This window comes from Clostridium sardiniense (assembly GCF_050584765.1).
Taxonomy (GTDB): Bacteria; Bacillota; Clostridia; order Clostridiales; family Clostridiaceae; genus Clostridium; species Clostridium sardiniense_A.
On sequence record NZ_JBNOOR010000001.1, the window covers coordinates 1,721,491 to 1,779,161 of the forward strand.

Here is a 57,671-nt window from a genome sequence, read left to right on the forward strand (position 1 = left end):
TTTTCAAATCATCCATATTAGCTTTTTTATCAGAAACTATTATCCTGTCCCCCTTATAAGATATTACTAATCCCCCCTCTTTTCTATAGGTTATTTTGGGATTTAAACTATATAAATTAATGGAAATAAAAACCATATAAGCAATAGGTAATACTATAATTTTCTTAACTCCTCTTTTATATAGGTAATATGTAATTAATAAACTTATATAAAAATAAGCATACTCCACAGTTATATTTAAAGTCTCCGGAACAAAGTTTATAAATATGTCTGTTGTATCATCTAAAATATTTATTATTATATTTAATATAAAACTTAAAAAATCAAATATCTCTTGAATCCCTATCATACCAATACATATGACTCCTATTATAAGTATTAAATTTATAATTGGAATCAAAATAATATTTCCCACTATAAATCCAATAGAAAACTCATTAAAAAATATTATAAGTAATGGAAGAGTAAATATCTGCGCTGCAAGTGATATACTTATTGTATCACCTAGAAATTCTGGTATTTTATATAGCTTTCTTCTTATTTTTTTACTATATAGTAATATTCCTATAGTTGCGCTAAAAGATAATAAAAATCCTATATTAAAAATACAGTATGGTGCCATAATAAATATTATTATAGCACTTATAGCTATACCCCCTATTGGGTTATATTTTCTCTTTAATATGAATCCTAAGTTTGAGAATAAAAGCATTATAAATGCTCTAAGACTTGAAAAAGCTATTCCCGTCATAATTACATAAATAAATGTCATTACAAGAGATGCCTTCTCATTTATAAGCTTCTTAAATATTAGAAATATAATACCTATATGAAGTCCAGATACACTCAGTGCATGTATAACACCAAATCTATTCATATATTCTTCATCTTCTTTATCTAATGTACTATCTCGTCCAAATACTATAGATGTAACTAGTGAAGCTTTTCGTATACCAATATTATCTGTTAATTTCTCTTTAAACTTCTCTTTAAGTTTAGCTAATTTAGTAAATATACTTTTATTATAAATCTTAAACTCTTTAATTTTAAATTCTCCAATTATACCTTTTTCTTTATCTATATCTCTTTTAAAGCTTCCTCTAGCTAATATTAAATCTCCCTCTTTACATCCTTTTAGGTCACCTTTTAGAATAATCTTTCTTCCATCTACTTTACCTATTCCCCCATAGGAATAATTTCTTTCAACTCTTATCGTCTCATATTCATTAATATTCAAATTATAAAAATTGTTATTTATTAAAACTCCAATAATAAATACAAATAATATAAAAACTAAAAATTCTTTCCCTTCTTTTAAAAATACCCATAAAAATAAAAGGCTAACTAAAGTAATAGCTAGCCCTAAATCTCTATCAAAATATCTATAATATAAACTACTAATAAGTAGTGTTATAGCTATATATAAAATAGGTAACTTCACTTTGCCTATTTCAAATATCTTCATAACCTTACCACCTCATAGATGATTATTGACAGATAAACATTTCTTATACTTTTATTTACTCTTTGGATTAAATATAATTGCCATTAAGTATCCAAAGAAAATAGATGCTGTAATTCCAGCTGCTGCACCCTTTACTCCTCCAGTAAATATTCCAATTAATCCAACTTCCTTTACCTCTTTTATTACTGAAACCGCAAGGGAATTACCAAAGCCCGGTAGTGGTATTGTAGCTCCAGCTCCAGCAAATTCAACAAGTTTATCATATATTCCAAATGCTCCAAGTATAGCACCTAATGTAACAAATAAAACTAATATTCTAGCTGGTGTAAGTTTTGTTTTATCCATAAGTATTTGAGCTATAACACATATAAGACCACCTACAATAAATGCTTTTACATAATCCATACGACTATATTCTCCTTTCTTTAATCCATTTCAATAGCTACTGCATGAGCTATTCCTGGAATACTTTCACCTTGAAGGGATGACGTAGTACTCATAAGAGCTCCTGTAGAAATTACTAAAGCACTTTTTATTTCTCTTCTCATCATCTTCTTATATATATATCCAGCAGTTACAACAGCAGAGCATCCACATCCACTTCCACCTGAGTCAGTTCCTTGAGCTTCATTATCAAATATAATGTCACCGCAATCCACATGATTTTCTCTTATATCATAACCATATTCTAATATTAATTTATCCGAAATAGTTTTACCTACTTTCCCCAAATCTCCAGTTGTTATTACGTCATAACTTTTAGGAGTCCTGCCTGTATCTTTAAAATGCTTATATAAGGTATCTACCGCAGCTGGAGCCATTGCAGCTCCCATATTATTTGCATCCATTATTCCATAATCTTTAACAACTCCTGTTGTAACATATGTAATCTTCGGAAATTGATTCCCTTCTTTTCCAAGTATCATTGCTCCTGAACCTGTAACTGTCCATTGAGCTGTTTTACTTCTTTGAGATCCATACTCTAATGGAAATCTAAATTGTCTCTCAGCCGCACAAAAGTGTGATGAAGTCGATGCAACAACATTATTTGCAAATCCGCCATCCATAATTAAAGCTGCAAGACCTAAAGATTCAGCCATAGTAGAACAAGCACCATAAAGTCCAAAGAACGGTATATTAAGATCTCTTGCTGCAAAACCTGAAGATATTATTTGATTTAATAAGTCTCCTGCAAACATATAATCTATATCAGTTTCTTTTAAACTAGCTCTTTTTATAGACTGTGTTATAGCTGTATACATCATTTCACTCTCTGCTTTTTCATATGTTTCTTTTCCGCAAGTTTCATCGCTTAAAACTTCATCAAAATACTCTTTTAAAGGACCCTCTCCTTCCTTTGGACCTACTATTGAAAAAGCGGATATTATTCTTGGAGGATGTTCTAGCTTTACTGTTTGACCTCCAACTTTCTTAATCTTTTTATCCATTCTAAATCCAACTCCTTACTTTAAAAAAACAAATCTTTTATGTAATATATTAATCCCACAATTACGGAAGTTCCAATACCATAGACTAAAACGGGACCAGCTATTGTAAATATTTTTGCAGCAACTCCTAAAACAAAGCCTTCCTTTTTAAATTCTATAGCTGGTGCAACTACTGCATTTGCAAACCCTGTTATAGGTACTACTGTACCTGCACCACCATAACTTGCAATCTTATCATATATTCCTACTCCTGTTAGTAATGCCCCTAAAAATACCATTATTATTGCTGAAATGCTTGCAACTTCTTCCTTTGGGAATCCAAGTTGCAAAAATATATTTGATATTAATTGTCCTATATCACAAATTATTCCACCAACAAAAAATGCTCTAATGCAATTTCTTGTAAGTTGTGGTTTAGGCTCACTTTCTTTGGAAAGAGTTTGGAACCTTTGTTTTACAGACTCTTCTTTAGTTTTCATTTTTTTCTTACTCAAAATTACAACCCCTTTCTAAATTGATATAATTAGTATTTGTAAAAATTTAAATCTAACACTGGAAAATATACTCAATTTATGAAAATAAAAAAAGAAGGATTTTAAATCCTTCTTTTCTTTATTCTTTTAATTTTTCTTTCATTTTTAATAGTACCTTTTTTTCTATTCTAGAAACTTGAACTTGGCTTATTCCAAGCATTTTAGCTACTTGAACTTGTGTCTTATCCTTAAAATACCTAAGCATTATAATTTGTCTAGACTTAACATCTAGTGTTCCTATAGCTTCTTTTAAGGCTATTCTGTCAATCATAGAAGTATCATCTTCTCCCTTTTGACTAAGTTTATCTATTAAGAGCACAGGAGCACCGTCATCTTGATGAATTGTATCATATAAATACTGCATACTAGATGAAGCTTCAATAGCTATAACAATCTCTTCCTTATCTATTCCAGAGTATTCGGCTAACTCATCGATTGTAGGGTCCCTATTAAGGGTTTTGGTAAGCTCTTCTTTGCAGTAATGAATTTTTCTAGCTAAAGTTTTAACATTACGGCTTACCTTAATCATTCCATCATCTCTTAAAAATCTTTTGATTTCTCCAATTATCATCGGAACTGCATATGTTGAAAACTTAACATTAAATGAATCATCAAAATTCTTTATAGCTTTAACTAGCCCAATTGAGCCTATTTGATATATATCTTCATATTCATATCCCCTATTTAAAAACTTTTTACTAATAGAAGATACTAATGGAAGATTCATTTCTATCAATCTATCTAAGGCTTTTTGATTACCACTTTTAGCTAAAGGTAAAAGCTCAGAATTATCATCATAATTAAATTCCTCTCTTTTATAATTCTCAATATTCATATTATTCCCCTAACCTAATTCAGTATCAAATTTTTTCTTTATAACCACCTTTGTCCCTTTTCCCTTTTCACTATACACTTCTAAGCTATCCATAAAACTTTCCATAACAGTAAAGCCCATTCCTGATCTTTCAAGGTCAGGTCTTGATGTATATAATGGCTCTTTTGCTTTTTCTATATCTTCAATTCCTCTACCAAAGTCAGATATAACTATCTCAACTTCATCTCCCTTTATAGATGCATCAATTCTAACCTTTCCATCTTCTCTATTCTCATATCCATGAATAATAGAATTTGTTACACCCTCAGATACTGCAGTTTTTACATCTGTCAATTCTTCTATTGTAGGATCTAACTGTGAAACAAAGGCTGCCACTGCTACTCTTGCAAAAGCCTCATTTTGAGATTTGCTTAAGAATTCAATACTTATTTTATTATCATACATGAAAACCCCTCCATTAAATGCACCTTACTGCCTCATCTACAGTATTAAATTTTTTTATAATTTTAAATAATCCTGATAATTCAAAAACTCTATTTACACTTTTATTAACATCTGCTACACAAATATTTCCACCATTTGATAATACCTTTTTATATCGTCCTACAACCACTCCAATTCCTGAACTATCCATAAATGTTACGCCACTAAAATCTAATATAACTCTTCTTATGTTATCTCTTTCTATTCTATCATCAATCTTAACTCTAACTTCTTCTGCACTATGATGATCTAACTCTCCTAATAGATGAACAATTAAAGTCTCATCACTTTTTTCAAATTTAAGATACATACAAGTTACCCTAAAGTTTGCTTTAGAGTAATTCACCTCCTAATTTATATTTTTCACTTTATTTCTTCCATATTTTAACATATATTTATGTACAAAGTCAATTATATTAGCATTTTTTATGGAAATTTTTGTTATTAAATTAGTCATAAATAAATAGACTACTACATAATAAATTTTAAAATCTTAAATGTAGTAGTCTTATCCTTATTCTTTATATTTCTTTATTTCTTCATTTATTGATTTATAAAAGTCTTCTAACTTTTCATTATCTTCTAATATTAGAGTTTCAATGGCATCATCTAAAACATCCATCTCATATATATGGAAGTCACCTTCTCGTATAGCAGCTTCCACTTCTGGGCATAATATTAATTCATCTTTATTAGTAGATGGAATCAATACTCCTTTGCCCTTATATCCTCCTATTTCCTTGCACACGTTAAAGAAACCTTCTATTTTTTCATTTACTCCTCCAATAGCTTGAACTTCTCCAAATTGATTTAAAGACCCTGTTACAGCAATATTTTGCTTAACACCTCTCTTACTTATAGATGATAACATTGCTATCATTTCAGCAACAGATGCACTATCTCCATCAATCATTCCATAACTTTGTTCAAAACTTAAATGAAGATTTATAGGAAGTTTTTCATAAGGAGATAATATACTATACAATAATCCAGTTAATGTTTGTATAGATTTCTCGTGTATCTTACCACTTAATTTTGATTCTTTATGAATATCTATTACACTACCATCACCCTTTAATGCCAAGCAAGTTATTCTAAGTGGTTTTCCAAATCTATATATTCCTGTATCTAGTACTGCAAGTCCATTAATATTCCCAACTACTTTTCCTTCAGTCTTTACAAATATTTTCTTTTCTTTATACATATCCATATAGTCATCCAGAATACTATCCTTCTCATATATTATATTCTCAATATATTTTTTACCTATTATATCCTCATTATTTTCCTTTGCAAGATTATCAGCTTTAACTAATATATTATCAATTTTACTTTCATCTACATTAATTCTTTCTCTACTAGAAGCTTCTCTAACTAAGAATCTTATTATAGAATTAATCCCGTCCTCTTCTATTTTCAATAATTTATTTTTTTCTGCCCTTTGGACAATGAATTTTTTTAATCCATTCATTATATTCTTAGGATTTTTAATTTCACTTTTAATGTCACACTTTAAAGGAAATAAATTTTTAAAGTCATCATCATTGCTACAAAGAATATTGTAACTTTCATAATCTCCAATTATTATCACCTTAACATTTATTGGTACAGGTTCAGGCTTAAGTCCATTTATAGATAAAAGCTCTAGATAATTTCTATTGCTATCAAGATTAAGCTTTTCTGACATAAGTGTCTTCTTTAAATAATAATAACTATTTGGATTTTGTATAAGGTTATTTAATCTAATAATTACACATCCTTCATTTGCTTCTAAAAGAGAGCCTGGAGTTATAAATGAAAGATCAGTTACATAATTACCATTTTGACTTTCATATTCAATATTGCCCAAAAGATTTACAACATTTGGATCATCCTCATAAATAACTCTTGGATGATCATTATTTGAATTATCCACTAATACTTCTATATTATATTTTCCTAATATTTCTTCAACTTTAGTATCTTCATCCTCTAAATCTATACTATAATTTTCAATTAATTCTTCTTCTATGCTTTTATATAAATTTTCAAGATAATTATATACATCATCGTCTCTTATAAATTCTAGTAATAGATCATCTCTTATATTTTCCATTCTTTCATCAATAAAATTCTTAAAAATAACCTTCAGTCTTTCAATGGATCCAACCTCTAATTCTTTAAGATCATCTAGTATAACCTCTGCTCTTTGTTTTAGTTTAGTTGCTTTTTGAAGTATTTCTTCTCTATCTTCTATATCTAGCTCATCATATTCCTTCTCTGTCATTACTTCACCTTCACTTAAAGGAATAAAAGCAAATCCCCCTGAGGTTGCTTTTACATCAAATCCATCTACTTTTGCAACCTCTACAAGTTCACCTATATATTTATTCCTTTTAAGATGAATATTTTCTACTATATCGTCTTTTTCCTCGTCTGAAGATGTATTAAAAAATTCTAAAAAGCTTATTGTATATTCTTCTTTTAATTCTTTGATTTCCTTTTTAAGCTCTTTTCCTCTTCCATTAGAAATAAATATAGGAAAAGGTTTCTTTCTATCTTTCAGAGTTGCATAGCATATATCTGAAGGAGGTTCTAAGGATTTATATTCATTATCTATGAAATTAACTAACCCATCTATTTTGTCATTTGAAAATGAGTCTATCATATATAAGTTATACCCAGCCCTCTTTATATTAATGGCTCTCTTTATTTCCTTATAAGGAGTGCTTATCTCTGGAATTTCTTTAAAGTTTATTTCCTCGTCTTCGCTAATATATTCCACATCATAAATTATTTCACTTTGAGTTAATTCTTTCTTCATATAATGCTTTTTCCAAATTTACCTTTTCAAAAGTAAACTTAGCTAATTCCTCCTTACCTTTATAGTTGTATATTATATTAATATTCTATTTATTGGATTTTAGATATAGTTTTTTTCATTTAATACAAATAAGTTTAATTATTTCTAATAAGTAACTATTTAAAGCAAAAAAATACCTAAGGAGATTAATCTCCTTAGGTATTTTAAAGTATTTTCAATTAGTAATTACTATTTGACACTTTACCTTCACATATTTCAATTGAAGCTGAAGCTCCTATTCTTGTAGCTCCATTTTCTATCATGCTTTCAGCATCTTCTAATGATCTAACTCCACCTGAAGCTTTAACTCCAAGGTCTGGTCCTACAGTTTCTCTCATAAGCTTAATATCTTCCTTTGTAGCTCCACCTGTTGAGAATCCAGTTGAAGTTTTTACAAAATCTGTTCCTGCTTCTTTTGCAAGTTTACAAGCTATTACCTTTTCCTCATCTGTTAATAGACAAGTTTCAATTATAACCTTTGTTAAAGCCTTTCCTTTTGCAGCTTCTACAACTGCCTTTATATCTTCTTTTACAAAATCGTAATCTTTATCTTTAAGTCTTCCGATATTTATAACCATATCTACTTCAGTTGCACCATTTTCTATAGCATCTTTAGTTTCAAATACTTTTACATTCGTTGTTGTAGCTCCTAAAGGGAATCCTATAACAGTACAAACTTTAACTTCACTATCTTTTAATATTTCATATGCTTCCTTAACTCTTGTAGGATTTACACATACTGACGCAAATGTATATTCTAATGCTTCTTCACATAATTTTTTAACCCCTTCACTTGTTGCTTCTGGTTTTAAAATAGTGTGATCTATCATTCTTGCTAATTCATTTTTGTTCATCATTTGCACTCCTTTACATAATTATTCTTTAAGGTGATTATAGAACTTTTTCTTCAGCTTTGTCAAATATTTTTATCTAAAATTATCTATTTTACGACATACTAAAACAATGAAATTTGCTCTTCTAAACTCTCTTTAAATGAAGATACACTAAGGCCTATAAGCCTTATATCTTCTAGGAATTCTTCTTCACTTAGAATTTCATTAGCTATTCTTAGTATATCTTCTTCCTTATTTATATAATCATTTAACGTTCTACTTCTAGTATGATTTTCAAAGGAACTAGTTTTATATTTTATTGTTATAGTTTTTATTGATTTATCTTTTTCTTTTAGGAGATGTGCTATATTTTTCGAGAATTCTTTTAAATATTTTAATAGCTCATCTTTATCTTTTGTATCTCTTTTAAGAGTTCTTTCTTTTCCCATAGATTTTCTATCTCTTATTACTTTAACTTCCCTTTTATCTATACCTCTTATTCTTTCATATACTTCTATTCCTTGCTTTCCTAAGTATTCATACAAAAACTCTTTAGGCAATGAATACATATCTTCTATGTTAAAAAAGCCCATATTATTTAATTTTGATACTGACTTAGATCCAAGACCATGTATTTTTGATATAGGAAGCTTTAATAAAACCTTTGGAATCATTTCTTTAGTTATTTCCATAACTCCATTTGGCTTATTCCAATCTGAAGCAAGCTTTGCTAAAAATTTATTATAAGAAATACCTATGGATAAAGTTAATCCCAATTCTTTGAATACTCTTTTTTTTATATATAGCGCAGCTTCTCTTCCATTTTTTATGCTTCCTTCTGATAAATCTAAGTAAGCCTCATCAATTGAAAGAGGTTCAACTAATGGTGTCACTTCTTTAAATATTTCAAATACTCTATTTGATACCTCTTTATATCTCCAGTATCTTACTTTAACGAAAATCCCATTTGGACATTTTTGTCTTGCTATAAATATTGGCATAGCAGAATGTACACCATATTTTCTTGCCTCGTAAGAACAAGTAGAAACTACTCCTCTTTCACTCACTCCACCAACTATAACTGGCTTCCCTCTAAGTTCTTTATTATCTTTTTGTTCAACAGATGCAAAAAAAGCATCCATATCAACATGTAAAATTACCTTATCCATTAGATTAACTCCATTTATTAAGCTAAAACCTCCTCAAATAGCCCTTGCTTTTTGCTGACAAGAAAGGAATATATGGCAAAGCATAATAATTCCTCTAGATATTCATTTGAGAAGGAGCTGTTGTTTTTTTCATAAATTTCAACTATGACTATAGCTATTAATGTTCTAAATGTCTTATCCATATAAAAAGCATATTCTCCTTCTTCTTCACAAAGACATTCTGTAACTTCTCTAACCTTATTTAAATACTCATAAATCTCCTCATCCCTAGCAACCACACCTATTAGAGGTAGTACTTCATCCCCTATTCTCATATCTTTATTATTAAATACCTTAATAAATTCTTTTATTTCGTAAGGTGCTGATGCACTACTATTTAAAAGTATACTACTTGCTATACCTTGTAAATCATTTTTTGAATAATAATTTAAGTCTGATAAGTAATTAAACATACTTTGAATGTACTTACTAGTATTTTCTATGTTAGATTTATCTTTATTACTCTTAATTGCAAGAAGTGCAAATACTAGGTAATCTTCATCGTCTATAAATCCTTCATATTCATTTTTTAAAGATTTATATATCTTCTTCATATCGTTAATTATAGCTTCTTCTTCTCCTATCTTTGCATGCTTAGCTAGTGCATATGAAGATAAAACTAAATAATTCCCATCCTTGAAATCGTTATCTTTTAAATATTCATTCATTTCTATTACTCTGTTTGAAAATTCAATATAATTATTTTCTTTACTTATTAAAATAGATATCATATATAAAATGTCCCCTCTAAAGCTCGACATTTTATTTGTATTTGCTTTTATATATTTTCTAATTTCTTTTATTCTATCTATATTAATATTTTCATCTTCACCAAATATTAATGATGCAAAATGATTTATATATTCTCCATCAAATCTTAATTTATTTTTTGCTAATTTATAATTTTCTATTACCCTATTTGTAATTTCATATAACAGGCTATTCATAACATCCCTCTCCCTTTAAAATACTGCTTAACTATATTATATATCATTTTATAAATTAATCTCTTAAATATTAGTTACAATATTTTATTTTTATTATACTATTTATTTATGGCAATAATATGGCTAAATACTATTTTCCCTTTTATTTGAAATAAAATTTATATCAATTATCTCTCTTCATGTAAAAAGACTAATTCAAGTAAATCGAATTAGTCATTTTTATATTATTTTCTCTTTTCTACTCTCTTAGGCATAGTTTTAGTAAAACTTCCTCTAACTATAAGTTCTTCTTTATTATATGCTATAATATTTGATTCTTTAGTTAATGTTATTGCCTTTTTAGAACAAAAATCACTACACATTCCACAGAAAGTACAGCTAGCTAAATCGAATATTAGTGTTATCTCTTGCGTGCTCTCATCTATTTTCTTCATAGTTTTTGTTATAGCACATGGAGCACAAACCCTTGTGCATAAGCCACATCCTATACACTTTTCACTATCAAATTCAATTTTCCCTCTATATCCTTCTGGATTATTTTTATTTAACTCTTTATCTGTACTTGATGATTTAAATAAATTTTTAAATGCTTCTCTTAAAAAAGGAACTTTCATCTTAAGTCACGCTCCTTTTTTTAATTAATATATCTATAGCTTTCTTTAATCCTTCAATTATAGCTTCAGGCTTTGGTGCACATCCACCAACTAAAATATCTACATTTACCCATTTATCTAGTGGTCCTTCAATAGAATAACTTCCTTTAAATACATTACAAGACATAGGACATGATCCTAAAGACATTATGACTTTAGGTTCTGGAACTTGTGATATTACTCTTAGCATCCTCTCTTTTGATTGTGATGTAATTGGTCCTGTTACTACAATTATATCTGCATGCCTTGGAGTTCCTGCAAGCTTTACACCATATCTTTCAATATCATATCTTGGTCCTAAAAGAGCAACTAATTCAATATCACATCCATTACAAGATCCAGTATTTATATGATATATCCAAGGTGATTTTTCCATTCCTCTTTTTAGAATTCCCATACCTTCCTCCTAAAAATAACTAACTAATATCAAACTAATTAATGATAAAATTGTTGGGATTGTCCAATAAAACTTTAATGCTTGATTTATTTTCAATCTACCAAATACAGTTCTTACGACTGTTATAGAAAAAAACGCAACTATACAAGCTAAAATTATAAATATAATAATATTAATAATTTTATAACTACTAACACTTCCACCTAAAAATAAAGATACAAATAAAGCTGACATAATAAAACCTTTAATAGATTGAGTTAATTTAAAAACAGCTAAATATCTTCCTGAATACTCTACTAATGGTCCTTCGCATATTTCTGTTTCTCCTTCTGCAATATCAAATGGAACTACACCAGATTCTCCTGGAATTATCATAAGAAATGCTAAAGCTGCTGGTAGTAATTTTAGTGTAAACATAAAGCTTCCTTGATTTATCTGCGCAAGAGATACACTATTCATTAAAAAATTATTATTTATCTCTAATACCTGCCCTGAGAAAATACATACTGAAATAATAGATATAACCATAGGTAATTCTAAACTTAAAAGAAGTACTGCTTCTCTTGATGCACCTATATTTCCAAAGGTTGATGATGAATTTATTCCAGATACTATTAATGCAATTACTGAAATAGTAATTAAATATATTATAAAAATAATGTCTCCATTGAAACTTATATAGATATTATTAAAAATAGGAATAAGTAGTGGAATAATACAAACACTAACTAATCCAACTACCGGCATAATTAAAAATATCTTTTTATTTGAATATTTAGGTATTATTACTTCTTTTCCAATAAGCTTTAAAATATCATAAAACGGCTGTAATATAGGTGGTCCAATTCTTCTTTGCATTCTTGCTACTAATTTTCTATCAATTCCAGAAATTAATAAAGATATAAATATTACAAATATTCCTCCTGGAAATATAAGTGCATGAAATAGTAATTTAAAAAATTCCACTTTCTCACCTCTTCTACATAAACATAAAAGAATATATAAGCATAAAGCTTAATGTTAAAACTACCCAAAGAGCATAATCATTTACACATCCATTATGAGCATCCCTTATTATATTAAAGTATTCTTTGAATTCATATTTCATTCCCCAAAATATATCATGTGATCCTAACTTAGAATTGTAATCTACTTCCCCTCCAACAAAGGGTTCAAATTTACTATTTTCTATATTTTCGTGTACTATACTTACTCTAGTATTTTTAATATTAAGAAGTACTATAAATGCTAACATTAATATAAAAAATAGGATTAAAAATGAACTTGGATTATATGGAGAAATATAATCTAAAAATACAGCTCTACCTCTTATACTATCTATAATCTTGCTTATAAAATTTTTAATAATATTATCTGAGAACAAACCTAATAATAAACAAGCTACTGCAAGAAGTCCCATTGGCACTTTCATTGAAAAAGGTACTTCTTTAACTTTAAGTATATTTTTTGAAGGTGTACCCATAAAGACTGTATAGAATACTTTAATAAATGAAGCTAATGTCATAACTGAAACAATAAGACATAATATTGTTACTATTGGCATTCCAATATTATAAGTTGAATAATAAATAAGCCATTTAGAACTAAATCCATTAAATGGAGGTATTCCACTAATAGCTAAGGCTCCTACTATAAATACTCCCATAGTAAATGGCATCTTTTTTCCTATACCAGATACCTTATCTAAATTAGTTGTGCCAGTTCTGTAAAGAATTGCACCAGCACACAAAAATAATAAACATTTAAAACTTGCATGATTTATCATATGAAACAATGATGAGGCAAGTCCTAAATCTCCTCTCCAATCACTTGCAAATAAAGCAACACCAATTCCAATTATTATATATCCTATTTGAGATACAGAATGGAATGCCAAAAGTCTTTTAAAATCATTTTGAAGTAATGCCATAGTTACTCCAAGTATCATTGTTATAATTCCCCACACTATTATCAAATAAGCTATTGCATTGTTTGTAGTAAAAGAATATATCAAAAATAAAATTCTAATTACTCCATAAACTCCTGTCTTGCTCATAACTCCTGATAATAACATTGAAATTGAAGATGGTGCGGACATGTGAGCATCTGGTGGCCAAGTATGACAAGGTACCATAAATGCTTTAACAGCATATCCAACCATAAGCATAACGAAAGCTAATATACTTACTTTGCTATATAGCCCTCCATTTTGTGATAATTTATTAGATATCTCTAGTATATTTAGTGTATGAGCCTCCATATATAAAAGAACAGTTCCAAGAAGTATAAAAGATGATCCAAGCCCTCCAATAACCACATATTTAAAACTCGCTTCAAGAGCTTTACCCTTATTGTTTCTAAATGCAGTTAATGATATGGCAGCTATTGTCATAATCTCTAACATTACATACATATTAAATAAGTCACCAGTAAATACAAATCCAATCATACTTCCGGTTAGTAACATAGATAACATATAATATTTAGATAGCCCATTATCCTCTTCCATATATCTTATAGAATAAATAGAGGATATAAGACAAGCTCCGGTAATTATTATTCCAACAAATAAAGAGAGGGCATCTACCCTTAATGCTATTCCAATAGAGGTTCCATCTATTGGTTCCCATCCTCCCATCCAATATTCTAATACTTTATTCTCTATGAAAATTGGTCTTATCATCATTAAAGTAGTTACAAATGATGAAAGAGATGCGAAAATTGAAATACCTCTTTTTATCTGTATATTTTTTTCTTTAATAAGTCCAATTATAAATGTAGCAATAAATGGAATCATTATAGATATAATCGGTAAATTAGAACTGGTACTCATCCTCTAAGCCTCCTAACCTCATCTGCATCAATAGAATTATAGTACTTCTTAATTTTCATAACTATTGCAAGAGATAGCGTGGTTACACATGCTCCTATAACAATTGATGTAAGAGTTAGAGCCTGAGGTATAGGATCAACAAATATACTATTATCTTTCATTCCATTAAAAAATATTGGTGCTGTTCCATTAAATCTATACCCAATACTTATTAGTATTAAGTTTATTCCATAATCTAATAACCCCATTCCAATAACTATTTTTATTAGATTCTTTTTAGAAATAATAATTACTAATCCAAGCACTATAAGGAAAAATCCTCCTATATAATTAATAGTCATCTGTCTCCTCCTCTCCTTTTAATGATGAAATAACAACAAGTATTAAAATAGATATTCCCGCTAAAACTTTATATCCAACTGCAAAGTTCATAAAAAATATAGTTCCAGATGAAAATAGATTTCCAACACTTCCCTTATTTAATATATTTGAAAAGAATGATAATCCATAAATTATGCCAAGAGATGCAATGAAAATAAATGTTAAAGCTCCAAACTCCTCCATCCTACTAAGCCTTTTACTATTAAACATTTTTAATGTTTTCTCTTTTCCGTATGCTACATAATAGATAGATACAGCACTTGCTATTATTACACCTCCTTGAAATCCTCCGCCAGGACTTAAATGTCCATGCAGTATTATATATACACCAAGCAGCAATGCTAGAGGTATTATTATACTTCCACATATTTTAACAATTATATCCTTCTCTTTACCCTTCATTAGATTCATCTCCTTTTTTTAAAGCTTTCCTAAGAACTGCTGTTGTCCCACAAATTGCAGTAAAAAGTACAAAGGATTCACCTAAAGTATCATATCCTCTAAAATCAAAAACTGTTGCAGTAACAGTATTTATTGCACCTGTTTTCTCCATTGTATTTTCAACTATAGCTTCTCCAGCTCCGTCATATGTTGATTCCATTCCTTGCATCTCAATAGCTACTGATAAAAAGCTAAGAGATATTATAATAATAGAAATCTTAACTATAATTTTTTTCATTCCTTATCTTCTCCTCTTACCTTTTTAAGAGTTACAATGAAAATTAAAGGAGTCAGTACAGCCCCAACTGCACCTTCAGCTATAGCAACATCAGGTGCACCTAATATTAAGAATTCAAGAGCCATAAACGCTCCAAGAACCGCCATTGCAATAATACATGGAAGTAAATCATCTAGTAAATAAACTATTATTCCAACTATAATTATTCCAATCATAATTATAAAATTCAGCAAATTAAACCAATTCATAATACTACTTCCTTCCACCATATTCATCACATATAGTTTCATCACATAAATTAGCTTCTTTTTTATAAGCAGCTCTTGCCATTGCATGAGATGCGACTGGGTTAGTAATTAGTAAAAATATTGTTATTATAATACACTTCATACCAAGAGAAATATCATTGTCTGAAAATCCATATATTGAACAAGCAATTAAAATTGACATAGCTCCTAATGTTGATATATTAGTTGAAGCTTGTAATCTACAAAATACATCTTTAAATCTAAATATCCCAATAACTCCTGATATAATAAAAAACATACCAATAATAATCAATGCAACAATTATAAAATTTACAATCATAATTTTCCCTCCAGATATTTGCATATTAAAACTGTTCCTACAAACCCCAATAGAGTTAATACAAGTCCTAAATCTACAAATAATGCTCTGCCTTCTTTTGCGCCATATACTACCATTAGTACTCCAAGTATTATATCTATACAATCAGCACACATTACCCTGTCTATAATTGTTGGTCCTTTAAAAACCCTATATAAAAGAAAAACTGCTAATAAGCCTAACAATATTTGAATTATAATCATTATGGAATCTATCAATCTAAAAACCTCCTAATATTGTTCTCTAGCTTATTTTTGATACCATCTATAACACCTTGTTTATTTTTCACATCAATACAATGTATATAAAGACTATTTTTTAAATCTTCCTCATATATATCCATTGTTATTGTTCCTGGTGTCAATGTAATGGAATTTGATAATATATATAATCCCATATCTGACTCTAAATCACTCTTATATTTAATTATTCCTGGAGACACATCTATATCTTTAGATAATGCTTTTTTAGCTACATCTATATTTGCATAAATAAGTTCTAGTAAATAAATAGGTATAAATTTAATTATTCCAATTATCGCTCCTTTTTTCCTTAATTTAAAAGAAATATCCTCTAGTAAGTATAAAGATGTTAAAGCACTGACTAGCAAAGATATTACTAATCCAACCACTATTTCTGTTATATTTATTGATGTCAAGGTGAAATCTTGAAGAGTAAACCCAATCCAAAATATAAATAAAATAATCCAAACAGGTATTATTTTTCTTAATTTCCTCATAAACTTCCTCCTAAGGTCTATTTGTTTTACTTAAAATCCATTCCTTTACCTCACTTAAGCATCCATCAATTTTAGAGTTAACTGCAAAAGTCCTTATCTTTCTATTTCTTTTAATGGCATCATCAAAAACTTTACTATAACTAAACTCAAAATAATCTTTTAAATCACTCTTTGTTATTATCAATCCATCTGAGTTTGCAAACATCAATGGATACTTTTCAACTTTATCATCTCCCTCTGGAACAGATAATAGAGCTATTTTTAAATGTTCTCCTATATTGAATTCAGCTGGACAAACTAAATTCCCGATATTTTCTACTATAAGTAAATCTAATGATTTTAAATCGAAATTTGGTAGTATATTCTTAATTGATTCTGCTTCAATATGGCATGCACCATCTGTATTTAATTGAACAACTTCAATACCTTCCTTTGCTATTTTTTCTGCATCTATTTTTCCTGCAATATCTCCTTCTATCACTCCAACTTTTAGGCCTTCTCTTTTAAATTCTCTTATAAGATTTAATATGAATGTAGTCTTTCCAGCACCAGGCGACCCCATAACATTTATCATGGTAACTTTATTGTTATCTAACTTATTGTTTAATTCACTATGGCACTCTTCATTCCAATCCATTATTTGCTTTACTATTTTTATTTCCATTTAATCCACCTCAATACTTTCTAAATAAAATTCTTTCCCATTTAATATCTTAAAATTTCTCCCATTACAGTTTGGACATAGATACTCTCTCTTATCCATTACCCCTTCATACTTGCACTCTAAGCAATTTATCTTAAGGCTTATCTTTTTTATATTTATTACAGCATCTTCTGCAATTGTACCTTTGCTTATAATATTAAAATAATAATTTATACAATCAGGAACTAGACCTGTTATTTCTCCAACACATAAATTTATTTTATTTATCTTCTTAAAATCACCTACAGCCTCTTCATTCTCACAGATATTTAATATGCTTTTAGTTACCGAAAGCTCGTGCATATATACTACCTATCTAAACATGAGAAACATGGATCAATACTTGCGACTATAAGTCCAGCTTCACTAATTGTATTTTCTCTAAGCATAATAGGTACTGTTGCTGCATTTTTAAATGTAGGTACATGTATATTAACTCTTCCGTTTGTTTGTCCACCATTTGATACTACATAATAAGTCACTTCACCTCTTGGAGCCTCAATCCTTGATAGATACTCACCCTTAGGAATTTTCCTCATTTTAATTCCTAAATTTATTTCTGTGTCTGGTAAATTTTCTAATGCTTGTTCTATTATTCTTATACTTTCATTAATTTCAAGTATTCTTAAAAGAACTCTAGAGAATACATCTCCACCATTTAATGTTATTGCTTTAAAATCAAAATCCTCATAGGAGCAATAAGGATCTAAAGCTCTTACATCATCTTTCATTCCCGATGCCCTACCGTGAGGACCACAAGCTCCATAAACTATTGCATCATCTTTAGTAAGTATTCCTACCCCTTTAGTTCTAAGCTCTACAATTTTATCCTCGCTATATATCTCTGTTATTTTTTTATGTTCTTCTTTAACTTCTTTTAACATAGTCTTAATATTTAAAATCTTATTGATATCTATATCTCTTCTACTTCCACCAATAATATTCATAGCATAATTTACTCTATTCCCTGAGACTTCCTCTAATATATCCATTATTTTTTCCCTTGTTTTAAAGCACATCATAAATAATGAATCAAAGGCAATTATATGTGCTGCAAGTCCAAGCCATAGAAAGTGTGAATGTAGTCTTTCAAGTTCACAGATAATAACTCTTATATAATCTCCCCTTTTGGGAACTTTAATGTCTAGAATTTTTTCTAGTGCTAAGCAATATGCTAATGTATGAGAGTGTGAACAAATTCCACAAACTCTCTCTACTAAAGTTATTGTTTGTATATAATTTTTCTCTTCACATAACTTCTCTATTCCCCTATGATTATATCCAATGAAAACTTCTGAATCTTTTATTATCTCCCCCTCTGTAAAAAGCTTTACGTGTATTGGTTCTTCAAGAGATGGGTGATATGGACCAAGTGGTACAATATAACTCATTTATTACCTCCTATTTTTCCTTTAATTTTTTAAGTTCTTCTAAAGGCATTATTAATATTTGACCTTCTCCTTCTTTAAATTCTTCTGGCAAAAATAATCTTCCACTTCTATTTAGCCCTATAAATCTAACTTCCATCATTTCCTCAATCTCTTCTTCGCACCATCTAGCTGATGCCTCGTATATTTCTGTTATTGATGGTATCTCTTTTTCTCCAACTATAGTGTATGTGTCTATTTTTCCATCAATATCAAAGTTATAGCATATAACATTCTCTTTATTTTCATTTATATATCCATTCATAATTACTAATCTTCTTTTTTTACATATCATCTCTTTAGCTACTCTAGTTATATCCTTTGAGGTAATCTCTATTTTGTTAAAATCGTGCATATATAAATCTCCTCATCAAAATTAATAATCAAACTTTCCCTATATATTGTCTTTATTATTCTAGATGCAAATTTATTCCTTCATTACAGATTAAAATACTCCTATAAATTCTCTAAAGAACTATATAACAAGGTATTGTTCTGGTAATTTTATATTTTATTAATTTTTTATTTATGTTATAATACTAGATGTTATAATGGATTTTTCCAAAAACGGACTTATTTTTTTAAAAAGGAGAATTTTTTTATGGGATTAAAAGATAAATTTGATAAATATTTTAGGGATTCTTATTTCGAAAAATATGGTGATAGAATAACAAGTGCTGCAGGAACTATTATCTCAGTTAAAACTGAAGAAAAGAATTATATAATTTTTCATAAATTAGTTGTTGACATAATACTTAAACCTGATGCAGGTAGAGGCGCTATAAAATGCAGATACAAGAAAAATAAATGGTTTAAAAAACCTGACTTTATCCAATTAAATAAAGGTCATAAAGTTATGATAATGGGACTTAAAGGTGTTAAGGGTAAGGCTGATTCAGAGGTAATTCAAATTCAAAACATCCTTAACTTAACTACAAAGAGAGATTTAATTCCAATAGATCATTCACAAATTAAGAAAGCTAGACAAACAGCTTCAAGAATGAGACAAAGATAAAAAATGTAGAATAAAATATACCCCGTTAAGTAAACACAGTTAAAAGACTGTATCCAATTTACTTAACGGGGTTATTTTTTATTATATTTAAATTTTACACTTCAAAATCACAAACTTTTCTTTCTGTCGCTACTGATTTTACGAAGCTTCCAGCCTTGACATGCTCTGGATGATTTTGATATATATCTAAGTCTTCTAAATTGTTAAACTCTGAATAAAGAACTACATCCATAGCTGCATCACTTTTATTTATATTTATTCCAACTTCTATACTTTTTATTTCTTTTATAACTCCCTTTAGATTCTCTATTAACTCCTTTATTTTCTTCGCATTCTCTTCTCTACATTCATCTTTTAATTTCCACATTACTATATGTTTTATCATGTAAATCACCTCTTAAATATTTTATTTTAATTATATCCTAATACTAAGATTTTTTCTAATTAAAAAGAGACTGAAATTAACCAGTCCCTTTTAATACTTTATTTTGTTTTTATAAATAAATATACACTATTTATAAACGCTATTACTCCTGAGAAGAATGCTACTATTGCCCAGTGATTTATCATTAAAGGGACTGTATGGAATATCCCTCTTAAAAATGGTACATATAATATTGCAAGAAGCATTGATATAGAAACAGTAACTGCTCCAACTAAATATGGATTAGTAAATAATTTAATTTCAAATATTGAATGTCTTTCTGATCTACATTCAAATACATGGAATAATTGTGACATTATAAGTGTTGAAAGAGCTATTGTTCTACATGTCTCAAGATCCATTCTATAATATCTTCCTACCATAAATGAAAGCAATGTACATATCCCAATTAAAGTACCTCTTATAAGAATCTTCTCTGTAAGTCCTCTTGCAAATATCCCTTCTTTTTTCGCTCTAGGCTGTTGTCTCATTATGTCGTTATCCGCCGGGTCTACACCTAAAGCTATTGCTGGAAGTCCATCTGTTGCTAAATTTACAAATAATATTTGTATTGGAGTAAGAGGATTTGGTAGCATAAATAATGTAGCTAAAAACATTGTTAAAACTTCACCTAAATTACATGATAAAAGATATCTTATAAACTTCCTTATATTATCATATATAACTCTGCCCTCTTCTACAGCAGCTACAATTGTATTAAAATTATCATCCATTAATATCATTGCTGAAGCTTCCTTTGTTACATCAGTCCCTGATATACCCATTGATATTCCAATATCAGCTTCTTTAATTGCTGGAGCATCATTAACTCCATCTCCAGTCATGGCAACTATATTGCCTCTTGACTTAAATGCCTTAACAATCCTTAATTTATGATTAGGAGACACCCTTGCAAATACTCGTGTATTATTTACCTTATTGTAAAGTTCCTTATCTGTCATATCTTCAATTTCTTTTCCAGTTAAAACTTGCTCTTCATTCTTACATATGTTTAAAGATTTTGCAATTGCAAGGGCAGTATTTTTATGATCTCCCGTAATCATTACTGGCTTTATTCCAGCAAGCTTACATTTTAATACAGCATCTCTTGCTTCCGCTCTTGGTGGATCTATACTTCCTGCAAGGCCTATGAATATTAAATCATTTTCTAGCTTTTCATTTTTTACTAATCCATCAACCTTGTAGGCAGCTCCTATACATCTTAACGCCCTTGAGGACATTGCCTCTAATGAATTACTTATTAGCTTTTTCTTTTGATAAGTTAAAGGCTTTACAATTCCATCTTCATATATATAATTACTCTTTTCAATTATTCTCTCTGGGGCACCTTTTATATAACATATTTCTCTATCGTTTTCTTTTACTATTACAGACATCATTTTTCTAGTTGAATCAAATGGTATATCAAATACTCTTTCAACTTTATCAGTAAAGTCTTTAACATCTGAAACCTTATCAAAAAACATTCTAACTAATGCAGTTTCAGTTGGATCTCCAAATAGTGCTTTATCTAATTTTTTACTCTTTTTATCCAACTGGCAATCATTACAGTGTACTAAAGCACTCTTTAATTTTTCTATTCCTTTTACATTATTAATATTTTCTTTTTGTAATTCTACTATTTTACCATTAATATAAGCTTCTTTAACTGTCATCTTATTTTGTGTTAACGTTCCTGTTTTATCAGAACAAATTACAGAAGTACAGCCCAAAGTTTCAACTGCTGGAAGCTTCCTAACTAATGCATTTCTCTTTAACATTTTAGAAACCCCAAGTGCTAATGCAACTGTTACTATAGCCGCTAGTCCTTCTGGAATTGCAGCTACTGCTAAAGAAACACCTAGCATAAACATTTCACCAGCTTCATTTCCTCTTAAAATACCTAAAACTGTAACTATAACACATATGATTAAACATAGTATTACTAGTATTTTTCCAAGTGAATCTAATTTTTCTTTAAGTGGTGATTTTTCTTCTTCAATATTTTGTAGAAGATTTGCAATCTTACCCATTTCAGTTTTCATACCAATTTCCATAACTTTAAAGAGTCCTTTACCCTTTAAAACATTTGTACCCATGAAACCAGAATTATGTCCTTTGTTAGCATCTTTGTTTACTCCAACAGACTCTCCTGTTAAAAGAGATTCATCCACAACAACTCCAGAAGCTTCTAAAAACTCTCCATCTGCTGGTATCCTATCTCCAGCCTCTAATATAACAATATCCCCTATTGTAAGGTATTTTGAGTTTATTACACTTATTCTTCCATCTCTATATACCTTACAGGTTGGTGCTGCCATATCCTTTAAAGCTTCTAAGGATTTTTCTGTTTTAAACTCTTGAAAGAACCCTAAAAATGCATTCACTATAACTATAATAAGTATAGTTATTGCATCTGCAGTATCTCCCATAAATCCTGATATTACAGTAGCGCCTATTAATACCCATACCATAAAATCATTAAACTGTGATAAAAAAATCTTAACTGGAGATGCATTGCTCTTATGTTCAAGCTCATTTAAACCAAAACTTTTCATCCTTTTTTCTGCCTCTTTCGTTGTAAGTCCTGGAATCATATTTTGTTCCTGTATCACCTTAATAATTCCTCCTTTTTAAGCATTCTTATATATATATATTTAAAAGTTGTTAACTTATGAAAAGTTTTGCCATAACTTACTTTACATTTTTTTATTTAGGTCGTACAATTATACTGTAATTTCATAAGATAAAGGAGGTAATGTCTTTGAAAAACGTAATATATGTTACTGGACATAGAAACCCAGATTCAGATTCAATCTGTGCTGCTATTTCATATGCTGGATTTAAAAATAAAGTAGGTGAAATACCAGCTGTTCCAGTTAGATTAGGAAACGTTAGTAGAGAAACTCAATTCATTTTAGATTACTTCAATGTTGAAGCACCTGAGTTTTTAGAGACAGTAAAATTAAAAGTTGAAGATTTAAAGATAGATAACATCAGTCCTATATCATCTGATATATCTTTAAAAATGGCTTGGAATATAATGAGAGATAAGAATGTTAAAACTATACCTGTTGGTGATGCAAATGATCACCTTATAGGAATTTTATCAGTTTCTAACTTAACATCATCATATATGGATATATGGGATAATAAAATTCTAAGTAAAAGTGAAACAACTATCGATAATATAATCGATACATTATCAGCGAAAGCTTTTTATGTAAATGAAAATACTAAAACTTTCCCTGGTAAAATATGTGTTGCTGCTATGCAACCTGATTCAATGAAAGAACATGTTGAAGAAGGAGATATAGTAATTCTTGGTGACAGACCTGAAATACAAGAAGAAGTTATAAATGAAAAAGTTTCTTTAATGATTTTAACAGGTTCAACTGCATTAAGTGATGAATTATTAGATAAGGCTAAAGAAGCTGGTATCACTGTAATATCAACTCCGCATGATTCATTTACAACATCAAGACTTATCATACAAAGTATTCCTGTAAGATTTGTTATGATTAAGGATGATTTAGTATCATTCTCTACTGATGATTTAGTTGAAGATGTTAAAGGAACAATGCTTGAAACTAGATACAGAAGCTATCCTGTTATTGATATAGATGGAAAGGTTATTGGAACAATTTCAAGATACCACTTAATTTCAAACTTCAAGAAAAAAGTTATTCAAGTTGACCATAATGAAAGAGCTCAATCAGTTCCTGGACTTGAAGAAGCAGAAGTTCTTGAAATCATCGATCACCACAGAGTTGCTGATATTCAAACAAATAATCCAATCTTCTTTAGAAATGAGCCAATAGGAAGTACATCTTCAATCGTTGCAAAATGCTACTTCGAAAATGGAATTAGACCTTCAAAGGAGATTGCTGGTTTATTATGTGGTGCAATAATTTCTGATACACTATTATTCAGAAGCCCAACTTGCACAGAACAAGACAAATATATCTGTAATAAACTTGCTGAAATAGCTGGTATTAATATAGAAGAATTTGCTAGAGAAATGTTTAAAGCTGGTACATCTTTACAAGGTAAAACAGTTGAACAAATATTCAATCAAGATTTCAAACCATTTACTATGGGTGATATTAAAATAGGTGTTGCTCAAGTTAATACAATGGATATTGAAGGATTTATGCCTTTAAAAGATGAAATGTTACAATATATGAATAGAAAAGCTGAGGAAGCTAACTTTGATATGGTTATGTTATTATTAACTGACATATTAAACGAAGGTTCACAAATACTTGTAGCTGGAAAGAAACCTGAAATAGTTGAAAAAGCATTTGGAATTCAACTTGAAGATTCAATGGCATTCTTACCAGGAGTTCTTTCAAGAAAGAAACAAGTTATACCACCACTTACACATTCAGTTATGAGTAAGTAAAATATTAAGCCGTGCTAATTAGCACGGCTTATTTTTAGATTCATTATTTATATACTAACTTATTAATATCTACTATACTTATACCAACTTTATTTATAGTTATGCTGACTTCATTGTGATCTTAAAGCTAATAAAATACCTAAGTAGATATTTAAATTAGCTTTATAGTTATTTCCACTTAAGTATTTCTATATCATTTTTCTTTTTAAAATTTATTAAATATGGATGACCTACTAAATCAAGTAATGGTTTATCTGATAAAGAATCTGAAAACATATATGACTCTTTAAAATCTACCTCTATATTGTCTTTTTTTAATTCTTCCATTAGTCTTTTAACTTTTTCTTCACCCTTACAATTACATCCATCCATCTCTCTAATGAATTTCTTGTCTTTAAACTTAAACTTAGTTCCTATTATCTTATCTACTTCCTTATATTGATAGAATTCATTTAAGTAAAATTCAGGTGACGCTGATATTAAATATATTTTATAATCTTGTTTTTTTAAGTCTCTCATCATCTTTATAGCATCATCATATAAAATATTACTTAAAACATCTTTATAAAAATCTTTTACTAATATAGCTAAATCTTTTTCCTCAATTCCATCTATAAACTTTAAGAATGCTTCCTTAACTCTTTTTTCATCATAAACTCCAACACCATACATAACTCCTGAAAAAATAGCTCTTGGTAAAAATCTTAAATTCTTTTTATCTTTACGTATCATATATTTAAAAAATTGCATAAGTGTTTCTTTTTTTGTTATAGTAAAATCTACGTCAAACATTGCTAATTTTATCATAATTTCCTCCAAATATAACATCATCATATATATTATATAATATTTCTACTATAAATTTCTATCATTATTAAATTGAATATACTTTTATTTCTATCATATTTGTAAATTTTAATAACTTTTTTTCATTAAAAAGAAAGATGATTAACCATCAAGGCTAATCATCTATTTATTAACTTAATTTTTGAAGGAATTTTTCTATTCTATTTATTCCCTCTTCTATATTTTCTTTTGAAGTTGCATAAGATAATCTTATATAATTATCAACTCCAAATCCAATACCTGGAATCACTGCAACCTTTTCTTCCTCTAATAATTCTTTTGAAAAACTTAGAGAGTCTTGAATTAACGTGTCATTTATCTTCTTTCCATAAAAATTACTTACGTCTATCATTACATAGAATGCACCCTTTGGAACAATGTATTTAATATCTTTAATATCATTTAGTCGCTCTATCATATATAGTCTTCTGTTATTAAACTCTTTTACCATAACCTTTAGACTTTCTTCTGAATTTCTTAATGCTTCAATTGCTGCATATTGTGACATAGAGTTTATATTAGAAGTCATATGACTTTGTATGCTAGTCATTAACTTTATGATTTCCCTACTTGCAGCTGCATAACCAATTCTCCAGCCAGTCATTGCTGATGATTTTGATAACCCATTTATTACAATAGTATTTTCATAAGCATATTTAGTTAATGATGCTATACTTATATGTTCTTCCCCATCATATATTAGCTTTTCATATATTTCATCTGAAATTATTATTATATCATTATCTTCACAAAATTTCGCAAGTTCTAAAAGTTCTTCTTTTCTATAAATTGTACCAGTTGGATTATTAGGACTATTTATTATTATAGCCTTTGTCTTATCTGTTACTTTTGCTTCTAAAGCTTTAATTGTATACTTGAAATTCTCTTCTTCACTAGAATCTGCATATACTGGAACTCCACCTGCTAGCTTAATTAATTCTGGATAGCTTACCCAGTAAGGTCTAGGAACTATTACCTCATCACCATCATTTAAGATTGCCATAAAAGCATTAGCTAAACACTGCTTTGCTCCATTTGAAACAATTATTTGATCTATAGAATAATCTAAGTTATTATCTTTTTTAAGCTTTCTAGAAATATCTTCTCTAAGCTCTTTAACCCCAGCTACTTCTGTATATTTTGTTTTTCCTTCCACCATAGCTTTATGTGCTTCTTCTATTATATTTGAAGGAGTATTAAAATCTGGTTCACCAACACCAAAACTAATTACATCTACACCACTATTTTTTAGTTCTTTAGCTTTAGCAGTGATTGTTAATGTTATTGATGGTGATATATTCATTGCTCTATTAGATAATTTCATTGTCTTTTTCGCCCCTTTTACTTATTGCATCTATTATTAATTAATTTATTTAATAACGCTTCATTTATACCTTCAGAACCTATACTCATCTCTCTATTTGATTCATCATGAAAATCGCTTCCTCCAGCTATTAAAAGCTTATACTTTTTACTTAAATTATAAAGTAAATTAACCTGTTCCTTAGTGTGACTTGGATGATATACCTCAATTCCTTTTAATCCATAACACTTTAATTCTTTTATTATTTTTTCAATGGTCATACTCCTATATATCTTACCTGGATGTGCAAGTACAGCAATACCCTTTGAATCATTAATGGCTTTTAAAGCTTCCTTATAAGTAAGCTTTTTTCCTTTTACATAGGCTGGTTTTCCTTTAAGTAAATACTTTGAAAATGCACTCTTAAAATTCTCCTCATATCCACATCTTACAATTTCATTTGCAATATGAGCTCTACCAATTGAAGAGTTACCCTTTATAATATCTTCAATATTTAGGTTTATCCCCTCATTTTTAAGTTTTTCAACTATCAATTTTACTCTGCTAACCCTTGCTTCTTTTAAAGAGTTTACTATTTCATTAAGTTTAATATCATCTACGTCAATAAAATACCCTAATATATGAATCTCAAAATCATCTATTTCACTACTTAGTTCAATACCAGGTATTGCAATGACTTCATTATTAGTTTTTTTAGTTATATATTGAGAATCTATTGAATCATGATCTGTTATAGAAATATATTTTATTCCTTTTTTTAAAGCATCCTCTAATATTTGTTCTGGTGTTAGCTTGCCATCAGAAAAGGTAGAATGTATATGTAAATCTGCATATTTCATATTCTTACACCTTCTTTACCTATAAATAATGACTATACCATGTTTTTTATAAATTGATACACTTTAATATATTCACAAAAGAGAGTGGTAACACCACTCTCTTTATTTATTTTCTATTCTTCTACTAATGTTTCGTTGTAGTATGTTGAAACTCTTTCGAATTCATCTTCTTCAGGAACTACTAATTCTTCATTTTCTTCTGAAGCTCTGAATAGATATACTGACTCATCTTCCATGTTTTTAGCTAAAACATATTCATTTCCTTCAAATTCAAAAGCATCTATAATTGGGCATGATATAGTATTTCCTTCATCATCTACTAAATCTACAACAAAATGTTCGTGGTGGTCTTCTCCACATCCACATTCATGATCGTGTTCATGATCATGTCCGTGTCCTCCGCAACATTCATGTCCTTCATTATGTTCGTGATTTCCACATCCACATTTATTTAATTCTTTATCCATTTCAATTCCTCCTTATACTTAAGCGTCTTACTTAACATTATAGTTTAATTGTACCCTTATTTACCACAAATTAAAAGCTAAATTTAAAACTTTTCTATATTTTATATAATTAAAACTACATAACAAAAAAAGTGGCCAAAGCCACTTTTAAATTTAATATGTACTTATAAAACTTTATTAAAATATAACACCATATGCAATAGCACCTGCTATAGCACCTAATATTGGAGCAACAACTGGTATCCAAGCATATCTCCAATCTGATCCACCCTTACCTGGTACAGGTAATATAAAGTGAGCAAGTCTTGGTCCGAAATCTCTAATTGGATTAATTGCATATCCTGTAGGACCTCCTAAACATAGTCCAATAGCCCATATAAGAATAGCTATTGCAAGAGGTTGAAGTCCATCCGCAAATGGATGTGCAGTAATTCCGATAATACCAAACATTAATACAAAAGTTCCTATAAATTCTGTAATAAAGTTCCATTTTGTATTTCTTATTTCTGGAGCGGTACAGAATACTCCAAGCTTAGTAGCTTTATCTTCTGTAGCTTCAAAATGATTGTAATATGATAAAAGTACAAGTGCTGCTCCTATAAAAGCTCCAAGTAATTGAGCTAAAAGATACATTGGTACTTGACTCCATGGGAACTTTCCTGTAACTGCGAATGCTATAGTTACAGCTGGATTAAAGTGTGCTCCACTTATACTTCCAAACATGTATGCAGGTACTCCTACTGCAAAAGCCCATCCTGATGCAATAACCATCCATCCAGAACTAAACCCTTTTGATTTTTTAAGTACAACGTTTGCAACTACACCATCACCTAGTAAAACTAAAAGTGCCGTTCCTATTAATTCAGCCATAAAGGTTGATATATCCATATGTAAATTCCTCCTAGGTTTAAAACTTTTCATAATATAAGCCCCTTTAAGTATTTAAAGGGGCCTATATTGTTTATATAATAGTTTCCATTATAAGTGTTACATTATATATTACAAATTAGAATGCAGCTTTAAATATGTTAACTATATCTTTTTCATTACCTTTTCTTGGGTTTGAGAAAGCATTACCATCTTTTAATGCCATTTCAGCCATGTATTCGAAATCTTCTTCTTTAACGCCCATATCTTTAAGTCTTGCAGGAATTCCTACATCACTTGATAATCTGAACATTGCATCGATTGCTTTTTGAGCAGCATCCATAACTGATAATCCTTCAATATTTTCTCCCATAAATTCTGCTATATCAGCGAATTTTTGTGGATTAGCTATTAGGTTGTACTTTTCAACGTGTGGAAGAAGCATAGCGTTTGCTACTCCATGAGGCATATCGTATAATCCACCTAATTGGTGAGCCATAGCGTGTACATATCCTAAGTTAGCATTGTTAAATGCCATACCAGCTAATAATGAACCGTATGCCATATTTTCTCTAGCTTCTAAGTTAGTTCCTAAAGCAACTGCTTGTCTTAAGTTGTTTGATATTAATTTAATTGCTTGAATTGCAGCAGCATCTGTTACAGGGTTAGCATCCTTTGATACATATGCTTCTACAGCATGAGTTAAAGCATCCATTCCTGTTGCAGCTGTAAGTCCTGCTGGCTTTCCAACCATTAATAATGGGTCATTGATTGAAACTAATGGTAAGTTTCTCCAACTAACTATAACGAATTTAACCTTAGTTTTTGTATTTGTTATAACACAGTGTCTTGTAACTTCACTTGCAGTTCCTGCTGTAGTATTAACTGCAACGATTGGTGGTAATGCATTAGTTAAAGTTTCTATTCCAGCATAATCATAAAGATCTCCTTCATGAGTAGCTGCAATACCTATTCCTTTACCACAATCGTGTGAGCTTCCTCCACCAACAGTGATTATCATGTCACAATTTTCACCTTGGTATACTTTTAATCCATCTTTAACATTTGTATCCTTTGGGTTTGGCTCAACACCATCATAGTAAGCAACTTCTATTCCTGCTTCTTTTAAGTATTTTTCAGTTAATTCAACTGCGCCACCTTTTAAACTTCTTAAAAATTTATCTGTAACTATTAAAGCTTTCTTTCCGCCTAATATTTGACATCTTTCTCCAACTACTGATATTGAATTTGCTCCCATAAAGTTAACGCTTGGTACTAAATAATCGTACATTCTCATTTCGCTCATTTCATTTTCCTCCTAAATTTGTTATTATATTTGATTAACATTTAAAATTATAAATAATATTTTAAATTTGGATTAGCTTTCACTAAATTTAATATAGTGCTTTATTATTTGTTGAATGCTTCTACTGCAGTTTGTGCTATAGCCATATCTTCTTCTACAGTTCCACCACTTACTCCAACAGCTCCAACAACTTGACCATCAACTATGATTGGGAATCCTCCACCAAATGGTACTATTCTTTGATTGTTAGTAAGTTGTAGTCCATAAAGACTTTGTCCTGGTTGTACGCATTCAGCAATTTCATGACTTCCTTGCTTTAAGCATGCAGCTGTATAAGCTTTATTTATTGCTATATCTATACTTGTTATAAATGCATCTTCCATTCTGTGCATTAACATTAAGTTAGCACCTTTATCAACTGCTGCAAATATAACTGGAACATTCATTTCAGTTGCTTTTTGCTCTGCAGCTTTTGCCATTTCTTTTACTATTTCTAAACTTAACTCTTTAATTTCATTTAATTTTTTCATAGCATTAAATCCTCCCTTATTTTTCTTCTTCAAATCTTGCCATTGCAAAAAGAGTATCTGATAGACGATTTACATATATTCTAACTTCTTCTCTTATATCTTCTTCTCTAGCAAGAGTTGCTATTCTTCTCTCAGCTCTTCTGACTACAGTTCTCGCTACATGAAGAACTGATGAAGCTTCATTTTTACCTGGAATAACAAATTCTCTTATAGGACCTGTAATTTCCATATATTTATCTGTTAAGGATTCTAATTTTTTTATATCATCTTCATTTACTAATTCTTTTAAGTATCCAAGACCCTTGCTATCACTTGCAAGTTCTCCACCCAAAGTGAATAATTTCTTTTGTATAGCATTAATCTCTTCTTTTAATTCCTTAGAGTTTGACTTAGCATAAGCAAGACCTAAAAGTGATATAACTTCATCTACAGTTCCGTAAGCTTCTACTCTTAAACTATCTTTATCTACTCTACTTCCGCCAAGTAGTGCAGTAGTTCCTTTGTCACCAGTTTTCGTATAAATTTTATACATAACTTATTACTCCTTAAAATTTATTTAAAGGCTATACCCTTAACTAATCTACCTGCATTAGCACCTAAATCTCTTAAAATATTAGGATCATTATCTAAATGTGCTGTAAATAGTGGTTTCTCTTTAGATAATTTATTAAAGGCAAGTGTTACCTTTCCTTCAGAATCAACTCCAATTCCTACTGCTAATTTAGATTTTACAGCTCCTAGATGACTAAGCTCTTCTGAAGTATTGCATTCTAAACTTTTTACATCATAAGGAATTCCTTCTTCTTCTATACCCCATAATATTTCATCAAATCTTGATGTATCTTCTAATGCAGATGAATGATATAAGTATATACAAGGTATTTCATATTCGTATGCTTTCATTACCATTGCCATAACAATTACTCCATTCCATTACAAGCTAGTATAAGTCCAGTTGCAACAGCGTTTCTAGGACCTTCTGTTCCTCTAATATTTCCACGTCCAGCTACAACTCCATATTGTGATAAAGAATCAGTAACTAATTGAGGTACTTCAAAGTCTAGAGATGATCCTCCTACTAATACAACAAATTCGATATCTCTTATATTTCCAGTAGGAGACACTATTGTTAGTGCTCTTAAACAGTTAGTTACAAATACCTTTTCCTTTGCCCCTCTTCTTATACTTCTTATCTTTTCTATAGAAGTTTGCCCATCTATTGGCACAAGCATTCCATCTTTTATTATTACAACTTTAGCAAAAACTGATGGATCTAAAGGTTCTTTAAAGAATTCAACTGTTCCATCTTCGTGTCTTATATGGAATAAACTTTCTACTTTAGCTAGAGGATATTTTTTAATATCTTCTGCTAAATTAAAGGATTCAAGTCCAAGCTCAGATTTTATAAGCATAGTTACCATATTTCCAGCACCTGCTAAATGAATTGATGATATTTCCCCTTGCTTATTTATTATTGAAGCATCTGTTGAACCTGCTCCCATATCAAGTATTGCAAGTGGTGTGCTACTTCCTGGAGTTGTAAGTGCTCCACGTATTGCCATATCAGCTTCTACTCCACCAACTTCTACTGGAACCTTTAGTTCATTTTCAAGCTTATCTGCAATCATCTGCATTTGAAGCTTATCAGCTTTAACCATTGCTGCAATTCCTACAGCATTTTCAAGTGAAAATTCTTCTGCAAGTCCACCTTTAACCTTTTGAGGAATAAAAGTATCTACAGCTAATAAATCTTGTATCTTTATGTCACTTATCTTTTGTTTTGTAAGATTTGCCATTACCTGTCTTACTCTTTCAAGCATTCCACCAGCATTAGTTCCAGCTTCACCCTTAACATCTTGTATTGGCACACATAATCTTACAGCATCCATTATCTTTTCTGCTCCGTGTTCTACATCAACGCTTTCTTTACGTTTTAAACCATCTATATTTATACATCCAGCAGGGATTTTCTTTTCTTGAACATCTCCCTTTGGAGTTTTAATAACTACAGCTGATCTATTTCCAATAAGTGCTCTAGATATAGGTACTATCATCTTAGTTTCATCTGATGATAGATTAAATACAGTTGCAATACCATAAGGGTTTGCTAAACTTTCAACAACATCTCCTTGTGCTGCAACTTCTACTGCTGCCTTCATTCCTACAGGAACTTTTTCTAGAAGCATTACCTCATCAACTATAGGAATTTTTTTATCTAATCTATTGTTTATAAGTACTCCATCATCTCTTTGAACTATTGCAGCAGTAATATTAATTCCTCTTCTTGTAGCATGGTTTATTCTAGCCGCCGCTTCCAAGAAATTAACTCTACTTAATATAAGAGGTATAAAGCTATCATCATTACCTAAATCTTTTGAATCTACATTTTCTAAATCTTCTATATATATAGTTTTTCCTATACCAATCCCAATTCCGCCAGGCGTTTGAGGATTGTGTCCTATCATAGTTGATTCAGTTATTATAGTTTCTGTTATAGTCTCCATTGCAACATCACCAATAACTGGTGCAGCTTCATTTATTCTAACTAAATCTAAATCTTTAAGCTCTAAAGATACTTTTTTAAGTGCTTGTTTAAGTGAATCAAAAACACCCTCTATATTTTCTTCAGTACCTTTTATTCCTGTTGTAGGAACTATTCCACTTGAAAGAAATTCAATCTTTTTATCTTTAACTCTTGATAATGCTACTTCCGTAGTAGCATTACCAATGTCAACACCTGCAATTATTTTCATTGTTTCCTCCCTGCATAAGAGTAAATTAATCTTGTTTTAATTTGCTTCTCTTTTCATATACTTCAACAGCTTCTCTTACGAAATCTGCATTTACTTTCGCTCCATATACATTTTCAAGTTCATCTGCAATCTTTAAAAGATCTTCCTTAGTTGAACGGAATGGTCTTAATGCATTATATATTTCAAGAATTCTATCATCTGGTACACTTATAAGTTCAGCTGCTCTTCTAAGATTTCTAGCTATAGCTTGTCTATTCATACCTTCAGCTATTTGAGCTTGCATCTCTAAAGTTTCAGGTGATATTCTAACATCTTCTGGTTTAACATTTCCATTTAAAACATTTTCTAAAGTTATCTCTTGTAAATTCATTCCTGTTGGTGTTTTTATGTCCTCAGGTCTTTTACTTGCTAAAGGATAATCTTTAGGTGTCATTCTTTGCTTCATAACATCTTCTCCTTACAAATTAGAATTTAACTTCTATCTCTATTGGTTTTGCACCAACTTCTACGTGCTTAGTTTCTTTTATGTGGAATAATGCTGCTATAGCCATAAACTTTGGTCTAGCCATTTGGTCGTTCTTTGTAGGAACTGGTGTTGGTGACTCTCCCTTTGCATATTTAGCTGCATTTTTACCTATTAATCTATATGTTTCTAAAGTTAATAGTGGCGCTTGTGGGAATAACTCTAAGTTATTTAAAGGAAGTAAGTCTTTTTGATGTATAACTGTTGTTCCTTTTGATTGTATTCCGATTCCAATTCCTGATCCACTAAGCTTAGCTGCATCATTTGCTATAAATGAAACGTCTGAAGTTCTTACTATTCTAACAACTCTTGCGTGTAATCCTTCTTCTTCTATACCTGCAATAATTTCTCTTAGTATATCAGTGTGTTCTACATTAACTAATGTTCTATGTTGGAATTTTCCAAATGCTGGTGCAAGTCCAATTACAACCTCATCTGCTCTTGTTCCAACCTTAGCTTCACCTACTTCTGTAAGAGTAAGCTCTGGCATAACAAATTTGTTTGTTGTATTTTCCATTATCTTCACCTCTCCGAACCTTATTCTATATCTTCTGGCTTTATTACATTAGGAATATTCTTAATTTCTTCCCATCTTTCTTTGCTAAGTCTGTATCCAGTTCCAGGTCCTTTATAGTCATTTACATCATTAACAGCACTTATAACTTCAAAATCATTATCAAGTATTGCTGAAGTTTGAAGATAATCTCCTGTAACTCTTTGCTTAAGCATATTTAATATGTTATTTGCAACATCATCAAATCCATTAACACTTAAAGATTTAACTATATCTAATCCAGTTACTCTCTTCTTAAGCATTTCTTCTGCAGCTTTTAAATCTTCAACTACATTTCTTTCTGGCATATCTTTACTTCCATGAGCATAAGTTGCAGCTTCAACTTCTTCATCAGTTATTTTAGGGAATCCTAATTCTCTAAATACTGCTTGTATAGCTTTTGCAGCCTTATTTCTTATTGCTATTGTTTCTTCTTCTGATACTGGTCTAAGTCCACCATCTACCATTAAGTCTCTTTGAAGTATATTGTAATCATCAAAGTCTTCTGCATCAAAGTTTGAACCAGCAAACATGTTATCATAGTTTGGAACTGCACTATATCCTGAGAATATAAAATCTGTTCCTGGAAGCATTTGCATTAATGTTCTTGCTGTTCTTCTGATATCTGAATGTGAGAATGTTTGGTCATTAGCTGAAGCAACTTCTATATCAAGCATTGCAGCTATTAAGTTTTCTCCAAGAACTGCTCTGATACCTGATGGAACTGCACCAGTCATACCTATACAACTAACTGCTCCATTTTGAAGTCCTTGAACTCCAGCTCCCTTAGTTATGTAAATACATCTTGATTCTAAGTAAAGCATTGATTTTCCTTCTGCATATCCCATTAATGCTTCTGAACCTGTTCCTGATGTATATCTCATCTTAAGTCCTCTTGAAGCATAAGCTGATGCTAAGAATGCTTTTGACCATGGAGTATCATCTCCATCTGTAAATACTGATTCAGTTCCGTATACTGAAACTGTTTCTGCATAACTTGTAAGTCCTCTCATACCAAGGTCAAGTTCTGTAGCTTCTTCAACTGAACATTGAGTTAAAACTCCAGGTCTTCCTACTTGTGAACCTATAAGTATTGCTAATGCATTAAATGGTGCATATCTAACTATACCTACTGTTGTTTCTTGTTCTGAGAAACCTCTTATACCAGCTTCTGCTGCATCTGCTGCAATTTGTACTGGATTATCTTTAAGATTTGTTACGTGACATTGATTTGATGGAGTTTTTCTAGCTCTCATCTTTTGAAGTGCCATCATCATTTCAACAACATTCATATGTGACATAACTTCTACTGCTTTTGCAGGAGTGATTGCTGTTGTTATCTTAACAATTTCATCTCTTCCTACATTTATATCTACTAATTTCTTTGCTATTTCTACTGAATCTAATTTCATAGCTTCTTCTGCGTAATCTAAATTGATTGCATAATCTGCTATGAACTTGTCTATCATATCAAAGTCTTCTCTTTTTTTACTGTCTAATTCTACAACTACACCGTTTTCTATTTTTATAGAAGATTTAGGATCGTTTGGACTCTCCATTGCGATTAAACCTTCTTCTGGCCATTCACCAATAAGACCATCTTGGTTTACAGGACGTTTTGCTAAAGCCTCGAATCTTTTTGATTTCACTTTAAGTTTCCTCCCTTAAAATAAATTTATATTTGATATTTTCATCAATTGTTATTTTTTTATCGATGTATTCATTTTAATCTAAAAAACATTAAAATCCATTAAAATATCTTGTCTTCTTCTCGAACTATATTGTTTAATTTTTATCAATTAAAATTGCACTTTTTCTATGTGATAAACTGAAAATGTGAATATTTAGTCAAACAATCTATAAGACAACGTATACATATGTCAAAAAAATTAAATTTTCTTATATTATTAAAAATAAAAATCAAAAAATTCACCTTTTAAAATAAAATATCAATATTTTATCATAAAAAAATATCCCCTAAGTAAAAAATTATCATAATCTTTTACTTAGGGGATGCTATGTATTATGTATTCATTTCCCTATACTTTTTGGGAGTAACTCCTTGGATCTTTTTAAATACTCTTATAAAATAACCACAGTCTTCAAATCCTAGGTCTATTGATAAGTTTAAAATTGGCATATCAGTAGTTTCTAGTATTTTTTTTGCATAATCTATCTTTTTATTATTTATGTATGTTGTATAATTAACTCCAATTTCTTTTTTAAATAATTTACTAAAATAACATGGACTTAAATTACATATTGATGCTATCATATCTAAACTAATATTTTCTTTAAAGTTTTTATCAATGTAATCTATTGCATTTTCAATAGGTCTATTAATATCACTCACTTCTTCACTAATTATACATTTATTATCAGTATATTTTTCCACTTCTTTTTCATCTTCGTTAATTTTAAAATTAACAATTATGTTGCTAAGAGTATTTATTAATTCTTTTGGCCTAACTGGTTTCAAAATATAATCATTAACCCCTAGTACCAAAGCTTTTCTAACTAAATCAAAATCATCATGGGCAGTTATCATAATTATAATTTTATCTGGACTATTACCTTTAATTATTTCTGCCGCTTTACAACCATCAAGTCCTGGCATTTTTATATCCATTATCACTAAGTCAGGGTTATATTTTTTATCAAATTCTATAGCTTCTCTTCCATTACATGCTTCAGCTACTATTTCAGCACCTTTTAAATCACTAAGTATAACTTTTAAAGCTTTTCTCTCTAAAACCTCATCATCTACAATCATTATCTTAAACATATCTACACTCCTAAGCTACTTTTTATTTTGCAAAGGTAATTTTAACTAAAGTTCCTTCTCTCATTTTACTTTCTATTTCTATTTTATAATCATCTCCATAATAATGAGCCATTCTTTTATTAACATTATTTATTCCTATTTTATCCAAATCATTGCCATATTTATATTTTAGCTCTTCCCTTATCTCATTTAATTTATCCCTTGTTATTCCAGTACCATTATCTTTTATAAATAAACTTAAACTATCATTTGTTTCCTCAGAGAATATTTCTATTTTCCCACCTTCTTCTTTTGTCTCTAGCCCATGAACTATAGCATTTTCAACAAAAGTTTGTATACTCATAAAAGGTATTTTTTGCTCTTTAACTTCATCACTAATATTAATACTATAATCTAATCTATCACCAAATCTTACTTTTTGTAAATTTAAATATGATTCTATATATTCTAATTCTTCTTCTAAATGAAGTATTTTATCTACTTTTTTCAAGGTATATCTAAGCATATTAGATAAATCATATATAACTTCTTGAGTTTTAGGCGCTTCTTCAATTATAGCAAGAGAAGATATACTGTTTAATACATTAAATAAAAAATGAGGATTTATCTGAGATTGTAACGCTTTTAGTCTACAAGCTTCATACTCTTTCTCGAGCTCTGCCTTCTCTTTTTTAGCTTCAATAAATTTAACATTTTTTTCATTTAATTCTTTTTGAGCTATTTTAAGTACTGCTTCTTCTACTATATAATTACTTATATGGAACATCATATTGGCTATAGATTTTATTCTATCAAATTCAACTATTGGAAGCTTACTATATGATTCTAATAATTTTTCTCTTTCTTCTTCAGCTACATCAGAAAATATATGTTTTCTAGTTACTATATCTTCAAGATCAATATTTTCGTTCTCACTTGTTAATACTTGACCAGCCATTACTGATCCTAAATATTGTCCATTTACAATTATAGGTGTTGCAAAATCAATCAACCCTTTATGACACCTATAAATATATGGTTTTTCTAATCTAGCTGCCTCAAGTCCACCTCTTGAATCACATTTTTCACATAGTTCTGAATATTTACTATTTGCTCTCATAAGATTACAAAAATCACTGCATCTACTATGTTTAGTTGCTGGTTTGCCTTTATAATCAACAGTTATAATAGAAATTCCAGTTGCTTCAGCAATATCATCTTGTATTTTTTGAAATACTTCTATATCTATTACATCATTTAAATATAAAATTCTCCTAGGCATATTAGCCTCCTTATTTTATAGATTTCGATAAAAAAATCATTTTCAACTAAATATGCTTTATATTACTCTTATTTAGTTATCTAACTTTAATTATACTTTGTAACCTATATAAAATTCAACTAAATTCGACATAAAACGAATACAGCTACTAATAATATTAAAATTATACATCTATTTTTTATAAAATTAATTAAATTTGTAAAATAAATCTATTAATATATTAAAATAAAAAGCCCAGATGAGAATATTCTCATCTGAGCTTCATAAAAGATGACTATTATTTTCCAGCTAATTTCTTGTAGCCTTCTAATCTTTCCATAGCATCTGTATAAGTCTTTTCAAATAAAGCTTCTGCAGCTTCTGGGAATGCCTTAGCAAGTGAAGCATATCTAACTTCTCCCATTAAGAATTCCTTGAAGTCAGCTGTTGGTTCTTTTGAATCTAGAGTGAATGGATTCTTACCAGTTCCTTTTAGTTCTGGATTGAATCTGTACATTCCCCAGTATCCACAATCAACTGCTCTCTTAGCTTCTAATTGGCTGTTACCCATACCTAATCTTATTCCGTGGTTAATACATGGAGCATAACCAATGATTAATGATGGACCTGGGTAAGCTTCAGCTTCAGCTATAGCTTTAAGAGTTTGGTTCTTATCTGCACCCATTGAAATTTGAGCAACATATACGTATCCGTAGCTCATTGCTATCATTCCAAGGTCTTTCTTCTTAGTCTTCTTACCTGATGCAGCAAACTTAGCGATTGCAGCAGTTGGTGTAGATTTTGATGATTGACCACCAGTGTTTGAGTAAACTTCTGTATCAAATACAAATATGTTTACATCTTCTCCTGATGCTAATACGTGATCTACTCCACCGAATCCGATATCGTATGACCATCCGTCTCCACCGAAGATCCATTGTGATGGTTTGATTAAGAAGTCTTTTTCTTCTAAGATTGCTTTTGCAAATTCGTTGTCTAAACCTTCTAAAGCAGCTATTACTCTATCTGCTCTATCTCTAGTTCCAGCACCAACTTCTACATTTGCAACCCAATCCTTAAGTGCTTCTTTAGCTTCTCCTTCTTCTAATGAAGTGATAGCTTCGTTAGCCTTATCAACTAATCTTTCTCTTATAGCTTTTGCTCCTAAGAACATACCTAATCCGAATTCAGCATTGTCTTCGAATAATGAGTTAGCCCAAGCAGGTCCGTATCCCTTATGATTAGTTGTGTATGGAGTTGAAGGAGCTGATCCTCCCCAGATTGATGAACATCCAGTAGCATTAGCTATCATCATTCTATCTCCGAATAATTGTGTTACAAGTTTAGCGTAAGCTGTTTCTCCACAACCTGCACAAGCTCCTGAGAACTCGAATAATGGTTGCTCGAATTGGCTACCCTTAACTGTATTTTTATTCATTGGGTTTTTCTTTGGTGAAACTTCATTAATTGCATAATCCCAGTTATTTACTTCAACTTCTTGAGTATGAGCTGGCTTCATAACTAAAGCTTTTCCTGGAGCTGGACAAACTTGTGCACAGTTTCCACATCCAGTACAGTCAAGTGGTGAAATTGCCATAGTATAGTTCATAGGCTCTTCAGTCTTTAATGCTCTAGCAGCAACGAATTTTAATTCTTCTGGAGCATTCTTGCTTTCTTCTTCTGTTAATAAGAATGGTCTAATAACAGCATGTGGACATACATATGAACATTGGTTACATTGGATACATTTATCCTTATCCCATTCTGGTACGTTTATAGCGATACCTCTCTTTTCAAATGCAGCAGTACCTTGTTCGAAAGTACCATCTTCCATTCCATCAAATGCTGATACAGGAAGTTCGAATCCTTCTTGTCTGTTCATTGGATCAACAATCTTCTTAACAAACTCTGGTCTTTGTCTTCCTTCTTCTTTAACTTCATCTTTAGCATTCTTCCAGTCAGCTGGTACTGTAATTTCTACTATTGATTCGATTCCCTTATCGATAGCAGCATTGTTCATATCAACAACTTTTTGACCCTTCTTACCGTATGAAGTTACAACAGCTTCTTTTAAGTATTTAACAGCGTCTTCTACAGGGATAATGTTAGCTAACTTGAAGAAAGCTGATTGCATTATCATGTTGATTCTTCCGCCTAATCCGATTTCTTGTGCTATCTTAACAGCATTTAAAGTATAGAACTTAATGTTGTTTTCAGCGATGTATCTCTTGTATGAAGCTGGTAAATGAGCTTCTACTTCTTCTGGGCTCCAGATAGTATTTAATAAGAATGTTCCATTCTTCTTTAATCCTTCTAAAACATTGTATTTGTATACATATGATTGGTTGTGACAAGCTACGAAATCAGCCTTGTTTATTAAGTAAGGTGATTTAATTGCTTTCTTACCAAATCTTAAGTGTGATACAGTTATACCACCAGATTTCTTTGAGTCGTATGAGAAATATCCTTGAGCATACATATCTGTATGGTCTCCGATGATTTTGATAGCACTCTTGTTAGCACCAACAGTACCGTCTGATCCTAGTCCCCAGAACTTACATGCTGTAGTTCCTTCTGGAGTAGCATCTATATCTTCATGTACTTCTAATGAAGTATTAGTTACATCATCAACTATAGCTATAGTGAATCCGTTCTTTGGTTCGTCTTTTGCTAAGTTTTCGTATACTGCAGCAATGTGACCTGGATTTGGATCCTTTGAACCTAATCCATATCTACCACCTACGATAACTGGAGCATTTTCTTCTCCGTAGAATGCACTCATAACATCTAAGTATAATGGTTCTCCGTTACATCCTGGTTCTTTAGTCTTATCTAAAACAGCTATCTTCTTAACTGTAGCTGGTATAGCTTTCTTTAATCTTGCAACGTCAAATGGTCTGTAAAGTCTTACTTTAACAACCCCAACTTTTTGTCCGTTTGCATTTAAGTAATCAATTGTTTCTTCACATACATCTGTACATGATCCCATAGCAACGATGATTCTATCTGCATCTTTTGCACCATAGTAATCGAAACAGTGATATTCTCTTCCAGTTAATTTAGTCATTTCAGCCATGTATCCTTCAACGATGTCTGGTACAGCGTTGTAGAATTTGTTAACAGCTTCTCTTTCTTGGAAGTAGATATCTGGGTTTTGAGCAGTACCTCTAGTTACAGGATGATTTGGGTGTAATGCTCTGTTTCTGTAAGCTTGTAAAGCTTCCATATCTACTAATGGTTTTAATTCTTCATGTTCAATAACTTCAATTTTTTGTACTTCATGTGAAGTTCTGAATCCATCGAAGAAGTTACAGAATGGAATTCTTGATTTGATAGCTGCTAAATGAGCTACAGCTGATAAATCCATTACTTCTTGTACTGATCCTTCAGCAAGCATTGCAAAACCAGTTTGTCTTGCAGCCATAACGTCTTGGTGATCTCCGAAGATGTTTAATGCTGAAGTAGCTAGTGCTCTAGCTGATACGTGGAATACTCCTGGAAGTAATTCCCCTGAAATTTTATACATGTTAGGAATCATTAATAATAATCCTTGTGATGCAGTGTAAGTAGTTGTTAATGCACCAGCTTGTAATGATCCATGGACTGCTCCAGCAGCTCCACCTTCTGATTGCATTTCCATTACCTTAACAGGTTGACCGAATATATTTTTCTTTCCTTGTGCTACCCACTCATCAACATGTTCTGCCATTGGTGATGATGGTGTTATAGGATAGATAGCTGCAACTTCTGTAAATGCGTAAGATATGTGAGCAGCAGCAGTATTACCATCCATAGTTTTCATTTTTCTCATCGCGTGACCCCTCTTTCTAATTATAAAAATTAAAAAATTAAGTTTTAATATTTATTATTGAGTAAAAGCCAATACTTGACCTTTACGACTGTATATAAAATAAAATTATATATCAGTAAACAACGTAAAATATAATTTTATTCAATATCATGACTATTGTATAATTATTAAAATAGTGTTTATAATAATTAAACTTTCTTAAAACAAATTTATTTGTCATTAAGAAAAAACCGTCTCTTTTATTATATAACACTATTTTAATTTTGCAAGCTTATGAATATATTTATAAATTAAAACTTTAACAATCCCAAGAATACCACAAACTTACTACTTTTTCCTTCTAACGCTACTTTTTATCACATTTATGATCTCTTTTACACCATCATTCATTTTACTTTCATTCATATTCTTAATAAGTTCTTGTTTACTTTCTTTTAACATTTTTATCCCTTTTAAAATCCCTTCTTTTTGAAGCTCCTCTTCTTCCATTACAAGTGAAAACCCTTCTTTTTTAAATGAGTTTGCATTTAAGATTTGATCTCCTCTACTTGCATTTTTTGAAAGTGGAATTAATAAAGTCGGCTTTTTTAATGCAAGGAATTCAAAAATTGAGTTTGCCCCAGCTCTTGAAATTATATAATCAGCTGTATGCATAAAATGTGTAAGTTCTTCACTTACATACTCAAATTGCTTGTATCCATCTACATTTTGTAAATTACTATCAAGATTACCTTTACCGCATATATGAATAATATTGTTATCTTTCAGAATATTATATATATTCTCTCTTATGGCATCATTTATAACTTTTGACCCCAAACTTCCTCCCATAATAAGAATTGTATCTTTATTATCTTTAAAACCACAAATCTCTTTGCCTTTAAGTTTTGATCCTGTTAGAATTTCCTTTCTAATTGGACTTCCAGTTAACACTCCCTTATTGTTTTTAACAAATTGTAAACTTTCCCTAAAAGTAACGCATAATTTATCACAGAAAGGTGATGCTAACTTATTGGCAAGGCCTGGTGTAATGTCTGACTCATGTGCAATTACTGGTATCTTCTTCATTGAGGCTGCTATAACAACAGGAACTGTTACAAATCCACCTTTTGAGAATATAACATCTGGTTTTTCTTTAGCTAAAATTTTTCTTGCTTCATGAACTCCCTTTAATACCTTAAAAGGATCAGTAAAATTCTTTATATCAAAATATCTTCTAAGTTTACCTGATGAAATTCCATAGTATGGTATATTATTGTTTGTTATTATTTCTTTTTCTATTCCATCTCTGCTTCCTATATATTTTATTTCAAAGCCTTCTTCTATTAATGATGGTACTAATGCTAAATTTGGAGTAACATGCCCAGCTGTTCCCCCTCCAGTCATTATTATTTTATATTTACTCAAAAAATATCCTCTCCTTAATACATGATATTTAATTTTTCATTGTCTATATTTTATAATATATAATTTATTTAAAAGTACAATATATTTTATACTTATAATCTAAAACTTTTTAGTGATAATTGTATGTTTTGTTTTCCATTGAATTCATTTATCTCTGGATAATATAATATATCCATTTTAAAATTACAGTAACCTGTATCTTGTAATCTTAAAAATTCATCTTCCCCATATTTTTCTTCAAATAACTCTTTAAAATAATCATATTTATTGAAATTAACGCCATCAATTGTCTTACCATTATTCATTTTAATTTTAAATCGTAAAAAATTCTTTTCTTTTCCCATGAAGATAACTCTATTTACTAAAACATCTTTAACTGCAAGCATCGGACTTCCATTCCCTTTCCCAAAAGGGCGCATTCCATTTAATTTATCTACTAAATCAAAATCAATATACTCAAGTGGCAGTGGTGCATCTATAATAACTTTTCTTATTATATCTTCTTCAGTTAGTGTACACTTTTCATTTAACGCTTTTCTTAACATAGGTATTTTTTCTTCTTCTACTGATAATCCTGCAGCCATTGGATGTCCACCAAACTTATATATAAATTCCTTACATTTAGATAGCTCCTCGAACATATTATACTCTTCTATAGATCTTCCTGATCCCTTTGGCATCTCGCTTCCTTTAGTCATAACAATTGCAGGTAAATTATACTTTTCTCTTATTCTTCCTGCAACTATCCCTGCTATACTTTCATGAATACTATCCTCATAAACAAGAATAACTTTCTCATCATCTCTTAGAGTATTTTCTACCTTCTCTATTACCTTTTCAGTACTTTCCATAGTTAATTCTTGTCTTTTTTCATTAAGATCATTTAACTTAATTGCAAGTTCTTTAGCTTTCTCATCATCTTCCGTAATTAAAAGCTCTACAGATATATCTGCAATTTCTAGTCTTCCAGTAGCATTAATACACGGTCCTATAACAAAACCAAAATGATATTCTGATATTTCCTTATCATTTAACTTTTTTACCTTTATTAATTCTTTAAGACCTTTTTTATTTGTATTATTTATAAGTTCTAAACCTTTTTTTACTATTATTCTATTTTCATCTAAAAGATCTACAACATCACAAACTGTTGCAATAGCTGCATACTCTAATAGTTCAAAACTTTCTTCAAGATCAACATTTAATTCTCTATATAAGCCTTGAATAAACTTAAATGCTACTCCTGCACCACAAAGATTTTTAAAAGGATAATTACAATCTTCCCTTTTAGGATTAATAACTGCATCTCCCTTAGGCATCATTTTTATTTTAACGCCATCTTCTTCAACGAAAGGAATATCATGGTGATCAGTTATAACTACTGAAAGCCCTATCTCCTTAGCATATTCAACTTCATTAAAAGCTGATATACCATTATCACAAGTTAATAAAACTTCAGCACCTTCATCTTTTAATATCTTTATTCTTTCCGCATTCATACCATATCCTTCACTCTCTCTATTTGGAATATGATATTCGAAATTGGCATTTAGTCTTTTAAGACCTTTATATAAAATTGCAGTACTACAAACTCCATCACAGTCATAGTCCCCATATATTACTATCTTCTTCCCCTTTTCAATGGCATCTTTTATAATAGCGACTCCTTTATCTAAGTCCTTTAGTAAAAAGCTATCATACATATCCTCTACTGTACCATTTAGAAAAAGAGAAGCAGACTCTTTTCGAGAGATTCCTCTGTTTGCTAATAACCTTAATATAAGACTATTTTCACTCATATCCTTAGATAAGCTTTGGAACTCTTCTCTCTTATTTCTTACAAGCCACTTCTCTTTCATTTATTTCACCCTTCTAATTACTTTATTAACATTTCATATAACATCCCACGTCTAATTTCTTCTTCTTTAGGCGAGTTTAATTCTTTAAGTAATGTATATGAAAATTCTAAAGCAGTTGCTGGACCTCTACTTGTTATTATATTGTTACTTACTACAACTAAATCTTCTTTATAATTAGCTCCCATTATATCATCTTCAAAGCCTGGATAAGATGTTACATCTTCTCCATTTATTATTCCTGCTTTAGATAATACAATTGGTGCTGCGCATATAGCTGCAACCTTTTTATTATTTTTAATACAATCTTGTATTAACTTTATAACTCTCTTATCATCTCTTAAGTTTGTAGCCCCTGGCATTCCTCCTGGAAGTACTACCATATCAACTTCCTCTATGTCATCTATTAGAATATCTGCACAAACTTTTATATTATGGGCTCCTATAACTTCTATATTATTAATTGAAACCATATCACAATGTATATCTGCTCTTCTTAAAACATCAACAACAGTTAGTGCTTCAATTTCTTCAAATCCATCTGCTAATAAAACAGCTACTTTTTTCATAAAATCTCACTCCTTTTTAATTATATTGAACTGAATCTACTTCATCATCTAAAGTAATCATCATTATATCAGTTCCTCTTCCAGCTCTATTTTGAAGCTTTATATCCGTAACTTTAACTTCTTGAACATTTTTCTTTGATGATGTTAATGTAAATACTCTATCTTGTTCTGAAGTTATTGCTATTTCATCATTATCATTTCTTGATATATACTTTCCATAGATAACTTCATCATTTTCTTTTAAGCTTATTCCTGTAACACCTGATGCTACTTTTCCCATAGTATTTAAGTTTGTGCTTAAGAAACGTATACCCATTCCTTTTTTAGTTACTATAACTATTTCTCCATTACTTGCATTATTTATCTCTATTGAGACAACTATATCATCTTCAAATTTCAACTTATAATATTGAGTTAAAGTAAATTCATTGCTAAATTCGCTTAAAATAGTTTTCTTAATTAACCCACTTTTAGTCATTGAATACACAGCTAAATTTTCAGAATATGTTTTTAAAGATACTATTTTAATGATTTTTTCATCTTTCATTAATCCATCGATAATATCACTTATTTTAATTTCATTATTTACTGCACATTCTAATAAGAATGATTTAACCTTAATTACATTACCTTTGTTAGTAAATAACAACATATCACTCGCATTATCAGTATAAGTTTTTAAATTATCATTTTTACTAACTCTTGAAAATGCTTTTAATGTATTTTTATTTGTTACCCCTATAGCAAATTCCTTATATTCTAATGAATCTATATATTCACAAGATATCACCGTATCTCTTGAAGTGATATTAAATAGAGATGTTCCCATTATATTTCTTGGAGTATCTTGGATTTCTGGTAACTCTAGATTAAATTCTAATCCTAATTTAGTCTTAACTTTTAAGAAATCTTTCTTTTCATCTTCATTTAATAATATTATATTTATTACTTCTTCATTTTCTTTTAGCTTTATTGCCTGAAGTCTACTATATGATGTTTTAAATTTATCTAAAGAACTTCTCTTTATAATTCCCTTATTTGTAATAAATTGAAGATATTTATTAGGATGTAATGTCGTCTGTGATATAACTTCAACTATCTTCTCTTCATCTAAGTTTAATGTTTTTATTAGTGTATCTATTCTTTCACCTTTATCTTTCCATTTACCTTCTGGAATGTTTATTCCTTTTAATTGGTACATGTTCCCTTTATCAGTGAATATTAAAACATTATCTCTAGTGTTTGACTCAAATAAGAATTTAAGCTCATCACCTTCTCTATATTCTATAGCCTCAACATCTTGGTTTGATCTAACATAATTTTTAGTTGGTATTCTTTTTATAAATCCATCATTAGATAATGTAACCATAACATCTTCTATTACAATAAGCTCTTCTACATCAATCTTAGCTTCACTATCATCTTCTATTATGTTAGTTCTTCTAGGATTCTTAAATTTCTCAGTTACTTCTTCTAATTCTTTTTTTATTACTTTTAAAAGTTCCTTCTCTTCTGATAAAATTTTCTTAAGCTTTTTTATTTCTTTCTTAAGTTCGTCATATTCTTTTTGGAATACTTTAATTTCAAGTCCTGTTAACCTATAAAGCATAAGCTCCAAAATTGCTCCTGCTTGGATTTCTGTAAATCCAAAGTTATTAATCAAGTTCTCCGATGCATCTTTCTTGGATTTTGAAGCTCTAATAGTCTTAATCACTTCATCCATAATATCTATTGCTTTTATAAAGCCTTCTACAATATGGAATCTCTTTTCCGCAATTTCAAGTTCTCTTTTTGTTCTTCTTGTAACTATATCTTTTTGGTGGTTTACATAATGATGTATTATAGTCTTTAATCCCATTGTTAATGGCTTTCCGTCTGCAAGAGCAACCATATTAAAACTTATGTTACACTGTAGATCTGTCTTTTTAAATAAATACTTTAATACTTTATCTACATCACTTTCACTTAAAGCTTTTTTAAACTCAATAACAGCTCTTACACCATTTCTATCTGACTCATCTCTTATATCAGTTATACCTTCTAAAACTTTAGCATGTTTCTTATCTGCTGTCATTTCTGATATTGTTTGAAGAATCTTCGATTTATTTCTTCTATACGGAAATTCTGTAATTACAATGCCTAGTCTTCCATTTTCTAATGTTTCTATACAAGTTTTAGCTCTACATGTAACCTTTCCTTCTCCAGTTTCATATGCAGATTTTAATGAATTTTTCCCAATTAAAACTCCACCTGTTGGAAGATCTGGCCCTTTTATATACTCCATCAAACCCTCTGTAGTTATTTCCGGATTATCAATGTATGCTAAAACCCCATCTGTTACTTCTCCTAAATTATGAGGAGGTATATTAGTTGCAAGTCCAACCGCTATACCAAATGTTCCATTTACTAAAAGATTTGGATATCTACTTGGAAGCACCGTAGGCTCCATTTCACTATCTGAATAGTTAGGCACCATATCAACAGTATCTTTATCAATATCTCTTATCATCTCCATAGCAATTGGTGCAAGTCTAGCTTCTGTATATCTCATAGCAGCTGCACCATCCCCATCCATTGATCCCCAGTTTCCATGTCCATCTATAAGCGGTTCTCTAGTTGAAAAGTTTTGAGCTAGAATAACCATAGCGTCATATACTGATGAATCTCCATGTGGATGGAATTTACCAAGTATATCCCCAACTATTCTAGCTGACTTATAATAAGGTCTATCTGGGAAAGCCTTTAAAAGGTATGCCCCGTAAAGTATTCTTCTATGAACTGGTTTAAGTCCATCTCTAACATCTGGAAGTGCTCTATCTTTTGCTACCTCTATTGCATAAGGAAGGTAGTTATCTGGCATTGCTTCCTCAAGTGGAACTCTTATTATGTTTCTATCCACTGGTATATTACTAACTTTCTTAGCCATATCATTACTCCATTTCTATCTATTTAAAATTCTCCGTATTTATACATATATTTTCTTCTTGGTTCTACTATATCTCCCATTAGAAGTGATACCATCTTTTCAGCTTTTGCAGCATCATCTATTGTAACTTGAATCAAGGTTCTACTTTCTGGATTAAGGGTAGTATCCCAAAGTTGATCTGGATTCATTTCTCCAAGACCTTTATATCTTTGAATTAATGCACCTTTTCCAATTTTCTTCTTAACTTCTTCAAGCTCATCATCAGTATAGGCATATTCACTTACTTCTTTTCCTTTAACCTTTTTATACACTTTATAAAGAGGAGGTTGTGCAAGATATAAATGCCCATTTGCTATAAGTGGTCTCATATATCTATAAATATAAGTCATCCATAGTGTTCTAATATGATATCCATCAACATCAGCATCACTCATTATTATTATTTTATTATACTTTAAATTATCTTCACTATAGTTATCTAAAGTTCCTGTACCTATTGCTGTATTAAATATTTTTAGTTCTTCTGAAGCTAGTACATTTTCAAGCTTTTGTTTTTCAGTATTCATTATCTTACCCTTTGAAGGCATTATACTTTGGAACCTTCTATCTCTAGCCTGCTTAACTGAACCTCCAGCTGAATCCCCTTCGACAACAATAAATTCATTATATTGTTTGTCTCTTCCAGTGCAAACTGCAACTTTACCAGCAAGTGGTGCAGTTCCTTTACCAATTTTCTTCTTTTCAGCCTCATTTATTTTTTTAATCTTCTCTCTTCTTTGTGCGGCTGAAAGAGCATTATTTATAAGCCTACTTGCTAATTCTTTATTATCTTCTATCCATTCACCAAGTTTAGTGTATGCCAGTTCATTCATCATAGTGTACGCTTCGTTATTACCAAGCTTAGTCTTTGTTTGTCCCTCAAAGACTGGATTTGAAATTTTAATTCTTACGATTGCAGTCATACCTTCTCTTAAATCGTCTCCTTCAAATTCCTTATCCTTTTCTTTTACAAGCCCAAGCTTTCTAGCCCACTCTTTAAAAGCTCTTGTCATCCCAGTTTTAAATCCTGTTTCATGAGTTCCAGCTTCAGTTGTAGGAATGTTATTTACATAACTTGCTATATTATCAGTAGTTGAGTCTGTAAATTGAATACACACTTCTCCTGACATAGCTATCCCTCCTATTTCTTTATCTCCTTCAAATAAAATAGGATCTTTGTGAAGTGGCGTCTTACTTTCATTTAAATATTCTATAAAATCTAAAAGTCCTCTTTCTGAATAATACTCTTTTTTAATTTCTTCATCTTTTCTATCATCAATAAATTCAAGTTTCATTCCTTTATTTTGGAATGCTAATTCTTGAAGTCTTTCATCTATAATATCAAATTTAAAATCAGTAGTTGAAAAAATCTCTTTATCAGGTAAAAATGTTACCTTGGTTCCAGTATCCTTCGATTTTCCAACTATCTCTAGTTGTGTTACAGGTGTTCCTGGCATATCTTTTTTAAGTTCTTTATCATAAGCATATTCAAACCTTTGTCTATACTTATTTCCATTTTGATGAACTTCAACCTCTACCCATTTTGAAAGAGCATTTACTACTGCTGCTCCAACACCATGTAATCCACCTGATGTTTTATAGTTTTTATTATCAAACTTACCACCAGTATGAAGTTCTGTATATACCATTTCCACCCCACTTTTTTTCTTAATAGGATGAATACCTGTTGGTATACCTCTTCCATCATCAATTATAGTTACACTTTTATCTTTATTTAAAATAACAGTAGCTTTACTACCATATCCATTTGAAATCTCATCTATTGAATTATCAAGTATTTCCCAAACACAATGGTGTAGTCCCTTGCTTCCAGTAGAACCAATGTACATACCTGGTCTAATCCTCACCGGTTCTAATTTTTCTAAGGATGTTAAATCCGTAACATCATATGATACATTACTTTCTTTTACCATTTTCTCCTCCACCTTAAGTATTTTTATTATAAATATCTATTAATCTATTTATTGTTTCATTTCTATCTTTATTTACTATTGTCTCATAAAAATCTTTTATCTTAAAACTATTAGAATATAAAGGATCATAATACTTTAGCATAAGTTCTTCACATACAGTTTTATAATCACCTTGTTTAAGAAGCTTTTTATACTCTTCCACCCTTTTATCATTTAAGTATTTTTTTAAGTTATCTAAACAACCTATAAGTTCTTTAACACTATCATTGCCCTTTATGTATTCTTTTATTAATATTTCACTTCTATTTTCAATAGAATCTTCAATATAAACCTTAGTTCCTTTCTCCATTGAACTCCATATAGATTCAGGAATTATTATGTTACCGATTCTTTTGCTTTCACCTTCAACAAAAACTAAATTGCTTTTTCTATTTTTAAGTGCTTCAAAAATTTCAGTCTCAAACATTTTTTGAGTATTAGATTTTCCAAGAGATATACTACCTAAAAAAGAACCTCTATGATTTGCAGCACCCTCTAAATCTAGTATATCAAAACCTTTTTCTTTTAAAGTCTTTAAATATTCAGTCTTTCCCACACCAGTCTTTCCATGTAAGACTATATATTTAACTTCTTTATTTACCCTCTCAAAATTATCATTTATATACTTTCTATATCCTTTATATCCACCTCTTAATTTATATACTTTTATTCCTAAAGAATATAAAAGAGAATATATACTACCACTTCGCATACCGCCTCTTGAACAGAAGAGTACTATTTTTTTCTCACCATTATTATACATGTTTTGTATATCATTAAAAATCTGTGGAAGTCTCTCCGATATAAATTCAATCCCTTTAGTCCTAGCAGCCTCTACACTTTCTCTAACATAAAGTGTTCCTACTATATCTCTTTCATCATCCAAGAGTACAGGTATATTAATTGCACCTTTTATTGTAGCTTCTTTATATTCTTTTGGACTTCTAACATCAATTAAAATACATTCTTTATCATCTACTATATCTTTATAATCTATTATATTAAACATACTAAGGACCCCTATACAATTTATTAACCATTCTATTCTATCATACTTTTACAAAATAAAAAAAGAAAAAAATCGTACATATGTTTGTACGATTTTTTTCTATGTTTTTATCTTTTTTAAATAATACTATTTAGCTAAGACTTCTAATACTTTATCATAGTTTGGATGATCACTTACATCTTTACAATATTCTACGTATATAACTTTATTATTTTCATCTACAACGAATACTGCTCTAGCTAAGAATCCAACTTCTTCTATATATACTCCGTAATTTTCTCCAAATACTCTATCTTTATAATCTGAAAGAGTTATTACATTTTCTACATCTGCTGCTCCACACCATCTTGCTTGTGCAAATGGTAAATCAACTGATACTACATATATAGTAGTATCTTTAAACTTTGTAGCTTCTTCATTGAATCTTTTAACTTCCATATCACATACTGGTGTGTCTAATGATGGAACTGTTAAAAATACTCTCTTTCCCTTTGTATCTTTTAATGTAACTGGTTTTAAATCATTATCTGATAAAACAAAATCAGATGCTTCTTGACCAACTCTTACTTCTGCTCCTCTAATTGTTACTTTTTCTCCATTTACTGTTATACTCATTTTATTCACTCCTTCAATTAGCATTCAAAACTTCTATCGATAATAGTTTTCCTTTACTAACTTTTCTCTTTTGATAATTATATTTTATACTTTTTAATAAAATATTCAATAGATTATCTTTGAATATTTTATTAACATAATAATATAGTCCCCTATATAATTATTTTTAATATTAAAATTAGGACTTAAAAATTTATATAAATTCTTAAGTCCTAATTTATTAATTATAATGATGCTTTAAATATACTTATTACATCTTCCTTATTTAAAGCTATATATCCATATTTTAAGCCTCCAACCTTCACTGCTTTTTCGGCCATAATTTCAAACTTTTCATCTCCAATACCTATCTCTCTAAGTCTTTCTGGAATTCCAAGTTTCTTAAAATAGTTTCTTGTTTTTTCTATAGCTAAATTTGCAACTTCTTTTTTATCTAGTGACTTATCTATATCCCAAACATTAACTCCAAATTCATAGAATTTTTCTAATGTATCTTCATTTAAAACAAATTCCATCCAATTAGGTGTTAATATGGCAAGTCCAACTCCATGAGTTATATCATAAAATGCACTCAATTCATGCTCTATTGGATGAACTGACCAAGCTGTCCCTTCTTTTCCACAAGAAAGTAATCCATTTATAGCTAAACTAGATGCCCACATTAAATTAGCTCTTGCCTCATAATTTTCTGGTTCATTATAGGCTATCTCTCCATACTTAATACATGTTTTTAATACACCTTCTGCCATTCTGTCTTGTAAGTATGCATCTTTAGTTTTACTAAAGTATACCTCAAATACATGGCTCATTATATCAGCTGTTCCTGCTGCTGTTTGATTTTTAGGTACTGAATAAGTATATTCAGGATCTAATATTGAAGCTACTGGTCTTAATATCTCATTACCAAGTCCTAATTTCTCATTTGTATCCATATTTGAAATAACAGCAAATGGATCCATTTCTGATCCTGTAGCTGAAAGAGTTAATATACTAATTATAGGTAAAGCCTTTTCTATCTTTGAAGGATTCTTTACTATCTCCCATGGGTCACCCTCATAAAAGCTAGCTCCTGATATAGCTTTTGCACAATCTATAGTACTACCTCCGCCTACAGGTAAAATCATATCAATAGAATTTTCATGTACAAGCTTAACCCCTTCCCTTACTGATTCTATTCTTGGGTTAGGATCTACTCCTCCTAGCTCTATACATTCAATATTATTTTCTTCTAATATTGATTTAACTTTTTCATATAATCCAACTTTCTTAATACTTCCTCCACCATATACTAATAAAACCTTTTCACCATATCTTTGTAATATCCTTCCAAGACTTTTTATCTTGCCTTTTCCAAAATAGATTTCTGTTTTAATTGAGTAATCAAAATTTTTCATAAACCTCTCCTCCTAATCTTTATTAATTTAAGTATACACCTTTAAATAATATATTATCAATTTATAGATAAATTTTCTTATACTATACATTAGTTATTGCAAAATAATTTATATTACTTATTATCCTCATTTATTACTTTTTAAATGCAAAAAAGGTTTAAGACTAATTAAAGTCTTAAACCTTTATTCTACAAATCACATATTTCAACATTTCTTACGTGCTTAGTGTGACTCCATTCTTTATTATTCTTATTTAGAATACCTTGAACTGTAATTGGAATCCAAGTTAAAGTATATAATCCATATAATAAGAATCTGATAAATAATAGTAAACCACTTTTTCCTAAGCATATAAATGTAATTACTAACATTACTAAATTATACGCAGCTGATACTATCGTAAATGCATACATACTATCTATTTTAGTTGATAATATTGGTAATATAAATACATTCATTGAATATATAAATATTATAGCAAAGAATCCAGTTGAAACTTTCTTTTCAAGTTTTAGTACTAATGGTGTAATTAAGAATTGACATATTATAAATATCTTCCAACCTACATCACTAAATACACTACTTATAACAAAAACATCTGGTGCTCCAACATTTCCTTGCACTAAAGTAAGTACTGCTGACAAACCAAGTAACAATGTAACAAATGGTTGCATTACGTATAATGCACAATCGAACATATACCACTTTCTTTGTTTTATTGAAGCTTTTATAAGTTTAAAGAAATATCTTGATGCAACATCTGTAAATCCTTGCATCCATCTCTTTCTTTGTGACCAAGATTGTTTTAATGTTAATGGTTTTTCATCGAATATTCTTGCATCATGTGCCCAACCAACTTTTTCTCCGTTAGATACAAGTTTACAAGTAAATTCTAAATCTTCTGTAAGGCATGTTGCGCCCCATCCTAATTCTTGTAACATTCCTGTGTCAATTGCAAATCCAGTTCCACCTAATTGGTTTGAGAATCCAACATTATTTCTTGCTAATTGGAACATTCTATTTTGTGACCAAAAGGCTATTGAATACGCTGTTGCAATCCAAGAATCATTTGGATTTTTACTATCAATATATCCTTGTACAACTTTATATCCTTCTAGCATCTTTGAGTTTATTTCTTTTAAGAAATCTTCATGTACTAGATTATCTGCATCAAATATACAAATAGCATCATATTTCTCATTCATTTTAAAAAGTTTATCAAACATCCACTCAAGAGCGTAACCTTTACCTCTCTTATCTTTGTTAAAACGTTCGAATACATTAACTCCACAATTTCTTGATATTTCCGCAGTCTTATCCGTACAGTTATCTGCTATTACGAAAACATCGTATAATTCCTTTGGATAATTAAGTTTTTGCATGCTCTCAATAAGCTTACCTATAACTACTTCCTCATTATGAGCCGCTACTATCATTGCAAACTTTTTAGTTGGTGTGTAATTTTTCTTCTCTTTTCTTCTAAATAATCCGAAGAAAGCTAGTATTAAATAATACATAGTTATAAAGAATACGAAAAATTGAAACGCTGCTGTTACAGCATAAATTAAGTTTCCCATTAAATTCACTCCTAATGACAAATGGAAATTCTTCCCCATTCATTTTCTATTTTCTCTAAAAGTACGTCCTTTTAAATATAATTCAACATAGTGTAAAAATCAAGTATATAAAAATTAAAAATATTTAAGAATTGCTAGAACCCTTAGTTTTACCCATATTTCAAACATAATTTTTTTAAAATAAATATAAAAAAAGTAGACCCTTCTAAAGTCTACTTTCTCCATTTATTAACTAAACTATACCTTGAGCCATCATTGCATCTGCAACTTTTAAGAAACCTGCAATATTTGCACCCATTAATATATTTCCTTCTTCTCCGTATTCCTTAGCAGCTTCACTTGAATTTTTATATATTTCTACCATTATATCTTTAAGTTTATCTAGAACTTCTTCTTCACTCCATGATAGTCTAATACTATTTTGTGACATTTCAAGTGCTGAACAAGCAACTCCACCAGCATTGGCAGCCTTTGCAGGTCCAAACATAACTTTATTACTTTGTAACACTTCTATCGCCTCAAGTGTTGATGGCATATTTGCACCTTCAGATACTGCAATTACTCCATTTTCAACAAGTATTTCTGCTGATTCTTTATTTATCTCACCTTGAGTTGCACAAGGTAATGCTATATCACATTTAATTTTCCATATATTTCTGAATCCTTCTTCATATTTAGCAGTTTTAACAAAATCTAAATATTCTTTAATTCTTCCTCTTTTTACTTCTTTTATTTCCTTAATCACATCTAAGTTAATTCCATTTTCATCATATATATAACCATTTGAATCACTAAGTGCTATAACTTTAGCTCCAAGCTCAGTTGCTTTTTCAGCTGCATATATAGCAACATTTCCTGAACCTGATATAACAACAGTTTTTCCATTAAAGCTAGTTCCATTATCCTTAAGCATCTCTTCTGTAAAGTAAACTAATCCATATCCAGTAGCTTCTTTTCTTCCAAGGCTACCACCGTAAGTTAATCCTTTACCAGTTAACACTCCTTGTTCACTTGTATTTCTTATTTTTTTGTAATATCCATACATATAACCTATTTCTCTACCACCAACGCCTATATCTCCAGCTGGTACGTCTATATCGCTTCCAATATGTCTGCAAAGTTCTGCCATAAAGCTTTGACAAAATCTCATAACTTCATTATCTGATTTTCCTTTAGGATCAAAATCTGATCCCCCCTTACCTCCACCTATTGGTAATCCTGTAAGTGAGTTTTTAAATATTTGTTCAAATCCTAAGAACTTAATAATACTTTGGTTTACTGATGGATGGAATCTAAGACCGCCTTTATATGGCCCTATTGCACTATTAAATTGAACTCTAAAACCTCTATTTACTTGAACCTTTCCACTATCATCCACCCAAGGTACTCTAAAGAATATTTGTCTTTCTGGTTCTACTATTCTCTCTAATATACCGTTTTCTATAAATTTCGGATTCTTATCAAAAACAGGAACTAATGAATTCATAACTTCTGTTACTGCATCTAAAAATTCATTTTCACCACTATTTCTTAACTTTACTTGTTCTAATACATTTTCAACATATTGTTTTCCATTCATAAATTT

The 57,671-nt window shown here is 30.0% G+C and carries 56 protein-coding genes (1 of these 56 running past the window's edge); 2 read left to right on the top strand and 54 right to left on the bottom strand.

Features of this window, described 5'->3' with window-relative positions; translation table 11 throughout:
• From ACQPUW_RS08500 to ACQPUW_RS08625, 26 genes are all read right to left on the bottom strand, one after another.
• Positions 1-1,465, bottom strand: the 5' portion of a protein-coding gene (locus ACQPUW_RS08500) for a ComEC/Rec2 family competence protein (RefSeq protein WP_430837014.1). Its footprint begins 230 nt before the window's first position; 1,465 of the gene's 1,695 nt are visible here — the first part of the coding sequence; it begins with the start codon at positions 1,463-1,465; its stop codon lies off the left edge, out of view.
• Positions 1,466-1,516: 51 nt separating this feature from the next.
• On the bottom strand, positions 1,517-1,870 hold the full coding sequence (gene spoVAE, locus ACQPUW_RS08505; protein ID WP_430837015.1) for a stage V sporulation protein AE: 354 nt from the start codon (positions 1,868-1,870) through the stop codon (positions 1,517-1,519).
• Between the two features lie 20 nt (positions 1,871-1,890).
• Positions 1,891-2,913: a stage V sporulation protein AD gene (gene spoVAD, locus ACQPUW_RS08510; protein WP_430837016.1), complete on the bottom strand. Its 1,023-nt coding sequence runs from the start codon at positions 2,911-2,913 to the stop codon at positions 1,891-1,893.
• Between the two features lie 20 nt (positions 2,914-2,933).
• Positions 2,934-3,392, bottom strand: coding sequence for a stage V sporulation protein AC (gene spoVAC / locus ACQPUW_RS08515; protein WP_430837298.1), 459 nt, complete (start codon positions 3,390-3,392; stop codon positions 2,934-2,936).
• 133 nt (positions 3,393-3,525) lie between these two features.
• A complete protein-coding gene (gene sigF / locus ACQPUW_RS08520; protein WP_204593744.1) occupies positions 3,526-4,281 on the bottom strand; it encodes an RNA polymerase sporulation sigma factor SigF in 756 nt (251 codons plus the stop codon).
• Between the two features lie 9 nt (positions 4,282-4,290).
• Positions 4,291-4,725 carry an anti-sigma F factor gene (spoIIAB, locus tag ACQPUW_RS08525; RefSeq protein ID WP_430837017.1) on the bottom strand — a complete coding sequence of 145 codons (435 nt, stop codon included), beginning with the start codon at positions 4,723-4,725 and terminating at the stop codon, positions 4,291-4,293.
• A gap of 13 nt (positions 4,726-4,738) precedes the next feature.
• The gene (spoIIAA, locus tag ACQPUW_RS08530; RefSeq protein WP_430837018.1) at positions 4,739-5,074 is read right to left on the bottom strand and encodes an anti-sigma F factor antagonist; all 336 of its coding nucleotides are present in this window, start codon (positions 5,072-5,074) and stop codon (positions 4,739-4,741) included.
• A gap of 204 nt (positions 5,075-5,278) precedes the next feature.
• Positions 5,279-7,567: an AAA family ATPase gene (locus ACQPUW_RS08535; protein WP_430837019.1), complete on the bottom strand. Its 2,289-nt coding sequence runs from the start codon at positions 7,565-7,567 to the stop codon at positions 5,279-5,281.
• A 218-nt stretch (positions 7,568-7,785) separates the two neighbouring features.
• Positions 7,786-8,460, bottom strand: coding sequence for a deoxyribose-phosphate aldolase (deoC, locus tag ACQPUW_RS08540; RefSeq protein ID WP_430837299.1), 675 nt, complete (start codon positions 8,458-8,460; stop codon positions 7,786-7,788).
• A 101-nt stretch (positions 8,461-8,561) separates the two neighbouring features.
• Positions 8,562-9,608, bottom strand: coding sequence for a DNA polymerase IV (locus ACQPUW_RS08545; RefSeq protein ID WP_430837020.1), 1,047 nt, complete (start codon positions 9,606-9,608; stop codon positions 8,562-8,564).
• A gap of 17 nt (positions 9,609-9,625) precedes the next feature.
• Positions 9,626-10,594: a DUF4003 family protein gene (locus ACQPUW_RS08550; RefSeq protein WP_430837021.1), complete on the bottom strand. Its 969-nt coding sequence runs from the start codon at positions 10,592-10,594 to the stop codon at positions 9,626-9,628.
• A 224-nt stretch (positions 10,595-10,818) separates the two neighbouring features.
• On the bottom strand, positions 10,819-11,208 hold the full coding sequence (locus ACQPUW_RS08555) for a 4Fe-4S dicluster domain-containing protein (protein WP_430837022.1): 390 nt from the start codon (positions 11,206-11,208) through the stop codon (positions 10,819-10,821).
• A gap of 1 nt (position 11,209) precedes the next feature.
• On the bottom strand, positions 11,210-11,644 hold the full coding sequence (locus tag ACQPUW_RS08560) for an NADH-quinone oxidoreductase subunit B family protein (protein WP_430837023.1): 435 nt from the start codon (positions 11,642-11,644) through the stop codon (positions 11,210-11,212).
• A gap of 9 nt (positions 11,645-11,653) precedes the next feature.
• On the bottom strand, positions 11,654-12,610 hold the full coding sequence (locus ACQPUW_RS08565; RefSeq protein ID WP_430837024.1) for a respiratory chain complex I subunit 1 family protein: 957 nt from the start codon (positions 12,608-12,610) through the stop codon (positions 11,654-11,656).
• Between the two features lie 13 nt (positions 12,611-12,623).
• A complete protein-coding gene (locus ACQPUW_RS08570; RefSeq protein WP_430837025.1) occupies positions 12,624-14,477 on the bottom strand; it encodes a proton-conducting transporter membrane subunit in 1,854 nt (617 codons plus the stop codon).
• Complete coding sequence (locus ACQPUW_RS08575; RefSeq protein WP_430837026.1) at positions 14,474-14,818, bottom strand: sodium:proton antiporter; 345 nt, start codon at positions 14,816-14,818, stop codon at positions 14,474-14,476. Before ACQPUW_RS08575 ends, ACQPUW_RS08570 begins: the two co-directional genes overlap by 4 nt.
• A complete protein-coding gene (locus ACQPUW_RS08580) occupies positions 14,808-15,260 on the bottom strand; it encodes an MnhB domain-containing protein (protein WP_430837027.1) in 453 nt (150 codons plus the stop codon). Before ACQPUW_RS08580 ends, ACQPUW_RS08575 begins: the two co-directional genes overlap by 11 nt.
• The gene (mbhE, locus tag ACQPUW_RS08585) at positions 15,250-15,537 is read right to left on the bottom strand and encodes a hydrogen gas-evolving membrane-bound hydrogenase subunit E (protein ID WP_430837028.1); all 288 of its coding nucleotides are present in this window, start codon (positions 15,535-15,537) and stop codon (positions 15,250-15,252) included. The genes ACQPUW_RS08580 and mbhE overlap by 11 nt, the downstream gene beginning before the upstream one ends.
• A complete protein-coding gene (locus ACQPUW_RS08590; protein WP_430837029.1) occupies positions 15,534-15,785 on the bottom strand; it encodes a Na(+)/H(+) antiporter subunit B in 252 nt (83 codons plus the stop codon). The genes mbhE and ACQPUW_RS08590 overlap by 4 nt, the downstream gene beginning before the upstream one ends.
• Before the next feature lie 4 nt (positions 15,786-15,789).
• The gene (mnhG, locus tag ACQPUW_RS08595; protein ID WP_430837030.1) at positions 15,790-16,125 is read right to left on the bottom strand and encodes a monovalent cation/H(+) antiporter subunit G; all 336 of its coding nucleotides are present in this window, start codon (positions 16,123-16,125) and stop codon (positions 15,790-15,792) included.
• Positions 16,122-16,382, bottom strand: coding sequence for a monovalent cation/H+ antiporter complex subunit F (locus ACQPUW_RS08600; RefSeq protein WP_430837031.1), 261 nt, complete (start codon positions 16,380-16,382; stop codon positions 16,122-16,124). Before ACQPUW_RS08600 ends, mnhG begins: the two co-directional genes overlap by 4 nt.
• The gene (locus ACQPUW_RS08605; protein WP_430837032.1) at positions 16,379-16,903 is read right to left on the bottom strand and encodes a Na+/H+ antiporter subunit E; all 525 of its coding nucleotides are present in this window, start codon (positions 16,901-16,903) and stop codon (positions 16,379-16,381) included. Before ACQPUW_RS08605 ends, ACQPUW_RS08600 begins: the two co-directional genes overlap by 4 nt.
• A gap of 10 nt (positions 16,904-16,913) precedes the next feature.
• Complete coding sequence (gene hypB, locus ACQPUW_RS08610; RefSeq protein ID WP_430837033.1) at positions 16,914-17,567, bottom strand: hydrogenase nickel incorporation protein HypB; 654 nt, start codon at positions 17,565-17,567, stop codon at positions 16,914-16,916.
• Positions 17,568-17,909: a hydrogenase maturation nickel metallochaperone HypA gene (gene hypA / locus ACQPUW_RS08615; RefSeq protein WP_430837034.1), complete on the bottom strand. Its 342-nt coding sequence runs from the start codon at positions 17,907-17,909 to the stop codon at positions 17,568-17,570.
• Between the two features lie 5 nt (positions 17,910-17,914).
• Positions 17,915-18,997, bottom strand: coding sequence for a nickel-dependent hydrogenase large subunit (locus ACQPUW_RS08620; RefSeq protein ID WP_430837035.1), 1,083 nt, complete (start codon positions 18,995-18,997; stop codon positions 17,915-17,917).
• A gap of 10 nt (positions 18,998-19,007) precedes the next feature.
• On the bottom strand, positions 19,008-19,388 hold the full coding sequence (locus ACQPUW_RS08625; RefSeq protein WP_430837036.1) for an NADH-quinone oxidoreductase subunit C: 381 nt from the start codon (positions 19,386-19,388) through the stop codon (positions 19,008-19,010).
• Positions 19,389-19,634: 246 nt separating this feature from the next.
• Here ACQPUW_RS08625 and ACQPUW_RS08630 point away from each other — a divergent pair, with 246 nt between their 5' ends.
• Entirely contained in the window at positions 19,635-20,048 is a 414-nt protein-coding gene (locus ACQPUW_RS08630) for a hypothetical protein (protein ID WP_430837037.1), read from the top strand.
• A gap of 94 nt (positions 20,049-20,142) precedes the next feature.
• Here ACQPUW_RS08630 and ACQPUW_RS08635 read toward each other — a convergent pair whose 3' ends face one another.
• The gene (locus ACQPUW_RS08635; protein WP_430837038.1) at positions 20,143-20,433 is read right to left on the bottom strand and encodes a Dabb family protein; all 291 of its coding nucleotides are present in this window, start codon (positions 20,431-20,433) and stop codon (positions 20,143-20,145) included.
• Positions 20,434-20,531: 98 nt separating this feature from the next.
• A complete protein-coding gene (locus ACQPUW_RS08640; protein WP_430837300.1) occupies positions 20,532-23,069 on the bottom strand; it encodes a calcium-translocating P-type ATPase, PMCA-type in 2,538 nt (845 codons plus the stop codon).
• Between the two features lie 167 nt (positions 23,070-23,236).
• Here ACQPUW_RS08640 and ACQPUW_RS08645 point away from each other — a divergent pair, with 167 nt between their 5' ends.
• Positions 23,237-24,877 (top strand): putative manganese-dependent inorganic diphosphatase, encoded by a 1,641-nt coding sequence (locus tag ACQPUW_RS08645; RefSeq protein WP_430837039.1) that lies wholly within the window; start codon positions 23,237-23,239, stop codon positions 24,875-24,877.
• A 168-nt stretch (positions 24,878-25,045) separates the two neighbouring features.
• Here the strand turns inward: ACQPUW_RS08645 and ACQPUW_RS08650 are convergent, their stop codons facing one another.
• From ACQPUW_RS08650 to gdhA, 26 genes are all read right to left on the bottom strand, one after another.
• A complete protein-coding gene (locus tag ACQPUW_RS08650) occupies positions 25,046-25,684 on the bottom strand; it encodes an HAD family hydrolase (RefSeq protein ID WP_430837040.1) in 639 nt (212 codons plus the stop codon).
• A 169-nt stretch (positions 25,685-25,853) separates the two neighbouring features.
• Entirely contained in the window at positions 25,854-27,047 is a 1,194-nt protein-coding gene (locus ACQPUW_RS08655; RefSeq protein ID WP_430837041.1) for a pyridoxal phosphate-dependent aminotransferase, read from the bottom strand.
• Between the two features lie 17 nt (positions 27,048-27,064).
• A complete protein-coding gene (locus tag ACQPUW_RS08660; RefSeq protein ID WP_430837042.1) occupies positions 27,065-27,886 on the bottom strand; it encodes a PHP domain-containing protein in 822 nt (273 codons plus the stop codon).
• 113 nt (positions 27,887-27,999) lie between these two features.
• Positions 28,000-28,353: a DUF1292 domain-containing protein gene (locus ACQPUW_RS08665; RefSeq protein WP_430837043.1), complete on the bottom strand. Its 354-nt coding sequence runs from the start codon at positions 28,351-28,353 to the stop codon at positions 28,000-28,002.
• 177 nt (positions 28,354-28,530) lie between these two features.
• Positions 28,531-29,241 (bottom strand): MIP/aquaporin family protein, encoded by a 711-nt coding sequence (locus tag ACQPUW_RS08670; protein ID WP_430837044.1) that lies wholly within the window; start codon positions 29,239-29,241, stop codon positions 28,531-28,533.
• Positions 29,242-29,359: 118 nt separating this feature from the next.
• A complete protein-coding gene (dhaT, locus tag ACQPUW_RS08675; RefSeq protein ID WP_430837301.1) occupies positions 29,360-30,517 on the bottom strand; it encodes a 1,3-propanediol dehydrogenase in 1,158 nt (385 codons plus the stop codon).
• A gap of 113 nt (positions 30,518-30,630) precedes the next feature.
• Entirely contained in the window at positions 30,631-31,056 is a 426-nt protein-coding gene (locus ACQPUW_RS08680) for a GlcG/HbpS family heme-binding protein (RefSeq protein ID WP_430837045.1), read from the bottom strand.
• 16 nt (positions 31,057-31,072) lie between these two features.
• The gene (locus ACQPUW_RS08685; RefSeq protein WP_430837046.1) at positions 31,073-31,588 is read right to left on the bottom strand and encodes a cob(I)yrinic acid a,c-diamide adenosyltransferase; all 516 of its coding nucleotides are present in this window, start codon (positions 31,586-31,588) and stop codon (positions 31,073-31,075) included.
• A gap of 20 nt (positions 31,589-31,608) precedes the next feature.
• A complete protein-coding gene (locus ACQPUW_RS08690; protein ID WP_430837047.1) occupies positions 31,609-31,971 on the bottom strand; it encodes a glycerol dehydratase reactivase beta/small subunit family protein in 363 nt (120 codons plus the stop codon).
• A gap of 5 nt (positions 31,972-31,976) precedes the next feature.
• Positions 31,977-33,809: a diol dehydratase reactivase subunit alpha gene (locus ACQPUW_RS08695; RefSeq protein WP_430837048.1), complete on the bottom strand. Its 1,833-nt coding sequence runs from the start codon at positions 33,807-33,809 to the stop codon at positions 31,977-31,979.
• Between the two features lie 25 nt (positions 33,810-33,834).
• On the bottom strand, positions 33,835-34,254 hold the full coding sequence (locus ACQPUW_RS08700; RefSeq protein ID WP_430837049.1) for a diol dehydratase small subunit: 420 nt from the start codon (positions 34,252-34,254) through the stop codon (positions 33,835-33,837).
• Positions 34,255-34,273: 19 nt separating this feature from the next.
• The gene (locus tag ACQPUW_RS08705; RefSeq protein ID WP_204593711.1) at positions 34,274-34,849 is read right to left on the bottom strand and encodes a propanediol/glycerol family dehydratase medium subunit; all 576 of its coding nucleotides are present in this window, start codon (positions 34,847-34,849) and stop codon (positions 34,274-34,276) included.
• A gap of 20 nt (positions 34,850-34,869) precedes the next feature.
• The gene (locus ACQPUW_RS08710; protein ID WP_430837050.1) at positions 34,870-36,534 is read right to left on the bottom strand and encodes a propanediol/glycerol family dehydratase large subunit; all 1,665 of its coding nucleotides are present in this window, start codon (positions 36,532-36,534) and stop codon (positions 34,870-34,872) included.
• A 374-nt stretch (positions 36,535-36,908) separates the two neighbouring features.
• Positions 36,909-37,670, bottom strand: a complete 762-nt coding sequence (locus ACQPUW_RS08715; RefSeq protein WP_430837051.1) for a response regulator transcription factor — start codon at positions 37,668-37,670, stop codon at positions 36,909-36,911.
• Positions 37,671-37,692: 22 nt separating this feature from the next.
• Positions 37,693-38,931, bottom strand: a complete 1,239-nt coding sequence (locus ACQPUW_RS08720; protein WP_430833245.1) for a sensor histidine kinase — start codon at positions 38,929-38,931, stop codon at positions 37,693-37,695.
• Between the two features lie 277 nt (positions 38,932-39,208).
• Positions 39,209-42,721 carry a pyruvate:ferredoxin (flavodoxin) oxidoreductase gene (gene nifJ, locus ACQPUW_RS08725; RefSeq protein WP_430833246.1) on the bottom strand — a complete coding sequence of 1,171 codons (3,513 nt, stop codon included), beginning with the start codon at positions 42,719-42,721 and terminating at the stop codon, positions 39,209-39,211.
• 327 nt (positions 42,722-43,048) lie between these two features.
• Positions 43,049-44,128, bottom strand: coding sequence for an undecaprenyldiphospho-muramoylpentapeptide beta-N-acetylglucosaminyltransferase (locus tag ACQPUW_RS08730; protein WP_430837052.1), 1,080 nt, complete (start codon positions 44,126-44,128; stop codon positions 43,049-43,051).
• A gap of 92 nt (positions 44,129-44,220) precedes the next feature.
• Positions 44,221-45,987 (bottom strand): single-stranded-DNA-specific exonuclease RecJ, encoded by a 1,767-nt coding sequence (gene recJ, locus ACQPUW_RS08735; RefSeq protein WP_430837053.1) that lies wholly within the window; start codon positions 45,985-45,987, stop codon positions 44,221-44,223.
• A gap of 17 nt (positions 45,988-46,004) precedes the next feature.
• A complete protein-coding gene (locus tag ACQPUW_RS08740) occupies positions 46,005-46,553 on the bottom strand; it encodes a DJ-1 family glyoxalase III (RefSeq protein WP_430837054.1) in 549 nt (182 codons plus the stop codon).
• A gap of 16 nt (positions 46,554-46,569) precedes the next feature.
• Entirely contained in the window at positions 46,570-49,479 is a 2,910-nt protein-coding gene (locus ACQPUW_RS08745; protein WP_430837055.1) for a DNA topoisomerase IV subunit A, read from the bottom strand.
• Positions 49,480-49,502: 23 nt separating this feature from the next.
• Entirely contained in the window at positions 49,503-51,452 is a 1,950-nt protein-coding gene (locus tag ACQPUW_RS08750) for a DNA gyrase/topoisomerase IV subunit B (RefSeq protein ID WP_430837056.1), read from the bottom strand.
• Between the two features lie 13 nt (positions 51,453-51,465).
• Entirely contained in the window at positions 51,466-52,500 is a 1,035-nt protein-coding gene (mnmH, locus tag ACQPUW_RS08755; protein WP_430837057.1) for a tRNA 2-selenouridine(34) synthase MnmH, read from the bottom strand.
• Positions 52,501-52,626: 126 nt separating this feature from the next.
• Positions 52,627-53,115 (bottom strand): thiol peroxidase, encoded by a 489-nt coding sequence (gene tpx / locus ACQPUW_RS08760; RefSeq protein ID WP_430837058.1) that lies wholly within the window; start codon positions 53,113-53,115, stop codon positions 52,627-52,629.
• Positions 53,116-53,339: 224 nt separating this feature from the next.
• Positions 53,340-54,509 (bottom strand): iron-containing alcohol dehydrogenase, encoded by a 1,170-nt coding sequence (locus tag ACQPUW_RS08765; RefSeq protein ID WP_430837059.1) that lies wholly within the window; start codon positions 54,507-54,509, stop codon positions 53,340-53,342.
• A gap of 188 nt (positions 54,510-54,697) precedes the next feature.
• On the bottom strand, positions 54,698-56,086 hold the full coding sequence (locus tag ACQPUW_RS08770) for a glycosyltransferase family 2 protein (RefSeq protein WP_430837060.1): 1,389 nt from the start codon (positions 56,084-56,086) through the stop codon (positions 54,698-54,700).
• A 232-nt stretch (positions 56,087-56,318) separates the two neighbouring features.
• A complete protein-coding gene (gene gdhA / locus ACQPUW_RS08775) occupies positions 56,319-57,665 on the bottom strand; it encodes an NADP-specific glutamate dehydrogenase (RefSeq protein WP_430837061.1) in 1,347 nt (448 codons plus the stop codon).
• Positions 57,666-57,671: the final 6 nt, after the last annotated feature.

What these genes read in the sequence shown, in the direction of transcription:
- spoVAE (WP_430837015.1), bottom strand. Translation starts at nt 1,870, where the DNA reads ATGGATTATGTAAAAGCATTTATTGTAGGTGGTCTTATATGTGTTATA.
- spoVAD (WP_430837016.1), bottom strand. Translation starts at nt 2,913, where the DNA reads ATGGATAAAAAGATTAAGAAAGTTGGAGGTCAAACAGTAAAGCTAGAA.
- spoVAC (WP_430837298.1), bottom strand. Translation starts at nt 3,392, where the DNA reads ATGAAAACTAAAGAAGAGTCTGTAAAACAAAGGTTCCAAACTCTTTCC.
- sigF (WP_204593744.1), bottom strand. Translation starts at nt 4,281, where the DNA reads ATGAATATTGAGAATTATAAAAGAGAGGAATTTAATTATGATGATAAT.
- spoIIAB (WP_430837017.1), bottom strand. Translation starts at nt 4,725, where the DNA reads ATGTATGATAATAAAATAAGTATTGAATTCTTAAGCAAATCTCAAAAT.
- spoIIAA (WP_430837018.1), bottom strand. Translation starts at nt 5,074, where the DNA reads ATGTATCTTAAATTTGAAAAAAGTGATGAGACTTTAATTGTTCATCTA.
- ACQPUW_RS08535 (WP_430837019.1), bottom strand. Translation starts at nt 7,567, where the DNA reads ATGAAGAAAGAATTAACTCAAAGTGAAATAATTTATGATGTGGAATAT.
- deoC (WP_430837299.1), bottom strand. Translation starts at nt 8,460, where the DNA reads ATGAACAAAAATGAATTAGCAAGAATGATAGATCACACTATTTTAAAA.
- ACQPUW_RS08545 (WP_430837020.1), bottom strand. Translation starts at nt 9,608, where the DNA reads ATGGATAAGGTAATTTTACATGTTGATATGGATGCTTTTTTTGCATCT.
- ACQPUW_RS08550 (WP_430837021.1), bottom strand. Translation starts at nt 10,594, where the DNA reads ATGAATAGCCTGTTATATGAAATTACAAATAGGGTAATAGAAAATTAT.
- ACQPUW_RS08555 (WP_430837022.1), bottom strand. Translation starts at nt 11,208, where the DNA reads ATGAAAGTTCCTTTTTTAAGAGAAGCATTTAAAAATTTATTTAAATCA.
- ACQPUW_RS08560 (WP_430837023.1), bottom strand. Translation starts at nt 11,644, where the DNA reads ATGGGAATTCTAAAAAGAGGAATGGAAAAATCACCTTGGATATATCAT.
- ACQPUW_RS08570 (WP_430837025.1), bottom strand. Translation starts at nt 14,477, where the DNA reads ATGAGTACCAGTTCTAATTTACCGATTATATCTATAATGATTCCATTT.
- ACQPUW_RS08575 (WP_430837026.1), bottom strand. Translation starts at nt 14,818, where the DNA reads ATGACTATTAATTATATAGGAGGATTTTTCCTTATAGTGCTTGGATTA.
- ACQPUW_RS08580 (WP_430837027.1), bottom strand. Translation starts at nt 15,260, where the DNA reads ATGAAGGGTAAAGAGAAGGATATAATTGTTAAAATATGTGGAAGTATA.
- mbhE (WP_430837028.1), bottom strand. Translation starts at nt 15,537, where the DNA reads ATGAAAAAAATTATAGTTAAGATTTCTATTATTATAATATCTCTTAGC.
- ACQPUW_RS08590 (WP_430837029.1), bottom strand. Translation starts at nt 15,785, where the DNA reads ATGAATTGGTTTAATTTGCTGAATTTTATAATTATGATTGGAATAATT.
- mnhG (WP_430837030.1), bottom strand. Translation starts at nt 16,125, where the DNA reads ATGATTGTAAATTTTATAATTGTTGCATTGATTATTATTGGTATGTTT.
- ACQPUW_RS08605 (WP_430837032.1), bottom strand. Translation starts at nt 16,903, where the DNA reads ATGAGGAAATTAAGAAAAATAATACCTGTTTGGATTATTTTATTTATA.
- hypB (WP_430837033.1), bottom strand. Translation starts at nt 17,567, where the DNA reads ATGGAAATAAAAATAGTAAAGCAAATAATGGATTGGAATGAAGAGTGC.
- hypA (WP_430837034.1), bottom strand. Translation starts at nt 17,909, where the DNA reads ATGCACGAGCTTTCGGTAACTAAAAGCATATTAAATATCTGTGAGAAT.
- ACQPUW_RS08620 (WP_430837035.1), bottom strand. Translation starts at nt 18,997, where the DNA reads ATGAGTTATATTGTACCACTTGGTCCATATCACCCATCTCTTGAAGAA.
- ACQPUW_RS08625 (WP_430837036.1), bottom strand. Translation starts at nt 19,388, where the DNA reads ATGCACGATTTTAACAAAATAGAGATTACCTCAAAGGATATAACTAGA.
- ACQPUW_RS08630 (WP_430837037.1), top strand. Translation starts at nt 19,635, where the DNA reads ATGGGATTAAAAGATAAATTTGATAAATATTTTAGGGATTCTTATTTC.
- ACQPUW_RS08635 (WP_430837038.1), bottom strand. Translation starts at nt 20,433, where the DNA reads ATGATAAAACATATAGTAATGTGGAAATTAAAAGATGAATGTAGAGAA.
- ACQPUW_RS08640 (WP_430837300.1), bottom strand. Translation starts at nt 23,069, where the DNA reads ATGATTCCAGGACTTACAACGAAAGAGGCAGAAAAAAGGATGAAAAGT.
- ACQPUW_RS08650 (WP_430837040.1), bottom strand. Translation starts at nt 25,684, where the DNA reads ATGATAAAATTAGCAATGTTTGACGTAGATTTTACTATAACAAAAAAA.
- ACQPUW_RS08655 (WP_430837041.1), bottom strand. Translation starts at nt 27,047, where the DNA reads ATGAAATTATCTAATAGAGCAATGAATATATCACCATCAATAACATTA.
- ACQPUW_RS08660 (WP_430837042.1), bottom strand. Translation starts at nt 27,886, where the DNA reads ATGAAATATGCAGATTTACATATACATTCTACCTTTTCTGATGGCAAG.
- ACQPUW_RS08665 (WP_430837043.1), bottom strand. Translation starts at nt 28,353, where the DNA reads ATGGATAAAGAATTAAATAAATGTGGATGTGGAAATCACGAACATAAT.
- ACQPUW_RS08670 (WP_430837044.1), bottom strand. Translation starts at nt 29,241, where the DNA reads ATGGATATATCAACCTTTATGGCTGAATTAATAGGAACGGCACTTTTA.
- dhaT (WP_430837301.1), bottom strand. Translation starts at nt 30,517, where the DNA reads ATGAGAATGTACGATTATTTAGTACCAAGCGTTAACTTTATGGGAGCA.
- ACQPUW_RS08680 (WP_430837045.1), bottom strand. Translation starts at nt 31,056, where the DNA reads ATGAAAAAATTAAATGAAATTAAAGAGTTAAGTTTAGAAATAGTAAAA.
- ACQPUW_RS08685 (WP_430837046.1), bottom strand. Translation starts at nt 31,588, where the DNA reads ATGTATAAAATTTATACGAAAACTGGTGACAAAGGAACTACTGCACTA.
- ACQPUW_RS08690 (WP_430837047.1), bottom strand. Translation starts at nt 31,971, where the DNA reads ATGGCAATGGTAATGAAAGCATACGAATATGAAATACCTTGTATATAC.
- ACQPUW_RS08695 (WP_430837048.1), bottom strand. Translation starts at nt 33,809, where the DNA reads ATGAAAATAATTGCAGGTGTTGACATTGGTAATGCTACTACGGAAGTA.
- ACQPUW_RS08700 (WP_430837049.1), bottom strand. Translation starts at nt 34,254, where the DNA reads ATGAAGCAAAGAATGACACCTAAAGATTATCCTTTAGCAAGTAAAAGA.
- ACQPUW_RS08705 (WP_204593711.1), bottom strand. Translation starts at nt 34,849, where the DNA reads ATGGAAAATACAACAAACAAATTTGTTATGCCAGAGCTTACTCTTACA.
- ACQPUW_RS08715 (WP_430837051.1), bottom strand. Translation starts at nt 37,670, where the DNA reads ATGTTTAAGATAATGATTGTAGATGATGAGGTTTTAGAGAGAAAAGCT.
- ACQPUW_RS08720 (WP_430833245.1), bottom strand. Translation starts at nt 38,931, where the DNA reads ATGCCTAGGAGAATTTTATATTTAAATGATGTAATAGATATAGAAGTA.
- nifJ (WP_430833246.1), bottom strand. Translation starts at nt 42,721, where the DNA reads ATGAGAAAAATGAAAACTATGGATGGTAATACTGCTGCTGCTCACATA.
- recJ (WP_430837053.1), bottom strand. Translation starts at nt 45,987, where the DNA reads ATGAAAGAGAAGTGGCTTGTAAGAAATAAGAGAGAAGAGTTCCAAAGC.
- ACQPUW_RS08740 (WP_430837054.1), bottom strand. Translation starts at nt 46,553, where the DNA reads ATGAAAAAAGTAGCTGTTTTATTAGCAGATGGATTTGAAGAAATTGAA.
- ACQPUW_RS08745 (WP_430837055.1), bottom strand. Translation starts at nt 49,479, where the DNA reads ATGGCTAAGAAAGTTAGTAATATACCAGTGGATAGAAACATAATAAGA.
- ACQPUW_RS08750 (WP_430837056.1), bottom strand. Translation starts at nt 51,452, where the DNA reads ATGGTAAAAGAAAGTAATGTATCATATGATGTTACGGATTTAACATCC.
- mnmH (WP_430837057.1), bottom strand. Translation starts at nt 52,500, where the DNA reads ATGTTTAATATAATAGATTATAAAGATATAGTAGATGATAAAGAATGT.
- tpx (WP_430837058.1), bottom strand. Translation starts at nt 53,115, where the DNA reads ATGAGTATAACAGTAAATGGAGAAAAAGTAACAATTAGAGGAGCAGAA.
- ACQPUW_RS08765 (WP_430837059.1), bottom strand. Translation starts at nt 54,509, where the DNA reads ATGAAAAATTTTGATTACTCAATTAAAACAGAAATCTATTTTGGAAAA.
- ACQPUW_RS08770 (WP_430837060.1), bottom strand. Translation starts at nt 56,086, where the DNA reads ATGGGAAACTTAATTTATGCTGTAACAGCAGCGTTTCAATTTTTCGTA.
- gdhA (WP_430837061.1), bottom strand. Translation starts at nt 57,665, where the DNA reads ATGAATGGAAAACAATATGTTGAAAATGTATTAGAACAAGTAAAGTTA.